This window comes from Mobilicoccus massiliensis (assembly GCF_000826525.2).
GTDB classification, from domain to species: Bacteria; Actinomycetota; Actinomycetes; order Actinomycetales; family Dermatophilaceae; genus Mobilicoccus; species Mobilicoccus massiliensis.
On the sequence record NZ_LN651330.1, the window covers coordinates 342,305 to 399,975 of the forward strand.

Annotated in this window: 50 protein-coding genes (2 of these 50 running past the window's edge); 26 read left to right on the plus strand and 24 right to left on the minus strand. The window is 71.0% G+C overall.

From position 1 onward, the window contains the following. The 3 genes from BN1197_RS17830 to BN1197_RS11380 form a co-directional block, all read right to left on the minus strand. Positions 1-932 carry the 5' end (the start) of a trypsin-like peptidase domain-containing protein gene (locus BN1197_RS17830; RefSeq protein WP_082043822.1) on the minus strand. Its footprint begins 1,834 nt before the window's first position, so the window shows 932 of its 2,766 coding nt (coding positions 1-932); the start codon lies at positions 930-932; the stop codon falls past the left edge of the window. Continuing rightward, positions 929-1,642, minus strand: a complete 714-nt coding sequence (locus BN1197_RS11375) for a response regulator transcription factor (protein WP_082043843.1) — start codon at positions 1,640-1,642, stop codon at positions 929-931. The genes BN1197_RS17830 and BN1197_RS11375 overlap by 4 nt, the downstream gene beginning before the upstream one ends. Positions 1,643-1,744: 102 nt before the next feature. Next, positions 1,745-3,409, minus strand: coding sequence for an alpha/beta hydrolase (locus BN1197_RS11380; RefSeq protein WP_040159540.1), 1,665 nt, complete (start codon positions 3,407-3,409; stop codon positions 1,745-1,747). Between the two features lie 191 nt (positions 3,410-3,600). On the opposite strand from BN1197_RS11380, the gene BN1197_RS11385 reads away from it, so the two are divergent. Genes BN1197_RS11385 through BN1197_RS11400 form a run of 4 tightly spaced genes read left to right on the plus strand, consistent with a single transcriptional unit; the run spans position 3,601 to position 9,009 of the window. Next, entirely contained in the window at positions 3,601-5,166 is a 1,566-nt protein-coding gene (locus tag BN1197_RS11385) for an ABC transporter substrate-binding protein (RefSeq protein WP_245851901.1), read from the plus strand. Beyond that, the gene (locus BN1197_RS11390) at positions 5,163-6,251 is read left to right on the plus strand and encodes an ABC transporter permease (RefSeq protein WP_082043823.1); all 1,089 of its coding nucleotides are present in this window, start codon (positions 5,163-5,165) and stop codon (positions 6,249-6,251) included. The genes BN1197_RS11385 and BN1197_RS11390 overlap by 4 nt, the downstream gene beginning before the upstream one ends. Beyond that, positions 6,248-7,066 (plus strand): ABC transporter permease, encoded by an 819-nt coding sequence (locus tag BN1197_RS11395; protein WP_040159542.1) that lies wholly within the window; start codon positions 6,248-6,250, stop codon positions 7,064-7,066. The genes BN1197_RS11390 and BN1197_RS11395 overlap by 4 nt, the downstream gene beginning before the upstream one ends. Beyond that, positions 7,063-9,009, plus strand: a complete 1,947-nt coding sequence (locus tag BN1197_RS11400) for an ABC transporter ATP-binding protein (protein WP_052466558.1) — start codon at positions 7,063-7,065, stop codon at positions 9,007-9,009. The genes BN1197_RS11395 and BN1197_RS11400 overlap by 4 nt, the downstream gene beginning before the upstream one ends. Before the next feature lie 64 nt (positions 9,010-9,073). On the opposite strand, the gene BN1197_RS11405 is transcribed toward BN1197_RS11400, so the two are convergent. Continuing rightward, positions 9,074-10,837, minus strand: coding sequence for a choline/carnitine O-acyltransferase (locus tag BN1197_RS11405; protein ID WP_040159544.1), 1,764 nt, complete (start codon positions 10,835-10,837; stop codon positions 9,074-9,076). A 226-nt stretch (positions 10,838-11,063) separates the two neighbouring features. On the opposite strand from BN1197_RS11405, the gene BN1197_RS11410 reads away from it, so the two are divergent. Then, a complete protein-coding gene (locus BN1197_RS11410; protein WP_040159546.1) occupies positions 11,064-11,426 on the plus strand; it encodes a hypothetical protein in 363 nt (120 codons plus the stop codon). Between the two features lie 35 nt (positions 11,427-11,461). On the opposite strand, the gene BN1197_RS11415 is transcribed toward BN1197_RS11410, so the two are convergent. Then, positions 11,462-13,153, minus strand: coding sequence for a DNA repair helicase XPB (locus BN1197_RS11415; RefSeq protein WP_040159547.1), 1,692 nt, complete (start codon positions 13,151-13,153; stop codon positions 11,462-11,464). Between the two features lie 151 nt (positions 13,154-13,304). On the opposite strand from BN1197_RS11415, the gene BN1197_RS11420 reads away from it, so the two are divergent. The 4 genes from BN1197_RS11420 (at position 13,305) to BN1197_RS11435 (ending at position 17,783) form a co-directional block, all read left to right on the plus strand. Beyond that, positions 13,305-14,240, plus strand: a complete 936-nt coding sequence (locus tag BN1197_RS11420) for a hydroxymethylglutaryl-CoA lyase (RefSeq protein WP_040159549.1) — start codon at positions 13,305-13,307, stop codon at positions 14,238-14,240. Further along, the gene (locus BN1197_RS11425; RefSeq protein ID WP_245851903.1) at positions 14,237-14,767 is read left to right on the plus strand and encodes a GNAT family N-acetyltransferase; all 531 of its coding nucleotides are present in this window, start codon (positions 14,237-14,239) and stop codon (positions 14,765-14,767) included. The genes BN1197_RS11420 and BN1197_RS11425 overlap by 4 nt, the downstream gene beginning before the upstream one ends. Positions 14,768-14,961: 194 nt before the next feature. Next, entirely contained in the window at positions 14,962-15,591 is a 630-nt protein-coding gene (locus BN1197_RS11430; protein WP_082043824.1) for an HAD-IA family hydrolase, read from the plus strand. A 149-nt stretch (positions 15,592-15,740) separates the two neighbouring features. Further along, positions 15,741-17,783 (plus strand): M13 family metallopeptidase, encoded by a 2,043-nt coding sequence (locus tag BN1197_RS11435; RefSeq protein WP_040159552.1) that lies wholly within the window; start codon positions 15,741-15,743, stop codon positions 17,781-17,783. Between the two features lie 267 nt (positions 17,784-18,050). On the opposite strand, the gene BN1197_RS11440 is transcribed toward BN1197_RS11435, so the two are convergent. Next, positions 18,051-20,303 (minus strand): helicase-associated domain-containing protein, encoded by a 2,253-nt coding sequence (locus tag BN1197_RS11440; RefSeq protein WP_052466560.1) that lies wholly within the window; start codon positions 20,301-20,303, stop codon positions 18,051-18,053. A gap of 250 nt (positions 20,304-20,553) precedes the next feature. Between BN1197_RS11440 and BN1197_RS11445 the strand changes: the two genes are divergently transcribed. The 3 genes from BN1197_RS11445 to BN1197_RS11455 all read left to right on the plus strand — a co-directional run bounded on the left by BN1197_RS11445 (position 20,554) and on the right by BN1197_RS11455 (position 23,453). Next, a complete protein-coding gene (locus BN1197_RS11445; RefSeq protein WP_040159554.1) occupies positions 20,554-22,185 on the plus strand; it encodes an AMP-binding protein in 1,632 nt (543 codons plus the stop codon). 130 nt (positions 22,186-22,315) lie between these two features. Continuing rightward, on the plus strand, positions 22,316-22,714 hold the full coding sequence (locus BN1197_RS11450) for a cold-shock protein (protein ID WP_040159556.1): 399 nt from the start codon (positions 22,316-22,318) through the stop codon (positions 22,712-22,714). Between the two features lies 1 nt (position 22,715). Beyond that, positions 22,716-23,453: a DUF3027 domain-containing protein gene (locus tag BN1197_RS11455; RefSeq protein ID WP_040159558.1), complete on the plus strand. Its 738-nt coding sequence runs from the start codon at positions 22,716-22,718 to the stop codon at positions 23,451-23,453. Positions 23,454-23,501: 48 nt separating this feature from the next. Here BN1197_RS11455 and BN1197_RS11460 read toward each other — a convergent pair whose 3' ends face one another. Beyond that, on the minus strand, positions 23,502-23,756 hold the full coding sequence (locus BN1197_RS11460) for a DUF2530 domain-containing protein (RefSeq protein ID WP_082043825.1): 255 nt from the start codon (positions 23,754-23,756) through the stop codon (positions 23,502-23,504). Between the two features lie 123 nt (positions 23,757-23,879). Between BN1197_RS11460 and BN1197_RS11465 the strand changes: the two genes are divergently transcribed. After that, the gene (locus tag BN1197_RS11465; RefSeq protein ID WP_040159561.1) at positions 23,880-25,355 is read left to right on the plus strand and encodes an NCS2 family permease; all 1,476 of its coding nucleotides are present in this window, start codon (positions 23,880-23,882) and stop codon (positions 25,353-25,355) included. Positions 25,356-25,554: 199 nt separating this feature from the next. Here BN1197_RS11465 and serC read toward each other — a convergent pair whose 3' ends face one another. Together serC and BN1197_RS11475 are read right to left on the minus strand one after the other, a co-directional pair. Further along, positions 25,555-27,465 (minus strand): phosphoserine transaminase, encoded by a 1,911-nt coding sequence (gene serC, locus BN1197_RS18120; protein ID WP_052466565.1) that lies wholly within the window; start codon positions 27,463-27,465, stop codon positions 25,555-25,557. A gap of 31 nt (positions 27,466-27,496) precedes the next feature. Beyond that, a complete protein-coding gene (locus tag BN1197_RS11475; protein ID WP_052466567.1) occupies positions 27,497-27,946 on the minus strand; it encodes a hypothetical protein in 450 nt (149 codons plus the stop codon). A gap of 539 nt (positions 27,947-28,485) precedes the next feature. On the opposite strand from BN1197_RS11475, the gene BN1197_RS11480 reads away from it, so the two are divergent. From BN1197_RS11480 to uriH, 6 genes are all read left to right on the plus strand, one after another. Next, positions 28,486-29,160 carry a metal-dependent transcriptional regulator gene (locus tag BN1197_RS11480; RefSeq protein WP_040159563.1) on the plus strand — a complete coding sequence of 225 codons (675 nt, stop codon included), beginning with the start codon at positions 28,486-28,488 and terminating at the stop codon, positions 29,158-29,160. Positions 29,161-30,156: 996 nt separating this feature from the next. Continuing rightward, complete coding sequence (locus BN1197_RS11490; protein ID WP_052466569.1) at positions 30,157-30,519, plus strand: C40 family peptidase; 363 nt, start codon at positions 30,157-30,159, stop codon at positions 30,517-30,519. A gap of 158 nt (positions 30,520-30,677) precedes the next feature. Beyond that, on the plus strand, positions 30,678-31,808 hold the full coding sequence (locus tag BN1197_RS11495; protein WP_176489748.1) for a metallophosphoesterase family protein: 1,131 nt from the start codon (positions 30,678-30,680) through the stop codon (positions 31,806-31,808). Further along, on the plus strand, positions 31,805-34,690 hold the full coding sequence (locus tag BN1197_RS11500; RefSeq protein WP_082043826.1) for an AAA family ATPase: 2,886 nt from the start codon (positions 31,805-31,807) through the stop codon (positions 34,688-34,690). Before BN1197_RS11495 ends, BN1197_RS11500 begins: the two co-directional genes overlap by 4 nt. 221 nt (positions 34,691-34,911) lie before the next feature. Next, positions 34,912-35,145 (plus strand): hypothetical protein, encoded by a 234-nt coding sequence (locus tag BN1197_RS11505; RefSeq protein WP_040159564.1) that lies wholly within the window; start codon positions 34,912-34,914, stop codon positions 35,143-35,145. Between the two features lie 138 nt (positions 35,146-35,283). Continuing rightward, complete coding sequence (gene uriH / locus BN1197_RS11510) at positions 35,284-36,243, plus strand: uridine-preferring nucleoside hydrolase UriH (protein ID WP_040159566.1); 960 nt, start codon at positions 35,284-35,286, stop codon at positions 36,241-36,243. Between the two features lie 7 nt (positions 36,244-36,250). On the opposite strand, the gene BN1197_RS11515 is transcribed toward uriH, so the two are convergent. From BN1197_RS11515 to BN1197_RS11565, 11 genes are all read right to left on the minus strand, one after another. Next, a complete protein-coding gene (locus BN1197_RS11515) occupies positions 36,251-36,769 on the minus strand; it encodes an O-acetyl-ADP-ribose deacetylase (protein WP_040159568.1) in 519 nt (172 codons plus the stop codon). 86 nt (positions 36,770-36,855) lie between these two features. Then, complete coding sequence (gene crtI, locus BN1197_RS11520; protein WP_040159875.1) at positions 36,856-38,376, minus strand: phytoene desaturase family protein; 1,521 nt, start codon at positions 38,374-38,376, stop codon at positions 36,856-36,858. Then, on the minus strand, positions 38,373-39,908 hold the full coding sequence (locus BN1197_RS11525) for an FAD-dependent oxidoreductase (protein ID WP_281253128.1): 1,536 nt from the start codon (positions 39,906-39,908) through the stop codon (positions 38,373-38,375). Before BN1197_RS11525 ends, crtI begins: the two co-directional genes overlap by 4 nt. Positions 39,909-40,027: 119 nt before the next feature. Beyond that, positions 40,028-40,825: a class I SAM-dependent DNA methyltransferase gene (locus BN1197_RS11530; RefSeq protein ID WP_040159570.1), complete on the minus strand. Its 798-nt coding sequence runs from the start codon at positions 40,823-40,825 to the stop codon at positions 40,028-40,030. Continuing rightward, positions 40,822-41,160 carry a lycopene cyclase domain-containing protein gene (locus tag BN1197_RS11535; protein ID WP_040159572.1) on the minus strand — a complete coding sequence of 113 codons (339 nt, stop codon included), beginning with the start codon at positions 41,158-41,160 and terminating at the stop codon, positions 40,822-40,824. The genes BN1197_RS11530 and BN1197_RS11535 overlap by 4 nt, the downstream gene beginning before the upstream one ends. Next, on the minus strand, positions 41,153-41,542 hold the full coding sequence (locus tag BN1197_RS11540) for a lycopene cyclase domain-containing protein (RefSeq protein WP_245851905.1): 390 nt from the start codon (positions 41,540-41,542) through the stop codon (positions 41,153-41,155). The genes BN1197_RS11535 and BN1197_RS11540 overlap by 8 nt, the downstream gene beginning before the upstream one ends. Next, entirely contained in the window at positions 41,539-43,554 is a 2,016-nt protein-coding gene (locus BN1197_RS17550) for a DUF5914 domain-containing protein (protein WP_217991192.1), read from the minus strand. Before BN1197_RS17550 ends, BN1197_RS11540 begins: the two co-directional genes overlap by 4 nt. Before the next feature lie 139 nt (positions 43,555-43,693). Next, on the minus strand, positions 43,694-44,536 hold the full coding sequence (locus tag BN1197_RS11550) for an ABC transporter ATP-binding protein (protein WP_040159574.1): 843 nt from the start codon (positions 44,534-44,536) through the stop codon (positions 43,694-43,696). Then, complete coding sequence (locus tag BN1197_RS11555; RefSeq protein WP_052466573.1) at positions 44,533-45,594, minus strand: FecCD family ABC transporter permease; 1,062 nt, start codon at positions 45,592-45,594, stop codon at positions 44,533-44,535. Before BN1197_RS11555 ends, BN1197_RS11550 begins: the two co-directional genes overlap by 4 nt. Next, positions 45,591-46,643 (minus strand): FecCD family ABC transporter permease, encoded by a 1,053-nt coding sequence (locus tag BN1197_RS11560; protein WP_052466575.1) that lies wholly within the window; start codon positions 46,641-46,643, stop codon positions 45,591-45,593. Before BN1197_RS11560 ends, BN1197_RS11555 begins: the two co-directional genes overlap by 4 nt. A gap of 10 nt (positions 46,644-46,653) precedes the next feature. After that, positions 46,654-47,703 carry an iron-siderophore ABC transporter substrate-binding protein gene (locus BN1197_RS11565; protein ID WP_040159576.1) on the minus strand — a complete coding sequence of 350 codons (1,050 nt, stop codon included), beginning with the start codon at positions 47,701-47,703 and terminating at the stop codon, positions 46,654-46,656. A gap of 221 nt (positions 47,704-47,924) precedes the next feature. Here BN1197_RS11565 and BN1197_RS11570 point away from each other — a divergent pair, with 221 nt between their 5' ends. Continuing rightward, positions 47,925-48,458: a DUF1648 domain-containing protein gene (locus BN1197_RS11570; RefSeq protein ID WP_176489749.1), complete on the plus strand. Its 534-nt coding sequence runs from the start codon at positions 47,925-47,927 to the stop codon at positions 48,456-48,458. Here BN1197_RS11570 and BN1197_RS11575 read toward each other — a convergent pair. Both BN1197_RS11575 and BN1197_RS11580 read right to left on the minus strand, forming a co-directional pair. After that, entirely contained in the window at positions 48,448-49,140 is a 693-nt protein-coding gene (locus tag BN1197_RS11575; protein ID WP_141397274.1) for a DUF998 domain-containing protein, read from the minus strand. The two genes, BN1197_RS11570 and BN1197_RS11575, sit on opposite strands and share 11 nt — an antisense overlap. Positions 49,141-49,145: 5 nt before the next feature. Further along, complete coding sequence (locus BN1197_RS11580; RefSeq protein ID WP_040159583.1) at positions 49,146-49,892, minus strand: GAP family protein; 747 nt, start codon at positions 49,890-49,892, stop codon at positions 49,146-49,148. A gap of 115 nt (positions 49,893-50,007) precedes the next feature. On the opposite strand from BN1197_RS11580, the gene BN1197_RS17110 reads away from it, so the two are divergent. Continuing rightward, a complete protein-coding gene (locus tag BN1197_RS17110) occupies positions 50,008-50,655 on the plus strand; it encodes a TetR/AcrR family transcriptional regulator (RefSeq protein WP_040159585.1) in 648 nt (215 codons plus the stop codon). Between the two features lie 20 nt (positions 50,656-50,675). Here the strand turns inward: BN1197_RS17110 and BN1197_RS11595 are convergent, their stop codons facing one another. Next, positions 50,676-51,869 carry an MFS transporter gene (locus BN1197_RS11595; protein WP_040159587.1) on the minus strand — a complete coding sequence of 398 codons (1,194 nt, stop codon included), beginning with the start codon at positions 51,867-51,869 and terminating at the stop codon, positions 50,676-50,678. A 213-nt stretch (positions 51,870-52,082) separates the two neighbouring features. Then, on the minus strand, positions 52,083-52,550 hold the full coding sequence (locus BN1197_RS11600) for an SRPBCC family protein (protein WP_040159892.1): 468 nt from the start codon (positions 52,548-52,550) through the stop codon (positions 52,083-52,085). Positions 52,551-52,714: 164 nt separating this feature from the next. On the opposite strand from BN1197_RS11600, the gene BN1197_RS11605 reads away from it, so the two are divergent. The 5 genes from BN1197_RS11605 to BN1197_RS11625 all read left to right on the plus strand — a co-directional run. Continuing rightward, the gene (locus BN1197_RS11605; protein ID WP_040159589.1) at positions 52,715-53,455 is read left to right on the plus strand and encodes an MgtC/SapB family protein; all 741 of its coding nucleotides are present in this window, start codon (positions 52,715-52,717) and stop codon (positions 53,453-53,455) included. 256 nt (positions 53,456-53,711) lie between these two features. Further along, on the plus strand, positions 53,712-55,232 hold the full coding sequence (locus BN1197_RS11610; protein ID WP_217991193.1) for an amino acid permease: 1,521 nt from the start codon (positions 53,712-53,714) through the stop codon (positions 55,230-55,232). A 488-nt stretch (positions 55,233-55,720) separates the two neighbouring features. Further along, positions 55,721-56,212, plus strand: coding sequence for a hypothetical protein (locus BN1197_RS11615; protein WP_040159591.1), 492 nt, complete (start codon positions 55,721-55,723; stop codon positions 56,210-56,212). A gap of 104 nt (positions 56,213-56,316) precedes the next feature. Continuing rightward, complete coding sequence (locus BN1197_RS11620; RefSeq protein ID WP_040159593.1) at positions 56,317-56,559, plus strand: hypothetical protein; 243 nt, start codon at positions 56,317-56,319, stop codon at positions 56,557-56,559. A gap of 795 nt (positions 56,560-57,354) precedes the next feature. Beyond that, positions 57,355-57,671: the start of a hypothetical protein gene (locus BN1197_RS11625; protein ID WP_141397276.1), read on the plus strand. Its footprint extends 334 nt past the window's final position; the window shows 317 of its 651 coding nt (coding positions 1-317); it begins with the start codon at positions 57,355-57,357; the stop codon falls past the right edge of the window.

Here is a 57,671-nt window from a genome sequence, read left to right on the forward strand (position 1 = left end):
ATGCGCTGCATCGAACTCGCCACGGCCTCCGGAGAGTTCGTCGCCCCCTGCCGGTAGAGCTCGGCGTACCCGCGGATCGTCGCGAGCGGCGTGCGCAGCTCGTGGCTGGCGTCGGTGACGAACCGGCGCATGCGGGTCTCGGAGGCCTCGCGAGCCGCGAACGACGTCTCGATCTGGCCGAGCATGACGTTGATCGAGCGCGACAGGCTGCCGACCTCGTCGTGGGCCGCATGCTCGGGCACGCGCGAGGTGAGGTCGCCGGCGGCGATCGCGGCCGCCGTGTCCTCGATGTTGCGCAGGGGGCGGAACGCGCGCCGGAACCCGAGCCAGCCGATGATGACGCACGCGGCGACGACGACGAGGCCGATCACGGTGCTCACGACGAGCATCCGCGAGAGGGTCTGCCGGACCCCTTGGAGGGAGGCGGCGACGGCGTAGGTGCCGGTGCCGTTGGCCAGGGGGCCGGCGATGACCCGCCAGTCGCCGGTGCCGTCGACCGAGCCGACGGTGAAGATGCTGCCGTCGCGGATGCGCGGATCGTCACGCGCCAGCGGTGGCACGGCCGGGCGGTCACCGTCGGCGGGCCAGAACGTGGCCTCCGGGGATCCGTCGGCCCGCATGACGACCATGGCGTACGACCGCGGGATGTCGATCCGCGACTGGTAGCGGTACTGCTCGAGCACCTTGGTGGCCACGGGCACGGCGGCGATCCGCAACTCGGCGTCGGTGCGGTCGAGCAGGTAGCTGCGCATGAGCATCGCGGTCACGGTGCTGGACAACAGCAGTGCGAGCACGAGCAGGACGACGAGCACGGCGATGAGACGCCACGTGAGCGACCACCGTCGAAAGACGTCGGTGACGCGCCGGTGCGCGGTGTCCGCGACGGCCCCGGTCGCGCTGACGGCTCGCTGCCCGAGGGCGGTCGGGCTCATGTGGTCTCGGGCGGTAGCCGCAGGACGTAACCCACGCCGCGGCGGGTGTGGATGAGCGCCGGGGCGTCGGGCTGGTCGATCTTGCGACGGAGGTAGGAGATGTAGGACTCGACGATGCCGGCCTCGCCGCGAAAGTCGTAGTCCCACACGTGGTCGAGGATCTGCGCCTTGCTCAGGACCCGATTGGGGTTGAGCAGTAGGTAGCGCAGGAGCTTGAACTCGGTGGGGGAGACGTCGATGACCCGGGTGCCGCGCCGCACCTCGTGGGAGTCCTCGTTGAGCTCGAGATCGTGGAAGCGCAGGATCGCGTCCTGGGTCTCGTCGCCACGCGTGCGCCGCAGCACGGCCCGGATGCGGGCGATGACCTCCTCGAGGCTGAACGGCTTGGTGACGTAGTCGTCGCCGCCGACGGTGAGCCCGGTGACCTTGTCGTCGACGGAGTCGCGCGCCGTGACGAAGACGACCGGCATGTGGCGGCCGTTCTCGCGCAGACGGCGCGTGACGGCGAACCCGTCCATGTCGGGGAGCATGACGTCGAGCACGATGAGATCGGGCTGCTCGGCACCGGCGACGCTGATGGCCGTCGCGCCGTCGGCAGCGGTGAAGACCTCGAACCCGGCGAAGCGGAGCGAGGTGGCCAGCAGCTCACGGATGTTGGGCTCGTCCTCGACGACGAGGAGCCGGGCTTCGGGGGTCGATGCGGTGCTCACGTCCACCAGAATGGACGCGATGTCTGAATGTTTGCTGTACGTGCGTGCCGCCACCGCGACGGGTCGCGGCGGCGGCACGCACCAGAGGTCGAGCTCGCCGGGTCAGCGCTTCCAGGTGACGGGGTGGACCTTGCCGTCACCGGGCAGGGGAGTGCCGGCGCAGGTCGTGTCCTTGGCCGGCATGGCCCCGGCGGTGAGGTAACGCGTGACCACCGTGTCGACGCACCGGTTGGACGTGAGGTAACCACCGTGGGTGCCCTGGCCGGCGACCGTGAGCAGCCGCGTGCGCGCGTTGGCGGCGTGGGCGCGGCGCGCGCCCTCGACGGGTGTGGCCGGGTCGAACTGCGTCTGCACCATGAGCTTCATCGGGCCGACGCGGCCGTCGATGCGCGGCGCGGGCTGCGCCTTGTACGGCCAGTAGGCGCAGGAGCCCATGATCATCTGGAGAGCACCGGCCGTGAGCGGGTAGGCCTTGATGTTCTTCGCGAACTCCCGCTCGTAGGAGGCCGGGGTGCGGGTGTACGGCGTGTCGTTGCAGATGATCGCGGTGCGCACCGTGAGCTCCGAGGGGTCGAAGTCGGCGAGGGACTCCATGAGGTCCTCGGGCAGCACGGGGTCGGTCTTGCCGGCCTTGCGAAGCCGCGCGTCGGTGCCCGCGACGAACTGCGCGGCGATGGGGAACAACGAGTCGTCGTACATGGTGAGGGTGAGGATCGAGTCGACCGCATCGGGCGTCAGGCCGGTGACCTTGCCCCTGCCGGCCGCGGCCCGCACCCGCTCGTAGGCGGCCTTGGTCGCGGCCGTCGTCGAGCCCGCCTTGAACGTGGCGTGGCGGCGGGCCATCCACGGCAGGAACTGGCCCTCGAAGCGGCGCTGGAAGCCCATCGGGTAGGCGGCGAAGCTCGTGCGCCAATCCCTGGTGAACTCGGTGTTCGCGTCCAGGACGACCCGGCCGAGGCTCTTGGGGTGGAGCTGCGCGTACCAGGCACCCATCCACGTGCCGCCGGAGACGCCGAACCAGTCGACGGTGGTCTTGGGGCCCGCCGTGAGCTGACGGACGAGGTCGTGGTCGGCGACGGTGTTCCTCGTCGTGATGTGCTGCAGGAGGCTGCCGTGCCGCTTGACGCACGCCTGGACGAACTTCTTCTGCCCGGCCTGGGCCGCCCGGCGCACGGCCGCGGTCGTGTCCCGGGAGTCGGCCACGCCGAGCGTGTCGGCGTCGCAGGCGAGCGGGGTGCTGCCGCCCGTCCCGCGCGGGTCGACACCGATAATCGTGTGGGTCTTGTGCAGGGTCGGTTTGGTGAGGGCGACGGCGAGCGTCATGGTGCCGGCGGCGCCACCGGGGCCGCCGGGGTTGACGAAGAGGGTGCGGGCCTTGCGGCCGGTGGCCTTGACGCGGCTGACGTGGAGGTTGATCGAGCCCTTGGAGAGGTCGGACCACGACAGCGGCGTCCTGAGGTTCGCGCACTCCACGGTGGCTCGGCCCGCGACCCGGGAGGCGAGGGCCTTGGTGGCCTTGGTGCAGTTCTTCGTGCTCCACCGCAGCTTCTGGGCGCGGTACTGCGTCATGGTCATCGACCGGGTGCGCTGGGCCGGGCCGCGGTCGTTCGTGGCCTGCAGGCCGCGCAGGTAGAGGTTGGTGTCCGTGGGCATGCCCGGTGCCGGACGCGGGTCGACGGGCGGCGCGCCGGCCGCCTCGGCCGCGGGAGCGATGGCGAGCGGCGCGACGAGCGCGACGCCCAGGGCGAGTCCGGCCTTGCGGAACATGGGGATCCCCCGATCTCGGGCGACGCCGGGAGCGCCGCGGGTGTTGGTCGCCAGACGGTAACCCGTCGTCGCCGCTCCGGTGGGCCGGTTGCGGGTGAACGTCCGGCGACGACATCCACTGGGTGACAAACGACCATGACGCTGGTCACTGGACTAGAGTCCGACTCACCGACGAACAAAGGGGTCACTTTGTGACCGTGCCCAGCCCGCATCCGCCCACCCTCACCCGACGCCGATTCGCACAACTCGGCCTCGGTGCTCTCGCGGGCATGGCACTGCCCGGGGTGGCCGCCTGCTCGGCTCCCTCCTCCGACGCCGTCAACTCTCAACTCGTCCACGGCGCCACCGGTGGCGGACTCAAGGACTCGCTCGACCCGCATTTTCCGGTGACGATCCCCGACATCGCCCGGGTGCGTCAGCTGTACGAATCGCTCTACCGCTTCACCCCCGGCTACACGATCGAGCCGGCATTGGCCGAGGAGATCACGCCCGACGCCGACGGCAGCAGCTGGACGATCCGGCTGCGCGACGGCGTGCGCTTCCACGACGGCCGCACCGTGCACGCCGAGGACGTGCGGGCCAGCCTCGCCCGGATGCTCGACCCGAAGAACCCCGCCCCGTTCCTCTCCGAACTCGCCCCGCTCGCCGATCTGCAGTCGAGCCGGGTGATGGACGCGCGTACGTTCCGCCTGGCGCTCGAGGAGCCGTACGCGATCCTCGACCAGATGCTCGCGAACTACTCGGTGGGCATCGTGCCGGCGGACTTCGACCTCGCCCACCCGATCGGTACCGGCCCCTTCAGGTTCGACATGTTCGTGCCGGGGCAGCGCAGCCGGTTCCTGCGCAACGACGATTACTGGGACCAGCAGGCCGCGTTCGACGAACTCGTCATCCTCGACTTCAGTGACGACGCGGCCAAGGTCAACGCGCTGCTCGCGGGCCAGGTGCAGACGATCGACAACCTGCCCACCTACCTCGCGGGGGCGATCGAGCAGCAGGGCAGCCACACCCTGGTCTCCGAGACCGGGGGATGGGTGCCGTTCACGATCCGCGTCGACGTCAAACCGTTCACCGACGTGCGCGTGCGCAACGCACTGCGGCTCATCGCCGACCGCGCGCAGATGATCGACCAGGCCCTCGGCGGTTACGGGCGGCTCGCCAACGACCTGTACGCGCCCTTCGACCCCGCCTACATCGGCGGCGACGTGCCGCAGCGCGAACAGGACATCGATCAGGCGAAGTCGCTGCTCAAGGCCGCCGGCGCCGAGGACCTGCAGATCGAGCTCGTCACCTCCACCGGCGTGGGCACCGGCAGCGTCGAGGCCGCCAACCTCTTCGCCCAGCACGCCCGCAAGGCGGGGGTGCAGGTACGGGTCAAGAAGGTCGACCCGAGCGTCTTCTACGGCGACCAGTACCTCTCGTGGGTGTTCGCGCAGGACTTCTGGAACACCCGGCTCTACCTGCCGCAGGCGGCGAGCTGCGCGATGCCCAAGTCGCCGTACAACGAGACGCACTTCGCCGACGAGAAGTACATCGGGCTCGTCCGGGCCGCGTTCCGTGAGATGGACGAGGAGCGCCGCAACACCCTGGTGCAGGACGCGCAGCGCATCGAGTACGAGAGTGGTGGCTACCTCATCTGGGCCTTTCAGAACCAGGTCGACGCGTACGGGCCGTTCATCACCGGGGTCGAGCCCGCGCGCGAGCAGCCCGTCTCGGCGTTCCGCTTCAACACCTTCCGTCCCGTGGAGAGACGATGAGCGACACCGGCGCGCGACCACCCACGACGAGCCGGGCCGCAGACGCCCTCGGTGTCGAGCTCGCTCCCGCCGAGGCGGGGGATCGTCCCGCGCGCCGCACGCGTGCCCGGACGGCGGGCAGGGCCTGGACGTCGTGGCTCCTGCGACGCGTGGGGCTCGCGGTGCTCACGCTGTTCGTCGTCTCGCTCATCGTCTTCTTCGCCACCTCGGCGCTCGGAGACCCGGTGCGCGCGATCCTCGGCAAGGACTACGCGGTGAGCCCGGAGCGGGTCGCGGCGATCAGCGCCACCCTGCATCTCGATCAACCCCTGTGGCAGCGCTACCTCATCTGGCTCGGTGGGCTGCTGCGCGGCGATCTCGGCACGTCGGTCGCGAGCAACCTGCCGGTGAGCGAGCTCATCGGCACACGCGTGCTCAACAGTGCGTTCCTCGTGCTGCTCGTCGCGATCGCCATGATCCCGCTGTCGCTGCTCGGAGCGCTGTTCTGCGCGAGCCGGCGCGGGCGGGCGGCCGACTCCGTCGTCCAGGTGATCGCCCTCGCCCTCGCGGGCGTCCCGGAGTTCGTCACCGGCATCCTGCTCGTCGCGGTGTTCTCCACGACGGTGTTCCACCTGTTCCCGGCCGTGACCGTCCTTCCGGTCGGAGTGATGCCGTGGCAGAGCCCGATGTCGCTCGTGCTGCCGGTCGCGACGCTCGTGCTCGCGATCACCCCCTACCTCGTGCGCATCCTGCGCTCGACGATGCTCGAGGCGCTCGACTCCGACTACGCCGAGCTCGCCCGGCTCAAGGGGGTGCCCGAGGGCCGGGTGCTGCGCCACCACGTGCTCCCCAACACCGTCGTGCCGACGGTGCAGGTCACGGCCCTCCAGCTCGGATGGCTCGTCGGCGGCATCGTGCTCATCGAGTACCTCTTCAACTACCCGGGCATCGGGGCGATGCTCGTGGACTCGGTGCGCAACTCCGACTTCCCGATGGTGCAGGCACTGACGATGATCATCGCCGCCGCGTACGTGCTCGTGAACCTCGCCGCCGACGTGCTCTCGATCTTGCTGCTGCCGCGGGCGCGAACGGGGATGACGGCATGAGCCGGGCGGCGGGGGTGCTGCGCGACCCCAGGATCCTCATCGGCGGCGTGCTCACGCTGCTCGTCGTGCTCCTCGCGCTGGTCGGGCCGTGGATCGCGCCGTACGGCGAGCAGCAGATCGTCGGTCGGCCGTTCACGATGTCGGGCTCGTTCCTCGGCACCGACTACCTCGGGCAGGACGTGTGGAGCCGGCTGTTGTACGGCGGTCGGTCGGTCCTGCTCATCTCGGTGCTCGCCACCGTGCTCGGCGTGGTCGGCGGCATGATCGCCGGGGTCGTCGCGGCGTACGCGGGCGGGTGGATCGACGAGGTCGTCATGCGTCTCGGCGACGTGCTCCTCGCGTTCCCCCAGATCCTGCTGGCCCTCGTCGTGCTCTCGGCGGTGTCGCAGCCGACGTGGTGGATGATCGTCGTCCTCGTCGCCCTCGCGCACGTTCCCCGGGTGGCCCGGGTGACCCGCGGCGTCGCGCTCACCTACGTCGGCCGCGACTTCGTCGCCGCCGCCGAGGCGATGGGGGAGTCACGCCTGCGCATCGCGATCTTCGAGCTCGGTCCCAACCTCGTCGTGCCGTTGCTCGCCGAGGCCGGGCTGCGGCTCACGTACTCGATCGGCATGGTCGCCGGCATCGGGTTCCTCGGATTCGCCACCGACCCGGGCGCGGCGGACTGGGGGCAGATGACCAACGAGAACCGCCTCGCGCTGCTCGTCCAACCCTGGGGGATCCTCGCGCCGGTCATCGTCATCGCGGTGTTCACGATCGGTACGAACCTCATCGCCGACGGCATCGGCGAACGCGCCGCCAAGGGGACGTCATGACCGGCACGCCGATCGACACATCGACCCGCCCCCAGGGCATCGAGCCCGTCTGCGTCGTCTCCGGACTCGCGATCGGACTCACCGGCAGCGGCGCCGACGTCGTCGACGGGTTCGATCTCACGCTCGTCCCGGGTGAGATCGTCGGGCTCGTCGGCGAATCCGGTTCGGGCAAGACGACCTCCGGCACGGCGTTGCTCGGGTACGCCCGCCCCGGCGCGCAGATCACCGGCGGCGACATCGACATCGCGGGCCACGACGTGCGAGAGCTCGACGCCGCGGCCGTGCGCAGGATCCGTGGGGTCGACATCGGTTACGTCCCGCAGGACCCGAGCTCGGCCCTCAACCCGGCCCACCGCATCGGGGCGCAACTGCGCGAGCTGCTCGACCTGAACGACCTCGGCACCGCCGCCGAGCGCGAGGCCGCGATCCGCGCGATCCTCCCCGAGGTCGGTCTGCCGAACGACGATGAGTTCCTGCGCCGCTACCCCCACCAACTCTCCGGCGGGCAGGTGCAACGCGTCGCGTTGGCGATGGTGTTCCTGCCTCGGCCCAAGGTGCTCGTGCTCGACGAGCCGACGACCGGCCTCGACGTGACGACGCAGGGGATGGTGCTCGCCACCCTCGCCGACCTCTGCCACCGCTACGAGGTGGCCGCGCTCTACGTCACCCACGACCTCGCGGTCGTCTCCTCGATCGCCGACCGGGTCGCGGTGATGTACGCCGGGCGCATCGTCGAACGGGGGCCCGCCCGAGCGATCTTCGAGGCGCCTTCGCACCCGTACACGCGAGCGTTGCTGCGGGCGATCCCGCGGCTCCACGCCCCCGTACGGCTCGAGGGCATCGCGGGTCGCACGCCGCCACCGGGCTCGCGGCCGTCGGGGTGCCGGTTCCACGACCGGTGCGAGTTCGCGATCGACGAGTGCGCCCGGGTCGATCCACCGCCCGTCGTCGTCGGCCCCGACCACGAGTCGGCGTGCCTGCGCACCGACGCCCTGCCGACGTGGGATCCGCGCGACCGCATCGCGTACGACACCGACCCGACGGCGAAGCGCGACATCGTGCTCGCGGTGCGCGACCTCGACGTGCACTACGGCAGCACGCACGTCGTGCACGACGTCGCATTCGACGTCGCGGTGCGCGAGGTCGTCGCCCTCGTCGGCGAGTCCGGTTCGGGCAAGACGACGATCTCGCGATGCGTCGCCGGGCTGCACGACCAGTGGGACGGCGAGATCGCCTACCGGGGGCAGCGGCTCGTCACCGGGGTTCGTCGGCGGACGCGCGAGCAGCGACGGTGCGTGCAGTACGTGTTCCAGAATCCGTACGGCTCGCTCAACCCACGGCGCACCGTCGAGCAGATCCTCACCCGCCCGCTCGAGATCTTCGGCATCGCCCACGGTCGCGACGCGCGGGAACGGGTCGCAGAACTGCTCGACGCCGTGCAACTGCGTGAGTCGACCATGCGGCTGCGCGCCGGCGGCCTGTCCGGCGGCGAGCGTCAACGGGTCGCGATCGCGCGGGCGCTCGCCGCACAACCCGAAGTGCTCGTGTGCGACGAGATCACCTCGGCGCTCGACGTGTCGATCCAGGCGTCGATCGTCGACCTCCTCACCCGCATCAAGAACGAACGCGGCCTCGCGATGCTCTTCGTCACCCACGACCTGCCGCTCGTGCGCACGATCGCCGATCGCGTGCTCGTCCTGCGCGACGGCCGCGTCGTCGAATCCGGGCTCACCGCACAGGTTCTCGATCATCCGCGGGAGGAGTACACCCAGGCCCTGCTCGCCAACACCCCCACGCTGGCCGACGACGTCGAGGCCGGGCGGGACCGGGACGCGGCAGGTGCGTCGACGACTCGGGCGGCCGGCGCGCGCGGGGTGTCCTCGGGCTCGGACTCCGTGATCGGGCGGCTGCTGCGCCGCATTCGTCCGACCCGTCGGGGTTGAGCGGGGTCAGGCCGTTCGACCGCCGGCCTTCACGACGGGCTCCGACGACGGCGGCGAGGGGCCGTCAGCTCGCGTCGGCCACGAGTGCGGCGAGTCGGGAGGCGCCCTCGCCGATCGCTCGTGCGAAGTCCTCGATGTCCCCCTCCCGCGCGGCCCCGTGATTGAGGACGAACTCGAACTCCGCGCCGTTCTCGCGGCGGCTGTAACCGATGCCGATGCCGCCTTCGGATGTCGGGGCGAAGGCGTACCGGGCGATCTGCCCGTCGGCCCCCAGCGAGGTCGTCGAGAGGAAGTCGGTGGTGAGGCGCCGGTAGCCCGTGTCCTCGAAGAGCTCTGGCGACGCGCCCAGCTCGGCCGACTCGATCCGCAGGCCGAGCAGGTGCCGGTCGATGCCGTCGCCCTTCTTGCACTCGACGATGCGGCGTTTGTGCGCGGCGAGCGCGTCGTGGAGGTGGGCCGGGGTGGCGTCGCCGTCGATGAGGGCTCGTGCGAGCGCGACGGCCTGCGGGGTGACCGGTCGCATCGTCTCGGTGCGTCCCGCCTGGTACTCGCGCATGTCGACGGACTCGTACGTGCTGCGCACCCGGCCGTACGCGCGCAGCTGGGCGTAGAGGATGACGAACTGCTGCATCGCGTCGGTGGACAGTCGCAGGGTGTCGGACGTGATCGCCGGAACGCGGACGACACGCACGCGACATCGTTCGGCGGCCGCGACGTACTCCGCGACATCCGCGGCGATGCGCTCGCGGACGTCGTCGGTGAGACGCCACGTGAGGCGTTCGGGTGCGACGGAGCTCGGGCCGCCGTCTGCCGGCCGGGAGGTGTCGCCTGATGAGTCGTCGCCTGATGAGTCCTCCGGGAGATCGTCGAGGCCCTGGGCCATCGCGATGACGCTCTGCAGGGTGCCGCCGTCGGCGACGGTGTGCTCGATGTGCATGCCGACGAAGTCGTCGACGAGACACGGTACGTACGTGACGGGTTTGTACGGCCACGTCAGGCCGTACGCGAAGGCCGTGTCCCGGAGGTGGTCCTCAGGGGCCTCGGACTCGTCGACGAGCGCGAGCACGAACAACGCGTGGACGAGCCGGTCGTACACCTCCGCGTTGTGGGGGTCGGTGAGGATCTCGGCCTCGTACGCCGCCGCGCGATCGCTGCCGAGGTAGGACCAGGCGGAGAACGGCAGTCTCGATGCCTGGGCGTCGGCCGGCGCATCATCGGTGTCGGTGAGGACCGCCTCGAGTGCGTCCCGCAGCGTCGCGAGTGGAACCGCCCGCCCGGTGTCGTCGCTGATCGGGACGGCGTAGGCGCGTCCGGCGTGCATGACGAGGATCTCCCGCCGGGCCGGATCGGCACTGCCGGCGACGATCTCGTCCTGACCGGCGCGGGGCCGACGGATTCCCCCGGCCAGGTAGCTCCACTGCTGCATGCAGAGCGACTCGCCGCGTGGGGAGACGAGCGGCTCGATCTCTCCGCGGAGGTGGTCGAGGTGGACGCGCGCGAGCCGGTGGGCGAGACCCGCGGCGCGCTCGACACCGGAATCCCGCTCGGGCCAGGTGAGTTCGAACCCGACGTTGCTCGTCAGCGTGAGGGGGGTGCGGCCCCCGAGGTAGGCGGCGAACCACAGCTCGGTGAGCCAGCTCGCGCCGGTCTCGTTCTGCTCCGCGGCCTGCCGCTCGAGCACCTCCTGAGCGGCCGGGCCGTCGTGCTCGGCGAACCGCTCGACGACCTGAGCGGTGCGCGCCACCTCCTCCGCCGTGAGCAGCGGACGCACGTACTCCTCGAAGCGCGCCAGAGTCTGCGCCAACGGGGGGACGGGCAGGTACGTCATGGCGGTCCTTGCGTCGTGGTCATGGTCGCGTTGTGGTCATGGTCGTCGTCGCGTCGTGCTCATCCTCGCGTGTCTCATCCTCGCGTGCCGGAGACCCTGCGACCGGCGGAGCGCGCCGCTCGATCGGCCCGGCCTCGAAGCGGACGGACTGATCCGGCACGGGAGACCAGCACGGGGTGCATGCGCTCGCGTTGTGACCGGGCCGAGGTCGGGCCATGCTCGGGGCATGGTCGATTACACGCTGAACAAGGACGCCGTCCGTCACTGTCGCGAGCTCATCGACGCGGGCAAATACGAACTGGGGGGCTCCTGGTCCAAGGAGAACCCGAGCGCGAAACAGGGCGACGACTACATCGACAAGCACGGCTGGCACGACTACGGCCTCTGGCATCTCGGCCTCGTCGACGGCGCGAACGACGAGACGAAGAAGCGGTACGGGTTCCCGTACGGGGACTTCGAGAAGGTGGATCGGGCCGGGCTGGCCGCGGCCGCCGAGCGCGCCGGCCAGAACGATCACGCGGAGATCGAACGCGCCGCTCACGAGTTGCTCGAGCATCTCCACGACGTCGCCGGTGACCGCGAGGACTGACCGGGCGCTGCCGAGGCGGTCTGCGCCGGCCCGTCTCAGCGCGGCGCGTGCAGGTCGTCGGCGTCGATGATGCGGTACGCGTACCCCTGCTCGGCGAGGAATCGCTGGCGGTGCGCGGCGAAGTCGGCGTCGACGGTGTCGCGCGTGACGATCGTGTAGAAGTGCGCGGCGCGGCCGTCGCCCTTGGGGCGCAGCACCCGGCCGAGGCGTTGGGCCTCCTCCTGGCGTGAGCCGAACGTGCCGCTCACCTGGATCGCGACGGACGCCTCGGGCAGGTCCACCGAGAAGTTCGCGACCTTGCTCACGACGAGGCGGTCGATCTCGCCCGTGCGGAACGCCTCGAAGAGCTGCGTGCGCTGTTTCACGGTGGTCTGTCCGGTGATGATCGGCGCGTCGAGGCGGGCCGCGATCGCCTCGAGCTGGTCGAGGTACTGGCCGATGACGATGGTCGGCTCGCCGGGGTGACGCGTGAGGAGGCTCTCGGCGATGCGCTCCTTGGCCGGGGTGCACGACGCGAGCCGGTAGCGGTCCTCGGGGTCGGCGGTCGCGTAGGCCATCCGCTCGCCCTCGGTGAGGGCGACGCGCACCTCGACGCAGTCGGCGGGAGCGATGTAGCCCTGGGCCTCGATCTCCTTCCACGGCGCGTCGAAACGCTTGGGGCCGATGAGGGAGAACACGTCCTGCTCACGGCCGTCCTCACGCACGAGGGTCGCGGTGAGCCCGAGCCGCCGCCGGGCCTGGAGGTCGGCCGTCATCCGGAAGATCGGCGCGGGCAGCAGGTGCACCTCGTCGTAGACGACGAGCCCCCAGTCGCGGGCGTCGAGCAGGTCGAGGTGGGGGTACGCGCCCTTCCGCCTCGTCGTCAGCACCTGGTAGGTCGCGATGGTGACCGGACGGATCTCCTTCTTGGCGCCGGAGTACTCGCCGATCTCGTTCTCGGTGAGGGTCGTTCGGCGCAGCAGTTCGTCCCGCCACTGCCGTGCCGAGACGGTGTTGGTCACGAGCACGAGGGTCGTCGCCTGGGCGCGTGCCATGGCGCCCGCGCCGACCAGCGTCTTGCCGGCCCCGCAGGGGAGGACGACGACGCCGGAGCCGCCGTGCCAGAACCCGTCGATCGCCTGCTCCTGGTAGGGGCGCAGGGCCCAGTCGTCGGTGCGCAGGTCGATCGGGTGGGCCTCGCCGTCGACGTGTCCCGCGCGGTCCTCGGCCGGCCAGCCGAGCTTGAGCAGCTCCTGCTTGAGCCGGCCGCGTTCGCTCGGGTGGACGACGACGGTGAGATCGTCGAGACGATCCCCGACGAGGGGTCGGATCCGCTTGTGCTTGAGCACCTCTTCGAGCACCGGCCGGTCGGTCGTGCGCAGGACGAGCCGGCCGGCGGCGGCGCCGGCGAGGCGGGTGCCGAGCCCACTCTCGTCGGGCGCGGCGTTCTCCTGCTCGAGCGTGAGACGCCCGTAGCGGTCCATGGTGTCGGCGACGTCGACGAGCAGCGAATGCGGCACCGGATACCGGCTGTGGGTGACGAGGGCGTCGACCACCTGCTCGGCGTCGAACCCGGCGGCCCGCGCGTTCCACAGGCCCAGCGACGTCACCCGGTAGGTGTGCACGTGCTCAGGAGCGCGTTCCAACTCGGCGAACGGCGCGATGGCCCGCCGCGCGGCGGTGGCGTCGTCGTGATCCACCTCGAGCAGCAGCGTCTTGTCGCTCTGGACGATGAGGGCTCCGGGCACGAGAGGTCACAACGCCCGGCGATCGGGCGTTGTTCCGCGAGGCGGTCGTTCGGCGGCCGACGACATTCGTCCTCGCACCACGAGAAGGGTTGTCCGTGGGGTGCGACATGATGTCGAGGAGTCGATGAGTCGAGGCACGAGGAGGAGCACGATGCGCACACCACAGGTCGACCGCGGCACCGGGTTGCCCGAGCGGGTGAGGATCTACGAGGTGGGGGTCCGTGACGGGCTGCAGAACGAGAAGAACCTCGTGCCCGTCGAGGTCAAGGCGGAGTTCGTGCGCCGGCTCGAGCAGGCGGGCATCGAGGTCATCGAGACCACGTCGTTCGTGTCTCCCAAGTGGGTGCCCCAGCTCGCCGACGCGGGCGACCTCCTCGACCGCCTCGGGGAATCCGGGCGTTCGCCGCACCGGCCCGTGCTCGTGCCCAACATGAAGGGGCTCGAGCGCGCGCTCGAACGCGGCGTCACGTCGATCGCGATCTTCGGCAGCGCCACCGAGACGTTCGCGCAGAAGAACCTCAACTCGACCCTCGAATCGCAGTTCGACATGTTCGCGCCGGTCGTCGAGAAGGCCAAGGCCGAAGGGCTGTGGGTGCGCTGCTACGTCTCGATGTGCTTCGGCGACCCGTGGGAGGGTGATGTCGCTCCGTCGCAGGTCGTCGAGGTGGCCAAGCGGCTCATGGATCTGGGCTGCGACGAGTTGTCGATCGGCGACACGATCGGCGTGGCCACCCCCGGTCAGGTCGAAGAGGTCATCGACGGGCTCGTCGAGGCGGGCATCGATCTCGACCGCATCGCCGTGCACTTCCACGACACCTACGGGCAGGCGCTCTCCAACACCCTCACCGCGCTCCGCAAGGGCGTGACCATCGTCGACTCCTCCGCCGGCGGCCTCGGCGGCTGCCCCTACGCCAAGAGCGCCACCGGCAACCTCGCCACCGAGGACCTGCTGTGGATGCTCCACGGCCTCGGCATCGAGACCGGCATCGACCTGCCCGCGATGGTCGAGACGAGCATGTGGATGTCGGAGCAGCTCGGTCGCCCCTCGGCCTCCTCGGTCGTGCGGGCCCTCGGCACCGCCTCGTGAGCGCGCCCGACCAGCCCGGTCTCGATGCTCGCGCCGGTGCATCCGAGCGCGCCGGTTCGGGGGCGCCACACACCCCCGAGGCGGCCGAGGTCATCGTGCGGGAGGCACGGATCGAAGATCTCGAGGCGCTCGTCGACCTGCTCGCCGAGGGCTCGGGTGGCCGGGAGGGCGGAGATCTCGCTCCCTACGCGGCCGCGTTCGCCAAGGTCACGGCCGACCGCGGGCAGGTGCAGGCCGTCGCCGAGCTCGGTGGCCAGGTCGTCGGCATGCTGCAGCTCTCGATCGTGCCCGGCCTCGCCGGTCGCGGTCTCGTCCGCGCGCAGATCGAGGGCGTTCACACGCTCTCCAGCCTTCGCGGCCGCGGGATCGGAGACGAGCTGTTCGCCTGGGCCGTCGCCGAGGCGGGCCGCCGCGGGGCCGCCGTCGTCCACGTCGCTGCGGGGCGCGACCGCGTCAACGAACACCGCTACTACGCCCACCTCGGCTTCGACCACACGCACCTGGGGTTCACCAAGAACCTGCGGTGATCGGAGTCGGTCGTCGCGCACTCGACGTCGCGTCATCGGCACACCGAGCCCCCCGTCCGTAGTCGGACAGGAGCTTTCACCGCGCGGGATCAGACTCGCGCGGGATCGGACTTCTGGTCACGAGGTACGGGCCTTCATGGTGGCCAGAGGCGAGGCGGGGGAGTTCGCTCTCGCACCGTCCCTAGGCTGAAGCCATGACCGACTCGATCCTCGCCGGTGTCCGTGGCCTGCTCGTCGACATGGACGGCACGCTCGTCGACTCGCACGCGGCGGTGGAGCGGGTCTGGCGCGACTGGGCGCGCCGCTACGACGTCGACGAGGAGGCGCTCATCGCCGTCTGTCACGGCGCCACCGGGGACGAGACGATGCGCAGGTTCCGGCCCGACCTCGACGAGGAGACCATCGCGGCAGAGAACGCCGCCCACCTCGAACGCGAGAGCCGCGACGTCGAGGGCGTCGTCGCCGCCGCGGGGGCACGGGAGTTCGTCGACACCCTCGCGCGCCTGGAGCTGCCCTGGCTGGTCGTCACGAACGCCGACACCACCCTCGCTCGAGCCCGGCTCGGTGCGGCGGGCATCACCCCGCCCGACCTCGTCGCGGTCGAGGACGTGTCTGCGGGCAAGCCGGACCCCGCCGGGTATCTCCTGGGAGCACAGCGGTTGGGTCTGCCGACCGCGAAGTGTCTCGTCGTGGAGGACAGCGCTGCGGGGCTCGCGGCCGGCCGTGCTGCGGGTGCCCCGGTCGCGATGCTGCGCACGGACGCCGGCGACCTGCAGGTGGCCGATCTCGGAGAGCTCGCCGCCCGACTCGCCGCCGTGAGGTGACCGCGGTCTCATGCTCTCGTGGGCTCGCACGCTCGAACAGGCGGTTCCGTCGTCCTGGAGGAGCCAGGACTGTGGTGGAAGCGCCTGTTCGAGCGTGTCGGTGGGGGCCGATACGGTGACGAACAAGATCAGCCGATGAGGAGAACGACATGAGCGAGCACGCCCCCGGTCTGCGATCGGGCCTCGACCTCAGCGCGATAGACGCGGCGGTGCGGCCGCAGGACGACCTGTTCGGCCACGTCAACGGCACGTGGCTCGCGCGCACCGCGATTCCGGCCGACAAGGGCCGTTACGGCGAGTTCGACATCCTCGCCGAGAAGGCCCGCGAGGACGTGCGTGCCCTGCTCGACGAAGTCGGGCAGGAGGCCGGCGAAGCGTCCGCCGAGGCGTCGGATGCCGGTGCGAACGCCGGTGTGGGTGCTGGTGCGGTGCGGGCCAAGGTCGGGGCGCTGTACCGCTCGTTCCTCGACGAGGCGCGCGCCGAACGGCTGGGCACCTCTCCCATCGCCGACGATCTCGCCGCGATCGACGCGGCGGGTGACCTCACCGAACTCTGGCGTCAGATGGGCCGGTTGCAGCGCGAGGGCGTGGGTGGTGCCGTGGCGGTCTTCGTCGACACCGACGCTCGGGATTCGCAGAGCTACATCGCCCACCTCGAACAGGCGGGCATCGGGCTGCCCGACGAGTCGTACTACCGCGACGACAAGTACAGCGACCTGCGTGCCGCGTACGGCGAGCATCTGAACAGGATGAGCGGGTTGCTCGCCGAGCCCGACGCCGACGTGGCGTACACGGGGTTCGATGCGCCGGCCGCTCTCGGTCTCGAGACGACCCTCGCGGCGGGGCACTGGGATCGCGTGCGGTCTCGAGACGCCGTGGCGACGTACACCAAGATGTCGATCGAGGAGCTCGAGCAGCACGCGCCCGGCGTGCCGTGGCGGGTGTGGTTCGAGGCGCTGGGCGCTCCGATGGAGCAGCTCACGCACGTCGTGGTCCGACAGCCGAGCTACCTCGAGGCGTTGTCGGCGGCGTGCGTCGAACTGCCGTTGGATCAGTGGAAGGCCTGGCTCGGGCGCCGTCTGCTCGGCTCGATCGCGCCGTTCCTCTCGCCGGCCGTGAGCGACGAGAACTTCGACTTCTACGGCCGCACCCTCTCGGGCACGCCGCAGCAGCGGGAGCGGTGGAAGCGCGGCGTCGACCTCGTCAACACCCTCATGGGTGAGGCGGTCGGCCGGCTCTACGTCGAGCGACACTTCCCTCCGCGGGCCAAGGAGCGCATGGTCGAACTGGTCGACAACCTCATCGAGGCCTACCGCATCGACATCTCCGACCTGTCGTGGATGAGCGAGCAGACCAAGGCCAAGGCGCTCGAGAAGCTCGCGACCTTCGTGCCCAAGATCGGCTACCCCGACGAGTGGCGCGACTACTCCGGGCTCGAGGTCGACCCGGCCGACCTCGTCGGCAACGTGCGCCGCGCGCACGCGTTCGAGACCGACCGCGACTGGCGCAAGCTCGGTTCGCCGGTCGACCGCGGGGAGTGGTTCATGCCTCCGCAGACCGTCAACGCCTACTACAACCCCGGCATGAACGAGATCGTGTTCCCCGCGGCGATCCTGCAGCCGCCGTTCTTCGACGCCGACGCCGACGACGCCGTCAACTACGGCGCGATCGGCTCGGTGATCGGGCACGAGATCGGTCACGGCTTCGACGACCAGGGCTCGAAGTACGACGGGCTCGGCAACCTCGACGACTGGTGGACCGAGCAGGACCGGGAGGCGTTCGACGAGCTCACCACGGCCCTCATCGCCCAGTACGACGCCCTCGAACCACGCGATCTGCCGGGCGAGCACGTCAACGGGGCGCTCACGGTCGGCGAGAACATCGGCGACCTCGGCGGTGTCACGATCGCCCACCTCGCCTACCGCCTGAGCCTGGGCGAGGGCGGCCTCGACTCGGCCCCGGTCATCGACGGTCTCACCGGCGATCAGCGGCTCTTCGCCGGCTGGGCGCAGATCTGGCGACTCAAGGCCCGCACCGAGGAGGCCCGCCGACTGCTCGCCATCGACCCGCACTCACCGGGGGAGTTCCGCGCGAACATCGTGCGCAACCTGAGCGAGTTCGTCGACGCCTACGACGTGCAGCCCGGTGACGGCATGTGGCTCGAGCCGTCGCAGCGCGTGCGCATCTGGTGACGTGAACAGGTCGCCGGCCCCGCCCGCGGGCTCCTGACAGTTCCCGCTCAGACAGGCGTTTCCACCTGGTTCACGCCGGTGGAAACGCCTGTCTGAGCGAGTCGGGGACCGGCTCGAACACCGTCGCGGCCGTCTCAGAGATGCCACCGACTGCCGCCTCGTGACCCGATCCCGGAGAGGCCTTGGCCCAGCCGCCGCGTCATCCGCCGCCCCAAGTCAGGGGTGGCGGGGTTGTGCATCGGAGGACCCGTCTCGTCAGGGATCGGTTCAGGCCGGTGATGCGCCCGTGATTCGCGAGATCGACCACGCCTGGAGACGTCCGGTCACGAGGTCGACGCCGTGTACGAGCCCGCCGATGACCCGGGTCGGGCGCACGTGCCGCCGCTCGATGCCGCCGTCGGCGGCGACCACGCCGACCCGGACGTCGTTTCCCTCGGAGGCCGCCTGACGCAGCACGGCCAGGGTCACGGCCGGATCCGTCACCGGGGCCTCGCCGGGAGCGACGGCGGCCGCACGCCGAGACTCCGCGGCTCGGAGTCCGGCCACGACCGCGTCGAGGTCCGGGGCCGCCGGCGGGGTCCGGCGCAGCCGCCGAGGCATCGGAGATCGAGCCGGTGCGGTGGCGGTCGGGGCAACCGTGCCGTCCGCGCCCTCGACGAGCGCATGCACGCCCACCCGGCGCAGCAGATCGAGCAACCGGGTGGGTGAGAGCGGCGAGACGAGCACGGTCGGGGCGAGCCGGCGCAGTCCCGCGCTCGCCACCTCGGGCCGCACCAGCAGCGTGTCGAGTGCGCCGACGTCATCGCTGCGGACGTAGGAGGTCGCGGCGCCGATCCGTGCGTTTCCATGCCCCCGAGCCGCATCGGTCACGAGGTACTCCAGGGGCTGCGGAACGCCCGTCAGGCTGAGCTGGTCCAGCTCGCCGAGGACGTCGTCGGGGTTCCACCCCGCGTCGAACAGGCGCTGCACGCTCTCGCGCGAGAATCGGAACGTGCTTGCACCGCCACGCGATTCGACGTCGGCGGCCAGGCGCAGGAACGCGCCCGTGCGCGAATCCGGACGCCCGGGCACGACGGCAGTGAGGTCGGCCTGGAGCATGATCCGGTCCACGGGCTCGGGGATCACCACCTGCTCGGCGACCGATCCGGCGTCGGCATCGGGCGCGAGCAGTGCGCGGCCCGCGCTCGAGAGGGCACCGGCCGAGGTGACTCCGAGCCACTCGGCCTCGGCCAGCGTGGCCCGCGCGGTCTCCTCGAGGAACGCGGCGTCGACCCGAGGCAGTTGCCAGCGCAGCCGGCCGACGACGTCGTCGGCGAGGAGGGAGGTACCGGCCGGGACGTCGGCGAGAACCCGCAGTGTGCGCCGCCGCACCGGAGCCACCGGAGACCCCACCACGTCGCTCAACGCGTTGACCGTCGCGCCCTCCCTGCGACTGCCGATGCGGCACGACGCCCGGTTCATCCGCAGCCAGGCCAGACCGAGCTCGGCCCATCGTGTCGCGTCGTCCTGCTCCAGCCAGGAGTCGTAGGCCGACGTCGGCGTCCAGCCGGGCTCGAGTGACGTCTGCTCCGCGATGAGCCCGGCGGCCCCGAGCGTCTCGATCAACGTCCCCGCCTCGTGGGTGTCCAGGCCGGTGAGCTCGCACGTCGAGGCGAGGTCGCGCACGGCCAGCCCACCCGAGCGCAGCACTCGCGGCGGGTCGGCACCCCACGCGGCCGCGATCTCCTCGACGAGGGAGAGCACCTCCCCGGCCTGCGCGCCCGCCCCCGCGTCGACCCGAACCAGGTCGTGCACCCCTGGCTCGGTGGCCGGTGGTTCCAGGGAGAAGTGACGATGCAGTCGGCCGCCGCGCAACGCGAGCGCGACGGGCCGGGGCAGCGTGACCGTGCCGGTCGCGGAGTCCTCCTCGCGGAGCAGCCCCCGATCGACGAGCCAGGCGACCGCCGGGCCCACCGGCCCGTCCGGATCGAGCGTTCCCGAGGGCGGGCCCCAGGTCAGCCGCGTCAGGACCTCCCGCGCGCCGGGCGGCGCCCCCGTCGTCACTCGCGTGAGTGCGTCGTCGTCCTGGTCGGGTGCTCGCACGTCACGGTCACGAGGATGCGGCGGCGCGAGGCCCGCCACCGGTTCGAGCGCGTCGCGGACGGTTCCGGGCACCCGGTAGCCGTCGCCGGCCCGCCACACGAGAGCGAGGTCGTGAACGTCGGTGAGCAGCGCCTCGGCCTCGGTCTCGGTGCACCCGAGCGAGGCCCCGACCTGCGCCCCCGTTGCCGGGCCGCCCGCGACGACCACAGCCTCGAGCGCGCTCAGGCGCGCCGTGTCGAGCACGTCGAGCGCCCGGCGCACGCTCGCGGGCGTGGTCGCGCGCGCGGCCAGTGTCGCGAGATCGGTCGGCGCGGGCGTGGCGAGATCAGGTCGGGCACCGAGGAGTTCGACGAGTTGGGTGTCGGAGCGCGAGCGCAGGTCGTCGGTGAGACTTCGCGGCGGATGTGCCTCGCCGGTGGTCGTCGCGTCTCCGGTCACCTGCTCACGGTACGGGAGCCGCGAGCGGCCGGCCCCGCGCTGAGACAGCCGGCGCTTCCGACCCTCATCCCCGGGGAGCGAAGACCCCGTGTCAGGAGACGCCGGCTGTCTCGGCGTCGCCGGTGGGCTACCGCTCGGCGCCGACGGGTACCGCTCGCCGGTCGTCGTGGCCGGATCGTTGAGCCGGGAGCGATTCGGGGTGAGGATGGGCCGCAGAGTCCGCACACCGACGTGTTCCCGGAGGTCGCACATGTCCGACGCCCACCTGTCCTACGCCCAGGGTGCTTCCGATACCCCGTTGTTGGAGGAGACGATCGGCGTCAACCTCGAGCGCACGGTCGCGGCCTTCGGCGAGCGCGAGGCGCTGGTCGACGTGCCGAGCGGGCGCCGTTGGACGTACGCCGAGTTCGACGCCGAGGTCAACCGTCTGGCCAAAGGCCTCATGGCGATCGGCCTCGAGGTCGGCGACCGGGTGGGCATCTGGTCGCCCAACTGCCCGGAATGGACCCTCATGCAGTACGCGACGGCCAAGGCGGGCATCGTCCTCGTCAACGTCAACCCGGCCTACCGCAGCCATGAGCTCGACTACGTCGTCGAACAGTCCGGGATGCGGATGATCGTCAGCGCGATCCAGTACAAGAGCTCGCAGTACCGGCAGATGGTCGAGGCCGAGCTCACCAAGCGCCCCAGCCTCGAGCGCGCCGTCTACATCGACGACCCCACGTGGGAGGAGCTGCTCGCCGAGGGTGAGAAGGTCTCCGACACCGAACTCGCCGAGCGCCTCGCCGGGCTCTCGAACACCGACCCCATCAACATCCAGTACACCTCCGGCACCACGGGATTCCCCAAGGGCGCCACGCTCTCGCACCGCAACATCCTCAACAACGGGTTCTTCGTGGGCGAGATGATCCACTACACCGAGGCCGACCGGGTCTGCATCCCGGTGCCCTTCTACCACTGCTTCGGCATGGTGATGGGCAACCTCGCGTGCACGAGCCACGGCGCCTGCATGGTCATCCCCGCGCCGACGTTCACGCCCGCCGAGGCACTCACCGCCGTGTCGCAGGAGAAGTGCACCTCGCTCTACGGCGTGCCCACGATGTTCATCGCCGAGCTCGGCCTGGAGAACTTCGCCGACTACGACCTGTCGACGCTGCGCACCGGCATCATGGCGGGCTCGCCCTGCCCGGTGGAGGTGATGAAGCAGGTCATCGACCGCATGAACATGGCCGAGGTCGCGATCAACTACGGCATGACCGAGACGTCTCCGGTGTCGACCTCGACGCGCACCGACGACGACCTGCGCCGCCGCACCGAGACGGTCGGCCGGGTCATGCCGCACCTCGAGATCAAGATCGTCGACCCCATCACGGGCGAGACGGTGAAGCGGGGCGAGCCGGGCGAGTTCTGCACCCGCGGCTACTCGGTGATGAAGGGGTACTGGGACGAGCCGGCCAAGACCGCCGAGGCCATCGACGCCGACGGCTGGATGCACACCGGTGACCTCGCGACGATGGACGAGGACGGTTACTGCGCGATCGTCGGCCGCATCAAGGACATGGTGATCCGCGGCGGCGAGAACATCTACCCGCGCGAGATCGAGGAGTTCCTCTACGGCCACCCGGGCGTCGCCGACGTCTCGGTCGTCGGTGTTCCCGACGAGAAGTACGGCGAGGAGCTCATGGCCTGGATCATCACCCGGCCCGGGCACGGCCCCATCACGATCGAGGACGTCCAGGAGTTCTCGGCCGGCAAGCTGGCACACTACAAGGTGCCCCGGTACGTGCACTGCGTCGAGGCGTTCCCGATGACCGTCACCGGCAAGATCCGCAAGATCGACATGCGTGAGGAGGCCGTGCGCCTGCTGGGCCTGCAGCGGTGAGTCCGGTCGGTCGCGCCCGCAACCCCAAGGCGGGCGCGACCGGGCCGCGTTCTGCTCGGCACGCTAGCCTGGTACGTGCCTGCCTCCACACGATCGGTGGAACGCGCGGGCTCGACACGAGAGGTGAGCGGTGCCGACTGGCAAGGTCAAGTTCTACGACGCCGGCAAGGGGTTCGGCTTCGTCTCCGGTGACGACGGGGAGGACGTCTTCCTGCCTGCTGCCGCCCTGCCCGCGGGCACGACCACGTTGAAGCCGGGGACCCGTCTGGAGTACAGCATCGCCGCGGGTCGCCGCGGAGCGCAGGCGATGCACGTCCAGGTGCTCGAACGCACGCCCTCGGTCGCCGAGGCGCAGCACGCCAAGCACCGCATGCCCGCCGACCGCATGGCCGTCGTCGTCGAGGACCTCATCAAGCTGCTCGACAAGTCCTCCAACGATTTTCGCCGCGGCCGTTACCCCGACAAGCGCGAGGCCGAGAAGGTCGCCTCGGTGCTGCGCGCGGTCGCCGACCAGTTCGACGGGGCCTGACATGGTGATCAAGAAGGACACGACTCTCGCCGACGCGGTGGATCTCGCCCGCGAGGCCGCCGAGAGCATCGCCGAGCCGGGTGCGGTCGGCGACCACATCGGCATGACGATGGAGGGCGAGCGGCTCGCGACGCACTCGTTCGTCTGCACGACGCCCGCCTACCGTGGCTGGCGCTGGGCCGTCGTCGTCACCCGCATCCCGCGCAGCCGCAAGGTGACGATCTGCGAGACCAACCTCCTGCCGGGTGAGGACGCGCTTCTCGCCCCGGAGTGGGTGCCGTACGTGCAGCGTCTCCAGCCGGGCGACGTGGGGCCGGGCGACGTGCTGCCCTACCAGGACGACGACCCCAACCTCGAGCCCGGTTTCCAGGCGACGGGGGACGAGGACGTCGACGAGATGGCGCTGTGGGAGCTCGGCCTCGGCCGGGCCCGGGTGCTGTCGGCGGAGGGCCGCGAGGCGGCGGCGCAGCGGTGGTACGAGGGTCCGAACGGCCCCTTCTCCGAGGTTGCCGAGAAGTCTCGTGAGATGTGTCTGACCTGCGGATACTACGTGCCGCTGGCCGGCGCGCTGCGGTCGATGTTCGGGGTGTGCGCGAACGCGTGGTCGCCCTCCGACGGGTCGGTCGTCAGTCGCGATCACGGCTGCGGTGCGCACAGCGAGTCCGACGTCCGCCAGACCCCCCGAGCCGCCGCTCCCGACCCGTTGGTCGACGACCTGGCGGTCGAGGTCGTCGGCTGACCCCTTCGTCACGGGCCGGGTCGAGCCACGCGCTGTCGCGTCGGGGCCTCAGCGTGAGGGGTCGGCGCGTCTGGTGCGCGCCCACGCGAGGCCGGCGAGGCCGATGACGACGCCCATGACGCAGGTGCGTGCGACGACGGCCGACTCCGGGGTGTCGCCTCCGGTGCCGACCGTGAGGACGAGCGCCACGGCCCAGAGCAGTGTGCCCGCCAGCAGGATGCGCGTCGTCGACACCCGAACCGGCGCCGGCTCGGGTCGGAAGACGCGTCGCCCCTGCCGATCGCGGGGCTGCTCCCTGATCATCCCGCCAGCGTAACGAAGCGCCCGGCGCGAACCGAGCGGCGCAGGAGCCGATCTCGGAGGGTCACCGGCCCACCGCTTGGGTCGGAATCGGGCCTGTCGGCGTCTGCGAATATTCTGGGCGCCATGTCCAGCACCACGGAGTCGACCGCGACGTCGAGCGGTCTCGATCGGTACTTCAAGATCACCCAGCGCGGGTCCACCGTCGCGCGGGAGATCCGCGGCGGCTTCGCCACGTTCTTCACGATGGCGTACATCGTCGTCCTCAACCCCCTCATCATCGGTACCGTCACCGACGGCTCCGGGCAGTACCTCGGCGGCGGCGCCGAGCCCAACCTCGCGATGGTCGCGGCAGGCACCGCGTTCGTCGCAGGCGTCATGACGATCGTCATGGGCGTGTACGCCAACTACCCGCTCGCGCTCGCGGCCGGCCTCGGCCTCAACGCCTTCGTCGCGTTCGGCATCGCCAAGCTCCCGTCGATGACGTGGGCCGATGCGATGGGGCTCGTCGTCATGGAGGGCATCGTCATCCTCCTGCTCGTGCTCACCGGCTTCAGGCGGGCGGTGTTCCACGCGATCCCGGCGCAGCTCAAGACGGCGATCAGCGTGGGGATCGGCTTGTTCATCACCCTCATCGGGCTCTTCGACGCCGGTGTCGTGCGCAAGGCTCCGGCCACGCCCCTGGAACTCGGCGTCGGCGGCTTCCTCGCCGGGTGGCCCACGGTCGTGTTCATCATCGTGCTGCTGGCCATCGTCGTCATGATGGTGCGCGGCGTCTCCGGCTCGATCCTCTACGGCATCGTCGGCGGCACCCTGCTCGCGATCGCCCTGGAGGCAGGGTTGCACATCGGGCCGCAGATGGAGGCCGGCAAGGTCGTCAACCCCACGGGCTGGGGGCTCAACGTGCCCACGCTGCCCGGTCACCCCTTCGCCATGCCCGAGCTCGGCCTCCTCGGCCACTTCAACCTGCTGGGCTCGTTCACCAACATGGGCATCATCGCGGCGGTCCTGCTCATCTTCACGCTGATGCTCGCCGACTTCTTCGACACGATGGGCACGATGGTGGCCATCGGCGCCGAGGCCGGGCTGCTCGACGAGGACGGCAACCCGCCCCACAGCCAGCGCATCCTCGTCGTCGACTCCCTCGCCGCCGTCGCGGGCGGCATGGGCAGCGTGAGCAGCAACACCGCCTACATCGAGTCGGCCTCCGGCGTCGGTGAGGGCGCGCGCACCGGGCTCGCGAGCGTGGTCACCGGTGTGCTGTTCCTCGCGTCGATGTTCCTCTCCCCGCTCGTCGCGATCGTGCCCTACGAGGCGGCCACTCCGGCCCTGGTCGTCGTCGGGTTCCTCATGATGCAGCAGGTCACGGGCATCGACTGGCACGATCTCGACATCGCCATCCCGGCGTTCCTCACCATCGTCCTCATGCCGTTCACGTACTCGATCACCGCCGGTATCGGGGCCGGGTTCGTCACCTTCGTCGTCATCAAGATCGCGCGTGGGCGGGCCCGCGAGCTGCACCCGCTGCTGTGGCTGATCTCGGTGCTGTTCGTGCTCTACTTCGCCATCGACCCGATCAAGGACCTCCTCGGAGTCCACTGACCGCCGACCGACCCCTCGATGACAGGCTTGCACCCATGACCCCACGCGTCCGTCGCATCGTCGTCCTCGTCGCTCTCGTGGCCATGCTGGCCGTGGTCGCCGTCGGCCCGCTCCTCTGAGTTCGGCACGTCAACCACATCGCCACATGCCGGCGCGCCGCTGTGGGCGCGGCGGTCGTTCGTCGGCAGGGAGTGACGCGTCAGGAGAGCCTGGCGACGACGTGGTCGACGCACGCCGTCAACGCCTCGACGTCGTCGGGGTCGATCGCCGGGAACATCGCGACCCGAATCTGGTTGCGGCCCAGGCTGCGATAGGGGTCGACGTCGACGATGCCGTTGGCGCGCAAGGCGGCGATGACGGCGGCGGCGTCGACGCTCTCGTCGAGGTCGATGGTGCCGACGACGTGCGAGCGGGCGGCGGGATCGGTGACGAACGGCGTCGCGTACGCCGAGTGATCCGCCCACGAGTACAGGCGCGCGGCGCTGTCGGCCGTCCGCGCGCTGGTCCAGGCCAGCCCGCCGTTCGCGTTCATCCACCGCACCTGCTCGGCCATGAGGGCGAGGGTCGCGATGGCGGGGGTGTTGTAGGTCTGGTCCTTGCGCGAGTTCGCGATCGCCGTCGCGAGGTCGAGGAACGCGGGCACGTAACGCCCGGAGGCGGCGATCTGCTCGACGCGGTCCAGCGCCGCGGGAGACATGAGGGCGAACCACAGGCCCCCGTCGGAGGCGAAACTCTTCTGGGGGGCGAAGTAGTAGACGTCGCTCTGGGCGACGTCGACGCCAAGACCGCCGGCGCCGGAGGTCGCGTCGATGAGCACGAGGGCGTCGTCCGCGGCGCCGGCGACTCGGGTGACCGGGGCCATGACCCCGGTGGAGGTCTCGTTGTGCGGCCACGCGTAGACGTCGACGTCCTCGGCCCGGGGCGTGGCGAGCCGGCCGGGTTCGGCGCGTCGGACGCTGGGGTCGGCCAGGAACGGTGCGGCCGTCGTGGCCTGGGCGAACTTGCTCGAGAACTCCCCGAACACGAGGTGCTGAGCCCGTTCGCGCACGAGACAGAACGTGGCGACGTCCCAGAACGCCGTGGAGCCGCCGTTGCCGAGGACGACCTCGTAGCCCGTTGGGAGCGAGAACAGCTCTGCGAGGCCGCGACGCACCTCACCGATGAGGCGACGCACCGGCTCCTGGCGGTGAGAGGTGCCGAGCACCGCGACCCACAACTCGACGTTGGTGTGCGTGGGGCGGTCGGGATGCCGCTCAGCGAAGAGCGCGGTCGCGGTGGCGTCCACGGCCTCGGCGACCTCGAAGAGCGGGGCGCCGAGGCGCCGGCAGACCTCCCGGAGGGTGTCGACGCGCGGATCGCGGCCCTGGTAGATGCTGTGACCGAACCCCATGATCCGCCGGCCGGAGTCGAGCCGGGCCTCGAGGAAGGGGCGTGGATCGTCCAGACCCTCCACGGCGCGGAGCATGCGCAGGACGCGAGCCGGGGCGCCCCCGTGCAGTGGCCCGCTGATGGCGCCCACTCCTGCGGCGAGGCACGTGGCGACGTCGGCCCCGGTCGAGGCGACGATGCGGGTCGTGTAGGTCGAGGCGTTGAACCCGTGCTCGGCGGCAGAGACGAGGTACGCGTCGAGCGCCTCGACGTGCCGCGGGTCCGCCTCCTCCCGCCACCGGACGAGGAATCGTTCGGCGACGGAGCCGGCGGTGTCGACGACCCGTTGGGGGACGACCGGGAGGTCGGGTCCGCGAGCCGATTGGGCGACGAACGAGAGCATGAGCACCGTCGCCCGCGCGAGGTGGTCGAGGGCGGTCTCGTCGTCGATGTCGTGCAACGGCCGAAAGCCCCACACGGGGGCGACCGAGGCGAGAGCGCTCATGACGTCGGCGCTCATGTCGCCGGTGCGGGCCGGCAGGGGGAAGACCTCCGCCGGCGGAAGGAGGCGGTGCAGGTCGTCGGCGACGAGGAGTCCCCAGACCCGATCGAAGGGCACGCGACCGACGAGCTCGCGCACATCGACTCCGCGATAGCGCAAGACACCCCCCTCGGGCACGGCCTCGGCGATGGCGGTCGACGCCGGGGCGTAGCCGCGGAAGTCCTCACCCACTCCGCTCATGACCTCGAGTGTGCCAAGTCTGTGACGGCGGTCACGACGAGGGGCGGTCGTCCGCAGTCGGCGGGCTCGGCGGGCCGGCGTCCTGACCCGGGCGCCCGTCGTCGGCAGGGGAGTCACCGGGCTTGCGGCGTCGACGTAGGCCGCGGTCGTTCGGTTTCGGAGGAGTCAGGCGTTTGCCCAGGTCGTAGTGCACGAGCAGCTCGTTCATCGGCGTGGCGACGACCGGGTGCGTACCCACCGGCACGTCGCCGCTGAAGACGACCCAGACCCGCTGGTCGCCGTCGTACACCGGCAGAACCGACCCCTGCACCAGGTGCGCGGCGTGTTCCATCGCGATGGTGCGAGCACTGCGCCGGCTCACCTGCCGTTCGGCGAACTGCTGAGCGGGTCCCCGGCCGCGCTTGAAGCCCTCGTAGGCCAACGGGGCGTACTTGACCCCCAACGAGACGAGCTTTCGGATCGAACCCTGGCTCGGCGACATGCGGCAGATCCTCCTGGAGCGTGGAGCAGGTCGCCGATCAGCCTAATGACGCGGTGCCAGGACGGACGACCCGGGCCGCGGGGCGAGGAGATGCGCGTGTCGCGAATTCGCGTGGCGGGCGCCCGAAACGGCGAACGGCGAGGTCGTCGGGGAACGACCTCGCCGTCATCTGCGTGGCCCGGGGGAAGCCGACGCGGGACCCGGCCAGGAGAGCGCCGGTGTCATGCCGGTGGAGTCCAGATGTCGATGCGGTCGGGGGTTCCGCACCGGCGGCTCCGCCACGAGAAATGTTAGGACGAATCTGTGTGTTCGACAAGAGTCGCGAGACGGGGATCACGGCCGAGTCCCGGCGGGGCTCAAGGCCGCCCCGGTTCGTGCGCGATTCCAGTCCGCCCTCACCCGCCCGGTCGCGATCATGGCCGGGTGCGCGCCAGGAACGCCGGCGGCGTTCGTCCGCGTGAAGTCCCACGTGACGCGCGCGATTTGCCGGGCGGCCTGCGAAGGCGCCCCGGAGGCGCAGGGGATGCCATGCTGGTGGCGTGACCGACCTGATCGACACCACCGAGATGTATCTGCGCACCGTCTTCGAACTCGAGGAAGAGGGTGTGCCGGTGCTGCGGGCGCGGATCGTCGACCGCCTCGGCCACTCCGGCCCGACCGTCTCGCAGACCGTCGCCCGCATGGAGCGCGACGGGCTGCTCACGGTGCGCCCCGACCGGAGCATCGAGCTCTCGCCCGCGGGCCGGCTGCTCGCCACCCGCGTGATGCGCAAGCACCGGCTCGCCGAGCGGCTGCTGCGCGACGTCATCGGGCTGGAGTACCCCTACGTCCACGACGAGGCGTGCCGTTGGGAGCACGTCATGAGCGAACGTGTCGAGCGCAAGATCGTCGGGCTGCTCGACGAGGTCGAGGTGAGTCCGTACGGCAACCCCGTCCCGGGCCTGGAGGAGTTGGGTCTGGGCGCGTCCCGGGCCCTCGGGGATCTCGACTCCCTCGTCGACCACCTCGACGGGCCCTCGTTCGTCGTCGAACGGCTGGGGGAACCGCTGCAGCTCGATCACGAGCTTCTGGCCCGCATGGCCGAGGCGGGGGTCGTTCCGGGTGCGACCGTGACCGTCTCGGCCGACGGCTCGGGCGTGCGACTCGAAGGGCCGGACGGCTCGGTCGTCCTCGACCGAGAGCAGGTCGGTCACCTGTTCGGACGCCCGTCCTGATCCCACGCGTTTGTGACGTAAATCACTGGCCGAGCGAGTCCGCCTGACGTTCTTGGGTTTCCGGCGCCGGTGGTCGGTCGTTCGCGGCCTTCGGGGCAGGAGGGGGCTCGCGGTCTGTGGATGACGGCTGCGGAAGGCGTCGGATCCCGGATAGCTTTCCCGCGTCGTCACCTTCCCCTCCGACGACTCCGTCACGACCCGCCCGATGCTGCCGCCGTCGACGGACCCCTGCGTCAAGCCTTGGCAGAAGTGGGCGCCATGCCACTCATCGGGCCGCTCGGACCCCGGCCTTCGGTCTCCTCGTGAACGCGCACGGCGCCTCGCGATGCCGCTCGCCCGCGCCGAGCGTTGATGGGCGCGAGAGGCAGAGATGTCGAAGCGGTACGTCGGTCGGCACCGGACGACGCGCGTGCTCGTCGCGCACGGGAAAGGCAAGCGGGTGGCGCAGGCGGGGGCGGTGATCGTCCTCAGCGGAGGCCTGCTCGGCGCGGTCGTCGACGTGGCCTCGGCAGACCCGTCGCCTTCTGGTTCGACCAGTGAGGACCCTTCCTGGGAGCCGAGGTTCACCGATCCTCGACCATTGGAAGACCCCTCCGACGCCGCCGACGACGACGCCTCACACGAGGGCTCCGAGGCGGGGCCGTCGCAGACGCCGGCGTCCGAGCCGCAGGAGACACCGCCGACTTCCCGGCCCACCTCGACGCCCCTGCCCTCCACGCCGTCGCCGTCCTCCCCGGAGTCCGCGCCCGTCACTCCCGCCCCGCCGCGGCGGGCCGAACCTCCTCGCGCTCCCAAGCCCCGTCGTACCGCGCCCGCGCCCAAGAAGCCGGCCGCCCCCGCGAAGAAGCGTGCTGCCCGCGTGGCTCCGGCCCCCAAGGCCGTCAAGTCACTCCCGCCCCGCCGCGGCGGGCCGAACCTCCTCGCGCTCCCAAGCCCCGTCGTACCGCGCCCGCGCCCAAGAAGCCGGCCGCCCCCGCGAAGAAGCGTGCTGCCCGTGTGGCTCCGGCCCCCAAGGCCGTCAAGGGCGCGAAGAGCGAAGTCGTCGGAATCGCGGCCGGTCTCTCCGGGATCCCCTACCGCTGGGGTGGCACGAGCACACGAGGGTTCGACTGCTCCGGCTTCACCCGTCACGTCTTTCGCAAGGCGGGCGTGTCGCTGCCCCGGACCGCGGCCGCGCAGCAGCGGGCGGTACGACGAGTCCGGGATCCGAAGCCCGGCGACCTCGTCTTCTTCGGTTCACCGGCCCACCACGTGGGCATCTACGCGGGCAGCGGCAGGATGTACGACTCGCCGCGCACCGGCCGCACCACGGGACTGCACAAGATCTGGTCCTCGCGCGTCACCTACGGGCGCCCCTGAGCGGGTGCACTCGTTCGGCACGCGCTCCCGTGTGCCCTCCGGGGCGACGCCACGCATCCTCGATGCCGCAGGTCACGGGGGTTGTCGGTGGCGAGCACTAGCCTGGGGGTGAAGGTCATCGAGAGGTGACGTCACGGCGGGTGCGGAGGTGAGCGGGCATGGTGCGGTTCGTGCAGACCAGCGACTGGCAGCTCGGCATGACCCGGCACTTCCTCGAGGGGGAGGCGCAGTCGCGCTACACCGCGGCCCGCATCGACGCCGTGCGCGTCATCGGTGAGCTCGCGCGGCGCGAACGGTGCGACTTCGTCGTCGTCGCCGGTGACGTGTTCGAGTCCAATCTCGTGTCCACGCGCACGATCGCGCGGTCGCTGGAGGCCATGGGCAGCATCGGATGCCCCGTGTACCTGCTACCCGGTAACCACGACCCACTGGACGCCTCCTCGGTGTTCACCTCGGCGGCGTTCCGGCGCGCGTGCCCGCCGAATGTCGTCGTCCTCGACAGCTGCGGGGTGCATCAGGTGGGTGCGGGGGTCGAGATCCTCGCCGCACCGTGGTTCGCCAAGCCGGCGCTCGGTGACCTCGCCGGCGAGGCGCTTCAGGCGGCCGGCCCTCCCTCCGCGGGGACGACGCGCATTCTGCTCGCGCACGGTCCGCTCGACGTGCTCAGCCCCGACGAGGACGACCCGGCCCGCATCGCTCTCCCCGGTCTCGAAGAGGCTCTCGAGGCGGGGCTCGTCCACCACGTCGCCCTGGGTGACCGGCACTCCCGGCTCGAGATGGGCCGCACGGGGCGCGTCCACTACTCGGGTTCGCCCGAGGTCACGGCGTTTCGCGACGAAGCGCCCGGAGACGTGCTCGTCGTCGACGTCGACGCCCGTGAGCAGGTGTACCAGGTGCGTGCCCACCGCGTGGGCACGTGGACGTTCACGTCCATGCGCCGGCACGTCGACGGGGGAGACGATCTCGCCGATCTCGACGCGGAGTTCGCGGCCATCGACCCCAAGGACCGCACGGTCGTGCGCACCGCCCTCGTCGGCACCCTCACCCTGGGCGACAAGGCGCGGCTGGACGAGCTGCTCGAGCGCTGGGGCGAGAGCCTGGCCGCCCACGTCACGTGGGAGGGCGCCGACGACCTCGCCGTCGTCGTCGATCACGACGAGCTCGCCGATCTCGAGGCGGGCGGCTTCGTGGCCGCCACCGTCGACGAGCTCGCAGGCCGCGCGGGTGACGGTGAGACCGAGGCACGCGATGCCCTGGCCCTCCTCTACCGGTTGGGGGTGGCGCGATGAGAATCCACCGGCTCGTGCTCTCCCACGTCAAGGGGGTCACGGAGCGTGAGGTCGTCTTTCCCGACGAGGGCATCGTCGTCGTCGAAGGAGCGAACGAGGCCGGCAAGACGACGATGATCGAGGCCCTCGACCTGCTGTTCGAGGAGAAGGATTCCTCCCGCAAACGACACGTGCTCGCCGCGCGGCCGGTGGGCCTCGACGTCGCCAGCGCGGTCGAGGCCGAGGTCACGAGTGGCCCGTACCGCTTCACCTACCGCAAGCAGTGGTTCCGACGCCCTTCCACGGTGCTCACCGTGCACGCTCCCAGGCGTGAGAACCTCACCGGTTCCGCGGCGCACGACCGGGCCAAGGAGATCCTCGCCGAGACCACCGACCTCGATCTGTGGCGAGCGTTGCGGCTCATGCAGGCCACCCCGTTGTCGCCCACCGATCTGTCGGGGAGCACGGCACTGTCCGACGCACTGGACGAGGCGGCCGGGCAGGTCGAGTCGGCCGGCTCCGAGGGGGACACCCTGCTCGAGGCGGCCGAGGAGGCCTATCGCGAGTTCTTCACGGCCACAGGCCGGGCCACGGGGGAGTACCGCGACTCCGAGCTGCGCCTCGACGAGGCCCGGCGCCATCGTGACGAGGCGGCCGCGGCCGTGGCGGAGGTCGCGACCGACGTCACTCGTCACGCCGACCTCGTGCGCGAACTCGCCCGCCTGGAGTCCCAACTGGCTGCCGGGGAGGCCCAGGCGGAGGAACTGCAGGCCCAGTGGGAGTCGGTGCAGGAGATCGTCCGCGAGGCAGAGCACCTCGCGGTGAACAGCGCGGCCGCGAGGCACGCTCTCGAGACGGCGCGCGAGCGAGCGTCGTCGCGCGCCGCGCAGATCGGCGAGGTCGCGTCGCTACGGGCGGTGGTCGCGGAGCAGGAATCCGCGCTGGCGCACGCGAGCGAGCAGCTCGGGCCCGCCGAAGCCGCTCTCGATCGGGCGATCGAAGGTGAATCCGACGCCCGCGCCGAACAGCGGGCCGCGCGCCGCGCCGCCTCCCGCGCGGAGTCCGACGTGGCGCTCGTCGGTGACCTTCGTGACCTGGCCGATCTCGCGGACCGGCTCCGTCGGCTCGACGTCGCCGTGCAGCGACGTCGGCAGGCCCGGGACGACGAGCGCGCCTGCCGATTCGAGGGATCGATCGACGACCTCGAGCAGGCTGCCCACGCGCTCGACCTCGCCCGGGCCGAATGGCGCGCCGGCAGCCCGTCCTGGCGCCTCGTGCCGGAGTCGCCCGCTCTCGACGTGTGCATCGACGGCGAGTCGTCGGTGCTCGAGGGCGAGGTGACGGGTGTCATCGGCGAGCCGCTCGAGATCGTGCTGCCCGGTGTCGCACGGTTGCGGCTCGAACCGTCCAGTGGCGCTGCTCGGCGCGCCGACGTCGTCGCGCGCGCCGAGGAGCGGCTGTCGGATCTGCTCGCCGCCGCCGGAGCACCGGACCTCGCCGCTGCCCGCCTCGCCGCCGAGGCCTCAGACGAAGCGCGGCGGCGGTTGACGGCCGCCGAGGCTGCCGTGGACGCCGTGCTGGCAGGGGCCTCGACCGACGCCCTGCGCGATCGCGCCGACGAGCTCCGGCGGCACGTCGTCGAGCTGCTCACCCGCCGCCGGGACGAGATACGCGACGAGTCCGACGACGCGGCCCACGACACCGAGGGGTCGACCGGCGGCCCACGACGGGGCGGCTCGGCCCCTGGTCAGGCGGTGGATCGGTTGCTCGGTGCGGATTCGGAGTGCCTCGAGGGTCTCGACGCCGGAGTCGTCGGTGAGATCGTCACGTGGCTCGACGAGACGTCCGGGGTGTCACCGAACACCTCACCCGACACGTCGTCGGACACGGCAGCACGCTCGGTGACATCGCCACCGGCGTCGGGTCCAGGGGCCGCCGAGGCGCGAGGTGCGTTGAGACTGGCCGCGTCCCGGGCCCGCGAGCGCGAGCTGCGTGCCGAGGACGAGATCGCACGGTGGGAGGCGGAGGTCACCGCCGCCCGGGCCGTGGTCGAGTCGCGCAGACTCACCGTCGCTCGAGCGGAGGCATCGTCGGCGTCGGCCCGTGCCTCCCTGGACGAGTCGCTCTCGCGGTTGGCGATCGCTCGTGAACGCCACGGCGACGACTCACTCGATGCGGCCGTCGGCGATGCCGAGGCGGCGTCGTCGCAGGCCGCGGCTCGTGAAGAAGCCGTCGTGGCGGAGGTCGCCCGACACGATCCCGACAGCCTTCGGGTGCGTCTCGAGGGCGCAGTCTCCGCGTGCACTTCGCTTCGGGGGCGGTTCGGTGAGGTGCGTGACGAACGCCTGGCCGTCGAGGCGCGGCTACGGCACGCGGGCGAGCAAGGACGCGCCGAGCGGCTCAGCGAGGCCGAATCCGCCCTGGCCAGGGCAGAGCGCGCCCACGCCGCCCTGCGGCGCCGGGCCGCAGCGGCCCGCCTGCTGTACGAGACGCTCACGCGGCACCGTGACCACGTGCGCAGTACGTACGTCGAGCCGTTCGGTCGGGCGGTCTCCCGGCTGGGCCGGGTCGTGTACGGCCCCGACTTCGACGTCGAGATCGGGCCGTCGCTCACCATCGACGCGCGAATCCTCGGTGACGAACGCATTCCGTACGAGTCGTTGTCCTCCGGTGCGAAGGAACAGATGTCGATCCTCACCCGGCTGGCCTGCGCGAGTCTCGTCGACCCCCGGCAGGGTGCGCCGGTCATCCTCGACGATGCGCTCGGTTACTCCGACCCCACCCGCCTGCAGCGCGTGTGCTCGGCATTCTCGCTGGTCGGAGGCTCGGCCCAGGTCATCCTCCTCACCTGCACCCCCGGGCGCTACGCGGCCATCCCCGACGCCCACGTCATCAGAATCTGAGTGAGGGTCGCGCACGAGACGAGCGGAGGTGCGACGGGGCTGCCGCGCGCACACGCTTCCTCGAACCACCGCTCGGACAGGCGTTTCGACCGCGCGCAGCCGGGTCGAAACGCCTGTCCGAGCGACCGGGGGCGGCCCATCCTGGACCGCGGGGGTCGGTCCCGCTGCGGGTGCCGCATAGGATCGTCGCGTCCCTTGTCCCGACTCGAAGGCGGCCCTCGATGCTGACTCCGCAGCGGTGGGCCCTCGTGATCGGCATCGCCCTCGCGGTCGTCGCCCTCGTGGGCGCGGTCATGGTCCTTCTCGGAGGCCAGGGCGGTGGCGGTTGGGTCATCGTCGGGTTCGCTGCCGTGTCGTCGCTCGCGGCCTTGACCGTGGCGCGGGCACAGCGACGTGGCGAGTCGTGGGACGAGGGCGTCGACGGCCCTCCGACCGAGGATGGCCGACGCGCCTAGCGGGGCGAGAAGGATCTCACGGGGGACGGTGTGTTCTCCGGTTCGGCGGCCCCGAGAAGCGGTCGTCGCTCGACGAGGGGCTGTGCCGCCGTCGGAGCGCGCACCTAGGGTGGGGATTTCGAGACCGAGGAGGACCGCATGCCGCGCAAGATCATTCTCGACTGCGACCCGGGGCACGACGACGCCGTCGCCATGCTGCTCGCTCACGCGAATCCCGAGATCGACCTGGTCGCGGTGACCACGGTCGGCGGTAACCAGACGCTGACCAAGGTCACCCAGAACGCGCTGGCCGTGGCCGCCGTCGCGGGCATCGACGGGGTGCCCTTCGCAGCCGGCTGCGATCGCCCGCTGGTTCGCCCGGTCGAGGTCGCTCCCGACATCCACGGCGACTCCGGCCTCGACGGGGTCGAGTTGCCCGAGCCGACGTTCGACCTCGACCCCCGGCACGCCGTCGACCTCATCATCGACACGGTGATGAACAACGAGCCGGGCACGGTCACGCTGGTTCCGACCGGACCGCTGACGAACGTCGCGATGGCCGCACGCAAGGAACCGCGGATCGTGGATCGTGTGGCCGAGGTCGTGCTCATGGGCGGCGGCGTCCACGAGGGCAACTGGTCGCCGGTGGCCGAGTTCAACATCAAGGTCGACCCCGAGGCCGCGCACATCGTCTTCGATGCCGGGTGGCCGGTGACCATGGTCGGGCTCGACCTCACGCACCAGGCCCTGGCCACGGACGAGGTCGCGGCTCGCATCGAGGCCGTCGGCGGCCCGGTCGCCGAGTTCGTGCTCGGCCTCTTCGCGTTCTTCCGAAAGGCCTACCAGGACGCACAGGGCTTCGAGTTCCCGCCCGTGCACGACCCGTGCGCGGTCGCGTATGTCATCGACCCGTCGGTGATGACGACCCGTAAGGCGCCGATCAGCGTCGAGCTCACCGGAACCCACACGCTGGGGATGACCGTCGCCGACCTGCGCCGCGAGGCTCCCGAGGACTGTCCGACCCAGGCGGCGTTCGACCTCGACGTCGAGCGGTTCTGGAACATGGTCATCGACGCGGTCGGGGAGATCTCGGCGTCGCGGGACGCCGCCGAACGCTGAGCCGCCCTCAGAGGCCGAGGTCGGCGGCCACCTGCCTCGCCAGGTCGTACGTCGCGCCGTCGAAGAGGACGAGCGTCGCCTGCTCGACCTGAGTCGGCGTGTCACGCAGCGTCGTGAGCGCCACGCGGATCGCGTCGTCCTTCGGCCACTTGTAGAGCCCCGCGGAGATGAGTGGGAACGCGAGCCTGCGGGCCCCGATCTCGTCGGCGACGGCGAGTGCCGTGCGGTAGCAGGAGCGCAGCTCGTCGCTCTTGTCCTTCGTCTTCGCCCAGACCGGGCCGACGGTGTGGATGACGTGAGCAGCCGGGAGGTCGCCGCCGGTGGTCGCCGCGGACTCGCCCGTGGGCAACCCGGTGGGATACGTGTCCTCACGCAGACGCCGGCACTCGGCGAGGATCTGCTTGCCACCCGCCCGATGGATGGCCCCGTCGACGCCGCCGCCTCCGAGCATCGAGTGGTTGGCCGCGTTGACGATCGCGTCGACCTCGAACGTCGTGATGTCGCCCTGAGCGATCTCGATGCGCATGGCTCCTCCTGCCGGTCGCGTCGGATCATCCTCTCCTGGCGCAGTCGTCGTCGCACACGGGCGCGACCGTTGCCAACAGGAGCGGGTCAGCGCGGCGACGGCAGGTACCCCGCCACCCGCGAGGCCGCGAGCTTGCCCGAGATCAGCACCATCGGCACACCGACACCGGGCACGGTGCCCGACCCGGCGAAGAACAGCCCCGGCCTGCGGCGTTCGACGTTCGGAGGCCGGAACGGCCCGGTCTGGCCGAACGTGTGCGCGAGCGCGAACGGGGTCCCACCCGCCATCCCGGCCCGTGCCCAGTCGGTCGGGTCGACGAACTCCTCGGTGACGACGTCCGTCGGATACCCCGCGTCGCCGAGGAACCCCAGGAGCTCCTCGCGCATCCGCGGACCCTCGCTCGCCCACTCGACCTGGCCGACGGCGAGGTTCGGCACCGGCTCGAGGACGTAGAGCGTGGAGCAACCCTCCGGGGCGGCGGCAGGGTCGTCGAGCGACGGCACGGTGACGAGGCGCGAGGGATCCCGCATCCGGCGCCCTCGGTCGAGCAGGTCGTCGAACGCCTCGTCCCAGGCGCGACCGAAGTGGATGTTGTGGTGGGCGACGTCGCGCGGTTCACCTCGCACCCCGACGTGCCAGACGACGGCCGACGGCGAGTAGCGCGGTCGGCGTAGGACACGTGGCGGGGTGAGGTCGGGAAGCAGTCGCTCGTAGGCCGTCGGCAGATCGATCGTGCAGACGACCGCGTCGGCCGAGATCCGTTCGGTGGCAGCCGAACCCGACGACGATCGGGCATCGACCTCCGGCGACGACCCGACCTCGACTCCGGCCACGACCCCGTCGCGACGCGTGAGTACCCGCCGCACGTCGTTCTCGTAGCGGAACTCCACGCCGGCAGCGGCGGCGGCGCGAGCCATCGCCTCGGGCACCTCCCGCATCCCTCCGTGCGGAAACCACACGCCCTCGATGGAATCCATGTACGTGATGACGGCGTAGATCGCGAGTGCCTGCTCGGGCGCGAGGCCCGCGTACATCGCCTGGAACGAGAAGATCCGGTGCAGGCGGGGGTCGCGAAAGCGTCCGCGGATCGCCGGGCCCAGCTTGCCGAACCCGCCGAGTCGCACGAGTCGCGCCGCCGCCCCCGGTGAGCGCAGCAGATCGAGGGGACTGTCGTAGTTCGCGTCGATGAAGTGCGGCATCTCGACGCGGTAGAGCTCGCGCAGCCAGGCCACGAACTCGTCGAACGCTGCGGCGTCGGACGCCCCGCATTCCCGGGCGATCTCGTCGCGCATCGCCTCGTGACCGTGACGGACGAAGATCGTCGACCCGTCGGCGAACCGGGCCCGATAGGCGGGATCGAGCAGCGTGAGGTCGAGGACGTCGCTCGCACGAGCCCCCACGGCGCGCAGGGCGTCGTCGACGAGGTCGATCATCGTCAGCACCGTCGGCCCCGTGTCGAACGTGAATCCGTCCTTCTCGAGACGGATTCCGCGCCCGCCGGGCCCGGCTTGTCGTTCGACGACGGTCACCTCGTGCCCGAGACCGCGAAGCCGGCACGCCGCGGAGAGGCCGGCCAGGCCGGCCCCGATGACGACGACGTGGCTCATGACGACGCCCCCTCTCCGGTGCGCGCTCCGGTGCGCCCGCGGGTCGGCAGCGTGCGAACCGCGGCCCTCAGCGCCGATGTCGCGCGCGGGAAACGAGTGTGGGTCGGGGCGCTCCACAGGTCATGCCCGGCCGCGCCCCACCCGGCCAGCAGGTGGTTCGCGGCCTGAAATCCGGTGGTGGCCGCGCGTTCCATGAGCGCGACGGGCAGTTCGCAGCGGATGCCGTCCCCGGCGAGGACGACGTCGGGATCGGGGGTCACGACGCCCGGGCGCGCCGCCCACGGGTCGGTGCCGACGAGGGGGCAGTCGCGGGCGACGATGACCTCCTCGTGAACGACGCCGGCGTCGACGAGTTCGGGATGCAGCCGGTCGAGATGCCCGCGCATGTCGCGGGTGACGGTGGCATCGTCCACGTCGTCGGGGACGGCGTACGCGTGGAGTTCGACGACGCTGCCGCCGTTGCGTACCGCCCACTGCGCGGCACCGTCCTCGAACAGGTGCACAGCGCTGACGTTGTCGAGGTACCCGAGGGCGGCGGTGCCGAGGAACGGCGGCGTCCCGGGGCGGGTGGGGGTGTCGAACCACAGGCGCTGGACGATGAACCGCGGTGCGATGCGCTGGGATTCGACGGCGGCCCGCCACGCCTCGTCTCCGAGGTCGGGACTGGCGGCGACGATCTTCTGCAACCCCGCGCGGTCGGGGGCGAGCACGACGGCGTCGACGTCCTGCAGCTCCGCGGCGAGGTCGGCCCCGTCGGTCGAGACGCGGAGGCGCCCTTCGACCCGGTCGATCCCACGCACCCGCATCCCGACGTGCATGCGCGCCCCGAGCCGGTACAGGTAGGCGCCCAGGGGAGCCCACCAACGGCTGTCGAAGTCGTCGGCCGAGACGTCGAAGAGCAGACCCTCCGCCGAGCCCAGGAAGTACGTGTGGAACATCCCGACGAGCTCACCGGCCGAGAACTCGCGCGGGTCGGCGAAGAAGCTGCGTGCGAACACCTCGAGCGCCAGGTGACGCATCCCGGGCGGAAAACGGACGGCGTCGAGGAGGTCCTGCGCGCTGACCCCGTCGTACTCGACGAACGTGCGGGGGAAGTCGACGTCGAGCAGCCCGAGAGCGCGATCGAGATCGACCCGCGCGAGGTCGGTGAGGCCGAAGCTCGGGCTCTTCGCGACGAACCCGAGGATGTTCAGCGGTGGCTGTCGCGGGATCGAGGCGAACGAGTCTCGGGAGCCGTCTCCGTGGAGCAGTGGGTAGTCGTCGATCGCGCGCAGGCCCGAGAGGTCGGGATCCACCCGCCGCAGGAGGGCCCGCAGGTTGTAGTACTGCCGAAAGAACGCGTGGAATCCGCGGCTCATCGTGTCGTGCGGGGCTCCCTGGGTCGGGGGTTCGCCCCCGGGCACCTCGACCGGCCAGGCAGCCACCCGGCCACCGAGCCGCGGGCCGGCCTCGAGCAGCGTCACCCGCACCCCGCGCTCGGCGAGGGCGACGGCCGCGCTGATGCCGGCGATGCCGCCCCCGACGACGACCACGTGCCGATCCTGCGCCGAAGACACCCCCGTCGGAGGCGTCGCGGCAACGCGTTCGGCACGCACGTCCTGCCCCGGGGTCCACCGACGCGGACGTGCGAAGCGCGAGGGCAGGAGCAGACTCACGGGCGCCGCCCCCACGTCGCGCGCACCATGCCGCGCTGCCAACCCGGAACCGGGCGCTGACCCACGTCCGTGAATCCCGCGTCGAGGAGGCGTCGTCGCAGCCGCTCGTCGCTGTCGAAGTCGAGCACGCTGCGCCACAGGTACCGGAACAGCCCGGGCTTGCGGGCGACGACCAGCGACGACGGGATGATGACTCCCCAGCACAACGCCGTCCAGGCCGCGACGTCGAGGGGCCGCCCCGCGACTCCGTAGTCGTGGACGACGAACACCCCGCCGGGGCGCAGCATCCGGTGCACATGCCCGCAGAACGCGTCGGCGTCGGGCACGTTGCGCACGAGGTAGGCGGCGAACACTCCGTCGTATCCGCCGCCGTCGCCGGCCGCGCCGGCGGCGAGGTCCGAGGTGTCACCGGGCGGGTGCTCCTCGACACCCAGTTCCTCGGCCTGGGCGTGCCGGAACGTCACCGACTCCGGCCACCGCTTCGCCCTCGCCTGCGCGAGCATTCCCGCGGAGCCGTCGATGCCCTCGATGCGGAACGGGCAGCCGCTCTCCACGAGCGCGATGAGCAGGGCCTGCGTCGAGGCGCCCGAGCCACAGCCGAGGTCGGCGATGCGCAGCGGCGCGTCCTCCGGCCCGGGTCGGCGCCGGAGCCGGTCGACCAGCAGCCGTGCCGAGAAGAGCAGTTGGTCCGCGTAGCCCGGCGACATGCCGGTGAGCCGGTCGTAGTGCGCGCCGACCTCGTCGAAGGCCGAGGTGACCGTGGCCTCGCGGGCCGAGATGGGCCGTGACGTCATGCGTGCTCCTTGTCGGGGCGGCGGGTCTCGGCGTCGCGGCGGCCGGCGCGCACCCACAACATCAGGGTGAGGGTCACCATCGAGAACCCGAAGAGGAAGTCCTCGACGGGGATGTCCCACGGCGCTCGCACACCGAGGTGATGCTCGGGGGCGTAGAGGACGATCGGGGCGTCGAGCTTGGTCAGCCACCCGTCGACGAGGACCTGGAAGAACCCGACGATCGCCATGCTGATCCAGTACCGGCCGGTCCGGAACAGGCCCGTCCGCCAGACGCGCGTCTCGATGACGACGACGGCGACGACCGAGGCGACGGCGAGAACGGTGTACTCAGGCATCGGCGTCGACCTCGCGGCGTCGCAGGCGTGACCCGAGCCGCAGGACCGTGCCGACGGCCCCGTAGGTGAGCAGCCCGCAGAGCGGGACGACGACGAAGAACACGAGCTCCTCGATCGGCATGTCGATGATCGGGATCAGCCACCCGGTGGTGAATCGCGGTGAGTACCACCAGTGTCCGCGCACGATCCCGAGCACGTCCCACGCCGAGAACAGCACGACGACCGGCAGCAGTGCGGCGATCAGTCGCCGCGGACGACGGTAGACCCCCGCAGCGAGGAACAGCTCGAGCGGCAGGGTGATGAGCAGACACGCGCCCATGAGCAGCAGGTACTGGTAGGGGTCCCAGGCCGGGTTCCAGCCGGCGTCCCACGCCGCCGTCACGGCTGGATCCCCCCGCTGCGCACGAGGTGTCGGCGCTCGGTGTACTCGAGGTCGTCGACCCACAAGCGGGCCTGAGTGCGCCGGACGAACGGGCGGATCGCGGGCTGCAATCTGCGGGCGAGGCGGAACCCGACGCGGCCGGAGGAGGCGATCGTCGCCTCGGTCATCACCGTGACCGGCCGCCCGGAGGCGTCGGTGCCGATGGGGGTGGCGTGGGTCTCGACGACGCTCCCGGCGCCCTCGCCCCCGGTGATGTGCATGACGATGGTGCGGGCGTCCGGGCACGTGAACTCCGCCCGCACCGGCACTCCCCAGGTGGGCGTGAGGCGGAACGTGACATCGGTGACGAGCCGGTCGTCGGTGCTCGCGTCGTCGTCGACGACGAGGTGACTGAACGCGTAGGGGTGCAGCCAGGCCCCGTGCCACGGGTCCAGCCGGTTGGCGACGACGTCCTGCGGCTCGCACTGGGCGGCTCGTGAGTAGACGGCGGTCAGCGCCGTGTCGAGGGAGGGACGGGCCGGCAACGTCGGACGCTCGCGCGGTGTCTCGCCCTCGGCGGGCAGTTGCACCCAGAGCAGCACGCCGTCGTCGTACGCGGGGAGCGTCTCCCACGACCTGCCCCACTCCGACGGCAGCCGCAGCCCGTGCCAGCGGCACATGAGGTCGGTGCCGGCGACCTCGCAGCGGTCGAGCCTCGCCCCCATATGCGGGCAGGCGCCCGGACCTGCTCGAAGCGAGCCGTCCTCGGTACGCCAGACGGCGATCTCCCGGCCGGCGATCGTCCGCACGATCGACTCCGCGCCGACATCACCGGAGGCGCCGATGACGTACCAGCCACCGGGATCACGGCTCTGCGCGACGGCCAGCGCGCGTTCGATACGCGGCACCGACGCCTGCTTCCACGTGCTGCACAGAGCCTCGGCCGGCGGCCGGGGGACGCGTCGAACGGGAATCCGGTCACGTGGCGAGCCGGGCGGCACCGCACCGGGCGGGACGGTGCACGAAGCAGGGGCGCCGGTGGGATGGGTCGTCGGCTGCGACTCCTGGACGTGGGGGGCCGGCGGCGCGGTCGTACCCCGGCCGGTCAGGAGAGCACGGGCGGCCATGCCGATCTTGTCGGCGGGGGAGACGCGGCGGCGGGTGGAGAACACGTCGTAATCGGCCTCTTCGATGCGGGTGAGGATGGTGGAGTACATGGTCAGTGCCGCGCCGACGCACCGGGCGGAGGAGGGCGGAAGCATCGCCAGCCCGGGCTCGGCCTCGCGATAGAGCTCGCGGTTGCGCTCGATCTGCTCGGCGAGGAACGTCCGCCACTGCGGGGTGACCCGGCGCAGCCGTGGGTCGGCACCGTGCCGGTCGAGATCGTCGGCCGGGAGGTAGATGCGTCCGCGATCGAGATCCTCGGAGACGTCGCGGATGAAGTTCGTGAGCTGGAACGCCAGCCCGAGTTGTCGCGCGGGGTGCCGCGCCTGCGGGGTGGTGGGTCGCAGCACCGGCAGCATCATCTCGCCGATGACCGCCGCCGAGCCCTCCATGTAGCCGTCGCGCAGGTCGGGCCAGGTGGCCCACGACGTGCGGTGGAGGTCCAGGCGCATCGCGTGGAAGAACCGATCGAAGCACTCGGCGGGCACGTCCAGACGGCGCACGCTCGCGGCGATGGCGTCGAGAACGGGGTGGGTGTCGCCGCCGCGCTCGCGGGCCAGCTCGAAGCGGCGGGCGAACGCCTCCAGCCGCACCTCGGGCTCGGCGCCCTCCGGCACTCCGAGGTCGCGGCCGAGGTCGAGGCTGGTCACGGCGTCGGGCTCGTCGACGATGTCGTCGGCCAGCCGGCACAACGCGTAGATCGCGTAGACGTCCTCGCGCGCCTCCCGGGGGAGAAACTGGGTGCCCCAGAAGTACGTCGTGCCATGCAGGCGCGTGATGTCTCGGCAGATGGCGCGTCCCTGTGCGAGCGTGTTGCTCGACCGCGTGTTCGCCGATCGCGGTGCCGAGGTGGTCAAGCGTGGTGTCATCGTCTGCGAGTCAACACCGCATCGCCTCGCTCCGCACGGTGAGCGATGGGTGGTCGTGCATACGCGTGCGTGGCGACGCCCCTACGACCGATCGCGCCCATCGCGCTCACCGCCGCCGAACGGCCCGGCCCGGCCCGCCTCAGGCCGAGACCGGCGTCCATGACGGCGACGATTCGATGCGACGCGCCGCGTGATGACGGCCGATCGGCAGGACGAGAGGCTTGCCCGAGACGGGGTCGGGCACGACCCGGCTGGGCATCCCGTAGACCTCCTCGACGAGGGCGGGGGTGAGCACGTCCGCGGGTGTGCCGTCGGCGACGAGGCGGCCGCGACACAGTGCGACGAGTCGGTCGGCGTAGCGCGCGGCGAGGTTGAGGTCGTGCAGCACCATCGCGATCGTCGTGCCGCGCGCGGCGTTGAGGTCGGTGAGCAGGTCGAGGACCTCGATCTGGTGGGCGATGTCGAGGAACGTCGTCGGCTCGTCCAGCAGGAGCACGTCGGTGCGCTGGGCGAGGGCCATCGCGATCCACACGCGTTGCCGCTGGCCGCCCGAGAGTTCGTCGACGGCACGGTCGACGAGTTCCGCGGTGCCGGTGAGGTCGAGCGCCTCGGCTACCGCGGTGTCGTCCTCTCGTGACCAGCGCGTCAGCATGCCGAGATGCGGGCTGCGTCCGCGGGCGACGAGGTCGCCGACGGCGATGCCCTCGGGCGCGGTGGGTGATTGCGGCAACAGCCCGAGGGTGCGAGCGACCTCTTTCGTCGGCCGGCGGTGAATGTCCTTGCCGTCGAGCAGGATTCGTCCGGATTCCGGGGTGAGGAGCCGGGCGAGCGAGCGGAGCAGGGTCGACTTGCCGCACGCGTTGGCTCCGACGACGACGGTGATGGCGCCCGGCTCGAGGGCGAGGTCGAGGTCGTGGACGACGGTGCGATCGCCGTAACCCAGCCTGACCTGCTGGGCGTGGAGCGTGTGGTCGGCGGTCACAGGGAGCCTCCGGATCGGTTGGTGCGAACGAGCAGGTACACGAGGTAGGGCGCGCCGAGCGCTCCGGTGACGACGCCCACGGGGTAGCGGGCGTCGAAGGCGAACTGCCCGACGAGGTCGGCGGCGAGCACGAGCGCGGCGCCGACGAGGGCGGCGGGGATCATGAGCGATCCGCCCGGCCGGACGAGGCGTGCAGCGATGGGGCCGGAGAGGAACGCGACGAACGCGATCGGCCCGGCCGCGGCCGTCGCGAACGCGATGAGCCCGACCGCGATGACGATCGCGACGACCCGTGTGCGCTCGACGCGGACCCCCAGGGCCGAGGCCGCGTCGTCACCGAGGTGGAGCAGGCGCAGGTGGGCCGCCTGCGAGAGCAGTACCGGCACGCCGACCGCGACGGCGACGGCGAGGGGCAGCACGGCGTCCCACGTGGCGTCGTTGACGCTGCCGGTGAGCCAGCGCATCGCCGTCTGCAGATCCCATTTGGCGGCCTTCGACAACAGGTAGGCGACGAGGGAGTCGAGCATCGCGGAGAGACCGATTCCGATGAGGATCAACCGGGTTCCGGCCATGCCGTCCTTGAACGCGAGCACGTAGACGAGCAGCGCGGTCGCCAGCCCGGCGGCGACCGCCAGCACCGAGACCTGCGTCGGGCCGAGCCCGAGAACGACGATGCCGAACACCGCCGCCGCGCCCGCGCCCGAACTGATCCCGATGATGTCGGGGGAGGCCAGGGCGTTGCGCAGCATCGTCTGGAACGTCACGCCCGCGAGACCGAAGCACGTGCCCGCGAGGAGGGCGAGGGCCGCGCGGGGGAGCCGCAGTTCACCCACCGCGAAGCTCGCCCCCGGCACCGTCTCGCCGAGGACGAGGCGAGCGACCTCGACGGGCGTGTAGAAGGTGTGGCCGGCCATGAGTGCGACGGCGACGAGGGCGAGGACGAGCGCCCCGAGAGCCACCGTGGCCGCGACGCGGGCACGCGCTCGCCGTCGGCGGCCGGCAGCGAAGGTCTCCGCCGTGGAGATCGCCGGCGAATCCTCTTGAACCGCAGAGCTCACAACGCCCTCGCCTTCTGCCGCCGCACGATCGCGATGAACACGGGGGCTCCGATCAGTGCCGTGACGACGCCGACGTCGATCTCGTCGGGGCGGGCGACGACACGGCCGACGACATCGGCCGCGATGAGCAACGTGGCGCCGGTCAGCGCCGAGCAGGGCAGGAGGCGGCGATGCGCCGACCCGGCCACGAGCCGACAGGCGTGCGGGACGACGAGTCCGACGAACCCGATGGGCCCGGCCAGCGCGGTCGCCGCGCCGCAGAGCAGCACCGCGCCGAGCGCGGCGACGAGTCGGGTGCGCACGACGTTCTCGCCGAGCCCGGCGGCGACGTCGTCACCGAGTGCGAGCGCGTCGAGCCCGCCGGCCGTGACGAGACACAGCGCGAGCCCGACGAGCAGGAACGGCGAGAGCAGCGACATTGTGCCCACGTCGGCGCCACCGACCCCACCGATCTGCCAGAACCTGAAGGAGTCCATCACCTCGACGCGCGGCAGCAGGACCGCGCTGATGAGCGAGGAGAACGCCGCCGACGTCGCGGCCCCGGCGAGGGTGAGCTTGAGCGGGGTCGCCCCACCCCGGCCGAGGGACCCCACGACGTAGACGAGGACCGCCGCGCACGCCGACCCCAGCACCGCGACCCACGCGTACCCGACCGGCGAGGACAGCCCGAAGAACGCGATGCCCGACACCACGGCGAGCGACGCGCCGGAGGTGACGCCGAGGATGCCGGGGTCTGCGAGCGGATTGCGCGTGAGGCCCTGCATGACGGCTCCGGCGACGCCGAGGGCGGCACCCACGACGGCCGCGAGCAGCGTTCGGGGGATTCGCTTGGCGACCGCGGCCTGGGCGATGTTCGCGTCCCCGCCCGTCAGCGCGGCGAGCAGGTCGGTGAGGCCGACGTGCCGGGCTCCGAAGGTCACGGAGGCCGCCGCGACGAGGGCGAGCACGAGGAGGAGCACGGCGAGGCCGAGGCCACGACGCGCGAGCCGGGATCGGCGAGGGCGAGTGTCGACGCCCGCCGTCGCAGCCCGCTCGATCGTCGTGCTCACGAGCCCGCGCTCACTTCGCCTTCGCCGCGGCCTGGTCGAGCACCGCGAGGTACTTCTCCAGGCCCCAGGGAACGTTGAGGGGGGAGGGGTTGGCCGAGGCCGCGAGCGGGGTGTCGTCGGGCAGCACCGCGACCGCCCCGTTCTTCACTGCGGGGATCTTCGACCACAGCGGGTCCTTCTGGACCGTCGCGGTCGTCGTCGCCGGGTCTTTGCCGTACGTCACGAGCAGGTCGACGTCGGAGAACGTGTCGGAGGACTCCGCGCTCACCGTGTTCCAGAACTCGGGCGAGGATTTCGTCTTCGCCACCTGCGCCGGGACTTTCATGCCGAGCTTGGTCCAGAGCTCCACGCGCGGATCGTTCTCGTTGTAGAACCCGATCTTGCCCAGATCGCTCGGATCGATGAACGAGAAGAGCGCGCCCTTGCCCGCGAGGTCGGGGTGCTTCTTCGCGGCCTGTGCGATCTGCGCGTCGAGGTCCTTGGCGAGCCGTTCGCCTTCGGCGGCCTTGCCGATGGCCGTGGCGTTGGTGCGGATCATCTCGTTCATCGACGTGCCCCACGGCTGCTCGGGGTAGGCGACGACCGGTGCGATCTTGCTCAGCGTGTCGTACTGCTCCTTGGTGAGCCCGGAGTAGGCGGCGAGGATGACGTCGGGCTTGGTCGCCGAGACGGCCTCGTAGTCGATGCTGTCGGTGTCGTCGAACAGTGCCGGGGTCGCGCCCCCGAGCTCGGAGAGCTTGGCCTCGACCCACGGGTGCATGCCGTTCTTGTCGTCGTCGCCCCAGGTGGCCTTGCTCATGCCGACCGGGACGATGCCGAGCGCGAGAGGAACCTCGTGATTGCCCCAGGCGACACTCGCCACACGCTCGGGCTTCTTCTCGATCGTCGTCTGGCCGAAGGCGTGGGTGAGGGTCACCGGAAAGGCCTGATCGGACCCGTTTGCGGCGGCGGCCCCCGTCGTGGGCGCGGTGGCGCCGGAGGTCGAGTCGGAGCCGCACGCGGCCGGCCCGAGCGAGGCGATGATGGTGGCGGCGACGAGGGTGAGGCGGCGAGGGGACAACGGAGGCCTTTCGACGGTGAAGTTAGGTATGCCTACCCTAATGCACACCTCCCGGGCCGGCGGCGTGTTGCGGAAGGTCCCGGCGGGCCATGGGGGAGCCGGGTCTGCGCCCTCTGCGTTGCGGGGGTCGTCGCCGAAAGCAGGTGCCCGATCCGGCCCCCGGCGTCCCGGCGCGCTCTACGCTGGGCTGCCTCGACACCGGTGTCGAGAAGGAGGCCGCCATGACCCCACCCCTCCCACCGGCTCAGGCCGACACCGAACGTGATCACGAGGCGCGAGAGTCGCGCCGGCGCCGCGTCGCTCGATGGCTCCCGCTCTATCCGCTCACCGGTCTGCTCGTGGCAGGTGTGACGGCCCTCGCGATGTGGCCGCGGCTCCCCGAGACGATGGTGACGCACTGGGGCGCCGGTGGTGCCGACGCGTCGATGCCCCGGGCCTGGGCCGTCGGATCGTTCCTCGCGTTCTGCGTGGGGGCCACGTGCTGGGCGCTGCTGCAGGTCTTCCTGCGACGGCCGGCCCGCACGGTCGGTGACGTGGCGCTGTTCGCCGGGCTCTTCTCGTGGGTGGGGGCGATGGGCCTGGTCTCGTCGATCTGGCTCGCGCCGTACGCCGGACTCGCGGCGGCGGTCACCCTCGTCGTTCCGCTGCTGCTCACTGCCGCCGTGACCTGGGCCGGCAATCGGAGGCTGGGGGACGCCCTCGCCGCGGATCCCGGCCGGAGCCGCGGCGAGGGTGAGGGCAGGCCTAGGGCGTGAGGGTGGCCCGGCGCTTGCCCTCCTTGCGGGTGAGGGCCGCGGCCAGCGCGGCGAACCACAGGGAGCCGGGCCACAGCGCGAGACGCTCGAGGGTGCCACCGTGGGCAGGTAGGTCGATCCAGCCGAGGAACACCGTGCCTGCGATCAGGCCGATCGCCCCGGCGACGATCCCCGCCTGGGAGAGCACCCTCGCGCCGGTGAGGGCGCTCCGGCGCAGGACGACGCCCAACACGACGAGCGCCAGGGGCTGCGCCAGGAACACCGGCAGCGAGACGAGCGAGTGTCCGACGATGTCGATGTCGAGCGGGATGAGGCCCGAGGCGAGCGAGCTCAGCCCCGCGACGACGAGGAGTGCCACGCCCGCGACGCGTCCGAAGCCCTTGGGCAGAAGGGGGAACACGGCGATCGCGCCGACGGCGAGCAGTGCTCCGAAGAGGATGAAGCTGCCGTTGACCAGCGTGTGCAACGGGGAGCACACCGGCACCGGACCGTACGGATAGGCGATGTCGGTGCACGTCGTCGCACCGAGGTCGCTGATCGTGTTGTGCGCGAAGCTGTAGGGCGCTCGCACGACGAAGGCCGCGACGATCTCGGCGAGGATCGTCAGGGGCTGCGTCGCGAGACCGGTCAGGATGACGGCGCGTCGAGCCATCGATGTGGGCGTCTGCGGGTGGCTGGTCATGCCGCTCACCCGACCCCGCCGCGCTGCAGCCACCCGACCGCATCCAGGGCGAGCAGAAGTCCGACGCTGCCGACGACCCAGCTCAACATCTCGGCTGAGTTGCGTTCGAACCACGCGTTGATCCGCCCGAGCAGCGGCTCGACGCTCCTGCGAGCCACGAGTCGCAGGCCGAGGAGCGACACGGCGGGAAGGGCCATGACCAGCACGTATCCCGCGAGGATGCCCGCGGTGGCCGGTGCTCCGGGGTCGGCCTGGGTGATGAGGCCGACCGCGCCGAGGTAGGGCAGCATCGAGGCGGCCTCGACGAGTCCGGCGCCGAGGGCGACGGTGACGACCGCGCCGGCCGGGATGTCCCCCTCGGCGAGCCTGGCCTTCCAGCGATCTCTGCGGCTCGGAGGCAGAGGCGATCCGTCGGCTCTCGCGGCCTCGCGACGGGCGCGGCGCTGTGCGGTGTGCTTCTCGTCGAGGGTGAAGCTCAGCGCGAAGAGGCCGACGCCGAGCGCGAGTTGGGCCTGGGGGAGGTGGGGGATGCTCGTCAGTCCGGCGCCGAGATCGCTGATCACGGTCGCGCCGCCGGTGAGCGCGAGACCAAGGGCCCAGTAGAACGTGCAGATCGTCGCGAGGAAGAGCAGGAGCGTTCGCACTCGCACGCGGGGTCGGAGCATGAGCCACAGCGGAATGCCGAGCGTGCCGAAGCTCGTGCTGTCGACGAGGGCGAGGCCGCCGAGGGCGGCGAGGGTCGTCGGTGTCATCGCAGGTTCCCCTGGCGTCGAGTCGCGGGTCTGGCGAGGAGCCGGGTGTGGACGTGTCGTTGAAGAAGCACAGGTGTATCAAAACAGAAAAAGTGCAGTTGTGCTAGAAAGATATGTGCCCAAGATCGTCGACCACGACCAGCGCCGTGCCGAGCTCGCCGAGGCGGTGTGGCGCGTCGTCCTCCGCGTGGGGGTCGAGGGCGCCTCCGTGCGGGCCGTCGCCGCCGAGGCCGGCTGGTCGATGGGGGCGTTGCGGTACTACTTCTCGACCCAGGACGGCCTGCTGGAGTTCGCGATCGACCGGATGGGGCAGCGGATCTTCGACCGGGTGCGGGGCTACTACGCGGGCGTCTCGGACGGTCAGGCGGAGGGCTTCGAGCGGGCGGTGCGCACGCTGTGCGAGCTGCTTCCGCTCGATGAGGAACGGCACGGCGAGGTGCTCGTGTGGATGTCGTTCATGACCCGGGCGCGTGTCTCCGGCGGCTACGACGAGGCGCGTCGCAACGGCTGGGAGGGCGAGCGGTACCTGTGTCGCCTCGCCATCGCCGACACGCTCTCCCTGCGGCTGCCCCGGGAGATCGATCAGCACTTCACCGACGACGCGCTCGAGCTGGAGGCCGCCGAATTGCAGGTGTGCATCGACGGGCTCTCGGTGCAGGCCGTGACGTACCCGGAGCACTGGCCCGCCGACGCACTCGAAGCCGCCGTGCGTCGTGCACTGGCGGGCATCCGTGAGCGCTACGAGAGGCGAGTGCGGGACTGACGCGGCCTCCCGCGACGCGATCAGACCCGGCGCACCCGATGGGAGGCGTGGAGACTGCGGCCGACCCCCGAACCAAGCACGGCGAGGAACACGAGGACGACCGAGAGGACCAGGTTGGACATCGCCCAGCCGCCGGTCTCCTCGGCCAGGGCGCCGACGGCGATGGGGCCCAGGCCGGCCACGATGTAGCCGACTCCCTGGGCCATCGCCGAGATCGCGGGAACGTCTGCGGGGTCGGACTGGTCGGCGATGTAGGTGAGCGCGATGCTGAACATGCCGCCCTGGGCGAAGCCCGTGAGGAGTGTTCCGATGACGGCGGCGGTCGGGCCGAGCGAAAGCGACCCGAGGCCGACGATCATGAGGAGTACGGCCGTCGTGACGACGAGCGCCGCGTGCCGGGAGGTCGCGACCCGCGGTGCGAGGAGGGCGGTGGGCAGGCCGACGAGGGAGAACGCGCCGACCGCGAGTCCCGCCCCTGCGGGCGTGAGTCCCACCGAGACGAGCTGGGCGGGCAGCCATGTCATCAGCGAGTAGAACACCGCCGACTGCACGCCCATGAAGACGGTGATCGCCCATGTGCGCGGGCGCCGCACCACGGTGCTCATGCCGGCGGGCGCGGTGCCGAGCGCGTGCCGGCTCGCATCCGGGCCGAGGCAGAGGAAGACCCAGAAGGCGAGAGCAGCGGCCGCGGGGACCGTCCAGACGGCCAGGGCCGGCGCCCAACCCAGACCGAGACCCACCTCCAGCGGCGCGGTCAGGGCGGTGCCGACCGCCGAACTCAGTTGCAGGGCACCGGTGTACAAGCCCATGTACAAGGTCGTCACGAGCGGGAACCGGGCGCGGATGATCGCGGGGACGAGCACGTTGCCGATCGCGATGCCGACACCGATGAGCAGCACGCCGGCGAAGAACGCGGGAGCCGAGCCCGCGCTGCGCACGACGAGCCCCAGCGTCAGGGGGATGAGCACGGCGAGCGTCGTCCGTTCCAACCCCCACCGGGCGACGAGGAACGGGGTGGCGAACGCGAAGATGCCGAAGCAGAGCAGAGGCAGCGACGTCGTGGCCCCCGCCTCCGCGGCGGACAGGTCGAGGTCGGCCTGGATGCGCGGCAGGGCCGGAGCCATCGACGTGACCGGCGCCCGCAGCAGGACGGCGATGCCGAGTACGCCCCACATGACCAGGGGCAGTGCCCGGGGGGTTCGTCTCTCGCTCATAGGTGCCCTTTCGTGCTCGACCTCGTGCGTCCTTCGGCGGGCGTCACTGCGGCGTGGCGGTCGTGCCTCCGCCGCCCCGGGTCCATGTCGGCCGGCTTCGCTCCCCACGTGCCGCGGTTACCCCCGCACACGCGCGGAGTCACGCGGGCAGGTGAGGGGTTTCGCCTGCGGCGATGAGGTGCCGCGTGCGGATACCGGGGGTTCCCGGAACGTTCAGCGGCCGGATTCGGCGGCCTCGGCGATGTCGTCGAGGTCGGCCTGCATGATCTTCTTCGTCACCCGCAGCCCGACGGGCGCCATGACCTTCATCGCGACCTTGCCGAGCAGGCCGGAGTGCTCCTCGGGGAGTCCTTCGAAGTGCATCGTGAGGCGTGTGCCGGGGTGGGTGGCTTCGAGCTTGAACGTCGTGACGTAGTGGGCGGAGCCGGCGTCGGCCTCGATGCGGGTGAGGCCGAGGGCCTCGACCTCGGTGACCGTCATCTCCTGGGTCTCCTCGCGGCCCATCATCGTGCGCGTCTCACGCCACCGGGTGCCGACGCGGTAGGGCCCGTCGGTGAGCACCTCGACCTTCGACACCCCGCTGAGCGTCTCGGCGGAGTGCTCGAGGTCGGTGAGCACCGCCCACACTCGCGTGGGCTCCGCGTCGATCTGCCGGGACAGGGTCAGAGAAGGGTTCGCCATGGCCCCGAGGGTAGTGGCCTGGGCGAGCGCCGGCCTCTCGGCGCGATCGCCGCCTCGCGCCCGCGCGACGCTCGGCATGACACGGGCGGCTCCGGCTGGCACCCTGGCAGCGGCGCCGGTCCGACCGGCGTGCGCCGAGCTGCCCCGACCGAGGAGCCCCACGCATGCTGTCACTGTCGCCGTTAGGCCAGGAGATGGGTCAGACCTGGCAGCAGGTGTACGAGCTCGCGGTCGCGTTCGGGTTGTCGGCCCTCATCGGCATCGAGCGGCAGGTGCGGCAGAAGTCGGCGGGGATCCGCACGTACACGGTCGTCGGTCTGGGCTCGGCGCTGTTCATGATCGTCAGCAAGTTCGGCTTCATGGACGTCGTGTCGCCGGGTCGAGTGGAGGTGGACCCCTCTCGTGTGGCGGCGCAGATCGTCTCGGGACTCGGGTTCATCGGCGCCGGCATCATCTTCACGCGCCGCGAGTCGGTGCGGGGTCTGACGACGGCCGCGAGCATCTGGATGACGGCGGCCATCGCGGCCGCCGCGGGCGCCGGACTTATCGTCATGGCGGCCTCGACGACCGCGGCCTACTTCCTGTCGGTGCTTGTGCTCTCGCCGCTCGCGCGCAGCCTGTCCCGCGGCGTTCTCGGCGGGCCGCCCACCCTCACCCTCGAGTATCTCGACGGCCGGGGGTTGCTGCGCACGATCATGACGACGGTCACCGAATCCGGGTACCAGATCACCGAACTGCGCACCGATCGCCGCCCTGAGAGGGACGACTCTCGGGGAGGCGAGGCGGTCGTCACCGCGGTGATGGTGCTGCGCGGAAACGCCAACGTGTCTCGCCTCGCTGGTCACCTCGCCGACATCCCGGGCGTCGTCAAGGTCGGCGACGAACCGGGTGGCGACGAGGACTGACGGCGCGCAAGCGCGGGAGGCGCCGGGTCAGGGTGTTCGTGCTCGGATCGGGCTCTGTCCAGGGCGCGCAGGCGGCACCGCGTATCGCCCGCTTCGGGCGGAGTGTTCCGTGACGCCGAGATGAACGTGACGGACGCCATATCGACTGTCGTCGAATCCCTTCACGCACGCTCGTCGATCGGCGCACGCTTGTGCTCATACGCGCTTCGGAGTAGCAGCCGGCCACTCCTGCATGACATGCGTCGAGGTGTGGATCATGGCTTCTGAAATGCCCCAGGCGTCATCGCGGGTCTCCGTCGACAAGGCCGATCAGGGTTACGCGAAGCAACTCAAACCGCGCCATATCCGGATGATCGCCATCGGCGGCTCGATCGGCACGGGTCTCTTTCTCGGCGCGGGTGGCCGGCTGGCTGCGGGTGGTCCGTCGTTGGCCATCGTCTACGCATTGTGCGGGCTGTTCGCGTTCTTCATGGTGCGAGCACTCGGCGAGTTGACGATCCACCGTCCTTCGTCCGGCGCGTTCGTGTCGTATGCGCGGGAGTTCATGGGGGAGAAGGGGGCCTACGTCACGGGTTGGCTGTTCTTCCTCGACTGGTGCACGACGGTGATGGCCGATATCACCGCTGTCGCCCTCTACATGCACTTCTGGTCGATCTTCTCGCCGATTCCGCAGTGGATCATCGCGCTGATCGCTCTGGCCATCGTGTTCACGATGAACATGCTGAGCGTCAAGTTCTTCGGTGAGTTCGAGTTCTGGTTCGCGATGATCAAGGTGGCGGCGATCGTCGGCTTCATGCTCATCGCCGTCTTCTTCATCGCGACCGGTCAGCAGGTGGCGGGAAACACTCCCGGCGTCTCGATGATCACGGAGCACGGCGGCATGTTCCCCAAGGGCCTCGCCCCGATGGTGACGCTCGCTCTCGGCGTCGTGTTCGCGTTCGGTGGCACGGAGATGATCGGTGTCGCCGCCGGTGAGGCGGAGGACGCGGAGAAGATCATGCCGAGCGCGGTCAACTCGATGATGTGGCGCATCGCCCTGTTCTACGTGGGCTCGGTCGTGCTGTTCACGATGTTGATGCCGTGGACGGCCTACTCCAAGGCGGAGTCGCCGTTCGTCACGTTCTTCAGCGCCATCGGCGTGCCGAACGCGGGCACGATCATGAACCTCGTCGTGCTCACGGCCGCGCTGTCCAGCCTCAACGCCGGGCTGTACGCGACCGGTCGCACGCTGCGGTCGCTGGCGGTGGCAGGGTCTGCTCCGATGTTCGCGGCACGCCTGAACAAGAACCACGTGCCCTACGGCGGAATCGTCATCACCTCCGCCCTCGGACTCATCGGCGTCCTCATCAACTACGTCTATCCGACGCAGGCGTTCGACATCGTGATGAACCTCGCCGGTATCGGTATCGCCGGCACGTGGATCTCCATCATGGTGAGCCACTGGATCTTCGTGCGTCGAGCGAAGCAGGGGCTCTACACCCGCCCGCGGTACCGCCTGTTCTGGGCGCCGTTCACGAACGCGCTCACGATCTTCTTCCTCGTCGGCATCATCATCATGATGTGGTTCGCCGACGAGATCGGCCCTCCCACGATCGGCCTGTTCTGCGTCGTCGCCCTCATCATGGTGGCCGGCTGGTTCGTGGTGCGGCGCAACATCGACGGCACCCTGCTCGAGAGCAGCTTCCTCGAGACCGACGTCGAGAAACAGACCGAGGTGATCGAGGATCACGATCCCACCCTTCCCCCGCCGCCCGACGACGGCTCTCCCCGGAGCTGACTCACCCGCACCCTTTCGCCGGTGCGACGAGCTCGGTCGGCGAGAAATGAATCGCGTCGTGTGCGCTCTCACCTGCCACGTCGGCCACGGCTGGCATACCGCGGACACCTTTCGGACCTTGACGGCCGGGTGCGACGCGATCACCCTGGAGGCACGAGAACTCGCACCGTGGTGTTCGGTGGGATCGCTCTCCCGTGTTCGGCAGCGGAATCACATTGACAGACCCCGCCTCTTCCGTCCGCCGACGACACGTTCGGCATGGCGGATTCACCGTGAATCTGCACTGCAGGCGTTCGCGTCCCTCTGCCGAACATCAACGACTCGGAAAGGCGGGAATGATGTTCGGAGTCAAGCGGATACCGGTTGGCGGCCGGCCCTTCGACGGCAAGAAGAGGCGGGCTCGGGGGCTCTGCTCCGTGGTAGGGGCGAGCGTCCTCGTGTGCTCCCTCGGCGGGTCTGGCGGAGGCGGCCCGGCCGCGGATGCCGCCGTGCCGGCGCAGGCCGAGCCTGTGCGGCAGACCGAGCCGGCTCGTCAGGCCGTGGCCGACGGAGCGGGGCCGAGTCGGGTGTTCGTGCCGAGCTCGGTGACCGAGATGACCGAGAAGAGCCACCTCGTCGTGATCGGTACTCCCGTGAGCGAGTCTCGAACCGAGATGGTGCACGGCGTTCCGTTCACCGTTCGGGACGTCGTGGTCGAGTCCCAGGTCAAGGGCCCGAGAGTCTCGCGGGTGACCGTGCGCGAGTTCGGTGACGGCCGCCTCGAGACCTCCCTCGTGCCCGGACAGAAGGCGGTGCTCTTCCTCTCGCCGTTCGAGTTCACGCGGGGGAGGGCGACGGGGCAGTGGGTGATCACCGGACAGTACTCGGGCTTCTATCGCGTGGAGGCCGACATGGCCTACCGCGTCGATCCGGAAGCGACGGGGCTACCTGCCAGGGCTGCGGTCGGTGATCTGGTTCGCGCCGTCAAGACGGCTCGTTGATCTCCGAGAGGAAGGGCTCGGCTGGCCTGACATCGACGCGCGCGGTCCGTCCTCGACGGCGATGCGCTACAGCTGCCGTCGACGACGTCGCACGCCGTCGACGGATGCTCGCGAGCGCGGAGCCCGAGGGCGCCGAACGTGGCGACGAGCCCCGCGACTGCGGCCAGCAGGTCCCGAGCGCGGGCGAGGCGACGGAACGCAACGAGGACCTCGTCGCCCACGCCCGGCGCGCCCTCTCGTCCCGCGGCGAGTGTTGCAGCCTGTTATCGCAATCCGACAAGATGCCCGACGCCCTTGTCACCGTGCGTCTCGACACCGTTCACCTCGAGGACGCCACCGGCCGCTAGGGCGGACCCGGAAATGTCCTCCGCCGCAGGGGCGCCGAGCTCAACCGATACGTCGTCCGAGGGCAGGCCACCCGGCTCGACTCGCCCTCGATCCTGTCGAGGGCGGCGAGCTCGCCCACCCCCTCCGCCCTCGACGACCAGACCGGCGGCCCAGCTGTTGGTCATCCATCCGACCCCGGACGCGGGGAGAGCGCCATGGGGCCGGCGACCCGCGAGTGGAACGCGGCCCGCAGGCCTCACCCGTGTCGCCGGTGTCGGTAGGTTGCCCGCATGGGAATGTTCAAGGGAGCCGAGGCCGCCGGGCCGCTCACTGACCTCGTCGAGGCCGCCCGAATCGCTCGGGCCGAGGGTCGGAACGTGTTCGTTGGTCGTCTGGTCGGTGGGGTGAGGACGGACGCCGCTGATCTATGGGCGCGCACCATTGAGGCAATAGAGAGTGAGGGGTGGCAGCTCGAAAAATGGGCCGTGGGCGAGCATTTCGGTTGGCCCGTCTTCCGTCGACGCTGAATCGGCGGCAGCCGCGATCCACTGCCCACAGGGCGCCGTCTACGCCGCACCCACACCACCGCCGCCAGCCGCGACCGTTGACGCCATGACCCCCGACCTCGACGAGCACCGACGCCGCCGCCCGTAGCTGGGCGGATGTATGGTCACCGGGTGACCAAAGACGCGCCACAGCAGGCGAGTTCGCCGTGGTGGCACCTGCGACGTCTCGGAATCGTCGCCGTCCCCCTCGCCGGATCGGCCGCCGCCGGCCTCGGCACCCACCTCGCAGGGTGGCGACAACCAGCAGAGGTGCTCGGCGCGGTCAGTGCAGCCGGCACGGTGGCCGCCGCAATGGTGGCCCTCTGGATTGCCGTCAGCGACTCACAACGCCGAGACCGTGCCGAGGTCGCCCAGCAGGAGCGCGACAAGATCGCCCAGGCTCACCGCGCCGCCGTTGTTGTCGTGCGCACAACTTCGTACGGCGGTGAAGGTGACGAGGTCGGACACATCATGGTCGAGGTACAGAACCTCGGAGAGCACGCCGTGCTCGACGTCACCGTCCAGGCCGTGTGGTGCCTCGAACCGCCCACATGGGACGAACCCTATGCGTTGGCCTTCGGCGAGTT

Bases quoted from the DNA above. Each gene is read 5' to 3' on its own strand.
- BN1197_RS11570 (WP_176489749.1), top strand. From the start codon at position 47,925: ATGACCCCACCCCTCCCACCGGCTCAGGCCGACACCGAACGTGATCAC.
- BN1197_RS11475 (WP_052466567.1), bottom strand. From the start codon at position 27,946: ATGTCGCCGAGCCAGGGTTCGATCCGAAAGCTCGTCTCGTTGGGGGTC.
- BN1197_RS11500 (WP_082043826.1), top strand. From the start codon at position 31,805: ATGAGAATCCACCGGCTCGTGCTCTCCCACGTCAAGGGGGTCACGGAG.
- BN1197_RS11445 (WP_040159554.1), top strand. From the start codon at position 20,554: ATGTCCGACGCCCACCTGTCCTACGCCCAGGGTGCTTCCGATACCCCG.
- BN1197_RS11575 (WP_141397274.1), bottom strand. From the start codon at position 49,140: ATGACCAGCCACCCGCAGACGCCCACATCGATGGCTCGACGCGCCGTC.
- BN1197_RS11505 (WP_040159564.1), top strand. From the start codon at position 34,912: ATGCTGACTCCGCAGCGGTGGGCCCTCGTGATCGGCATCGCCCTCGCG.
- BN1197_RS11420 (WP_040159549.1), top strand. From the start codon at position 13,305: ATGCGCACACCACAGGTCGACCGCGGCACCGGGTTGCCCGAGCGGGTG.
- BN1197_RS11530 (WP_040159570.1), bottom strand. From the start codon at position 40,825: ATGACGTCACGGCCCATCTCGGCCCGCGAGGCCACGGTCACCTCGGCC.
- BN1197_RS11465 (WP_040159561.1), top strand. From the start codon at position 23,880: ATGTCCAGCACCACGGAGTCGACCGCGACGTCGAGCGGTCTCGATCGG.
- BN1197_RS11595 (WP_040159587.1), bottom strand. From the start codon at position 51,869: ATGAGCGAGAGACGAACCCCCCGGGCACTGCCCCTGGTCATGTGGGGC.
- BN1197_RS11610 (WP_217991193.1), top strand. From the start codon at position 53,712: ATGGCTTCTGAAATGCCCCAGGCGTCATCGCGGGTCTCCGTCGACAAG.
- BN1197_RS11430 (WP_082043824.1), top strand. From the start codon at position 14,962: ATGACCGACTCGATCCTCGCCGGTGTCCGTGGCCTGCTCGTCGACATG.
- BN1197_RS11405 (WP_040159544.1), bottom strand. From the start codon at position 10,837: ATGACGTACCTGCCCGTCCCCCCGTTGGCGCAGACTCTGGCGCGCTTC.
- BN1197_RS11395 (WP_040159542.1), top strand. From the start codon at position 6,248: ATGAGCCGGGCGGCGGGGGTGCTGCGCGACCCCAGGATCCTCATCGGC.
- BN1197_RS11495 (WP_176489748.1), top strand. From the start codon at position 30,678: ATGGTGCGGTTCGTGCAGACCAGCGACTGGCAGCTCGGCATGACCCGG.
- BN1197_RS11400 (WP_052466558.1), top strand. From the start codon at position 7,063: ATGACCGGCACGCCGATCGACACATCGACCCGCCCCCAGGGCATCGAG.
- BN1197_RS11460 (WP_082043825.1), bottom strand. From the start codon at position 23,756: ATGATCAGGGAGCAGCCCCGCGATCGGCAGGGGCGACGCGTCTTCCGA.
- BN1197_RS11410 (WP_040159546.1), top strand. From the start codon at position 11,064: ATGGTCGATTACACGCTGAACAAGGACGCCGTCCGTCACTGTCGCGAG.
- uriH (WP_040159566.1), top strand. From the start codon at position 35,284: ATGCCGCGCAAGATCATTCTCGACTGCGACCCGGGGCACGACGACGCC.
- BN1197_RS11435 (WP_040159552.1), top strand. From the start codon at position 15,741: ATGAGCGAGCACGCCCCCGGTCTGCGATCGGGCCTCGACCTCAGCGCG.
- serC (WP_052466565.1), bottom strand. From the start codon at position 27,465: ATGAGCGGAGTGGGTGAGGACTTCCGCGGCTACGCCCCGGCGTCGACC.
- BN1197_RS11380 (WP_040159540.1), bottom strand. From the start codon at position 3,409: ATGTTCCGCAAGGCCGGACTCGCCCTGGGCGTCGCGCTCGTCGCGCCG.
- BN1197_RS11600 (WP_040159892.1), bottom strand. From the start codon at position 52,550: ATGGCGAACCCTTCTCTGACCCTGTCCCGGCAGATCGACGCGGAGCCC.
- BN1197_RS11620 (WP_040159593.1), top strand. From the start codon at position 56,317: ATGCTCGCGAGCGCGGAGCCCGAGGGCGCCGAACGTGGCGACGAGCCC.
- BN1197_RS11535 (WP_040159572.1), bottom strand. From the start codon at position 41,160: ATGCCTGAGTACACCGTTCTCGCCGTCGCCTCGGTCGTCGCCGTCGTC.
- BN1197_RS11455 (WP_040159558.1), top strand. From the start codon at position 22,716: ATGGTGATCAAGAAGGACACGACTCTCGCCGACGCGGTGGATCTCGCC.
- BN1197_RS11605 (WP_040159589.1), top strand. From the start codon at position 52,715: ATGCTGTCACTGTCGCCGTTAGGCCAGGAGATGGGTCAGACCTGGCAG.
- BN1197_RS11390 (WP_082043823.1), top strand. From the start codon at position 5,163: ATGAGCGACACCGGCGCGCGACCACCCACGACGAGCCGGGCCGCAGAC.
- BN1197_RS11515 (WP_040159568.1), bottom strand. From the start codon at position 36,769: ATGCGCATCGAGATCGCTCAGGGCGACATCACGACGTTCGAGGTCGAC.
- BN1197_RS11580 (WP_040159583.1), bottom strand. From the start codon at position 49,892: ATGACACCGACGACCCTCGCCGCCCTCGGCGGCCTCGCCCTCGTCGAC.
- crtI (WP_040159875.1), bottom strand. From the start codon at position 38,376: ATGAGCCACGTCGTCGTCATCGGGGCCGGCCTGGCCGGCCTCTCCGCG.
- BN1197_RS17550 (WP_217991192.1), bottom strand. From the start codon at position 43,554: ATGACACCACGCTTGACCACCTCGGCACCGCGATCGGCGAACACGCGG.